Below are 44,917 nucleotides of genomic sequence, written 5' to 3'. Positions count from 1 at the left end.
GGGGGGTGTTTTCACCCCCTCCACCCCCCCCCCGGGGGGGGGGGGCGCCCGCCCCCGGCGGGGCGCCCCCCCCCCACCCCACATCCATGGGCTCAAGGCCTCACGGGCCTACGGCTTACGGGCGCAGCGCGTGCTCCCGCTGCACCTTCTGCTTGTCGAGCTTGCTGTCGAACGGCGCCAGCGGCTTCGCCTTCGCCGCGTCCTTCTGGACGGCGGCCGGGGCGACGCCCGCCCACTCCAGGATCCTGGCCGTGGCCTTCGCCTGCTCGTCGGGCACGAGACCGGCGACATTGGCACCGTGGTTGGCACCCGGCGCCACGTACACATAGCTGTCGCGCGCGCCCTTGCCCAGGCGGAATTGCTCGGCGCCCCACGGGTCGTTCTGTCCGTACACGAACAGCATCTGGTTCGCGTGGTGGCGGACCCAGCTGTCGACGGCGGGCATCGCCAGCGGGTTGAACCGCATCGGGATGGCGCGCGGCACGAAGTTCCGCGGCGGCTGGTACCCGTACCGGCTCAGCTTGCCCAGGTGCGGCAGCTTGATGGTGGGCGAGCCCAGCTCGGTACCCGCCTGGTAGTAGTACGGCGTGTACGGCTCAAGCCCCTGGTCCGTGTAGAAGGAGAACCCGGAGATCGAGTCGATGATGTCGTAGATCTCCTGGTCGGAGGCGGTGGCCGGCGGGATGTACTGGCAGTCCGACTCCGAGCTGTACTGCCAGAAGGCCCAGACGAAGTCGAGGACCACGGCTTCGTACGCCCGGTCGAGCGAGCCGACCGTCGTGAAGGTCGCGCCCTCGGCCTCCGCCCACTCCTGGTAGCGCAGCTCCAGCGGCGCGCGCCGGACGAGCGCCTCGCGCTGCACAGCGTTGAGCCGGTCGCGGCACTCCTTGGTGCCCACGCGCTCGAAGAACCGGTCGTACGCCGAGTCCTCCTTGTTGACCACGTCGTTGGGCGCGACGTACGCGACAACGCCGTCCATGTCGCGCGGGTAGAAGCGCTCGTAGTACGTGGCGGTCATGCCGCCCTTGGAACCGCCCGTGGCGAGCCACTTCTTGCCGTAGATCTTCTTCAGCGCGGTGAAGATCCGGTGCTGGTCACTGGCCGCCTGCCAGATCGTCAGCTTCGACCAGTCGGCCGGCTGCGGCCGGGACGGGGTGAAGAAGCGGTACTCCAGCGAGACCTGGTTGCCGTCGACGATCCGGGTCGGCTCGCTGCGGCTCGGGTTGGTGGAGACGTTGTAGCCGCTGGTGAAGAAGACCGTGGGGCGGCTGGTGTCCTTGTGCAGCAGAGTGAGGCGCTGCTGGAAGGTGCCCTTGGACGGATTCCGGTGATCGACCGGCTGCGTGTAGTTGAGGACGAAGTAGCGGTACCCCTCGTACGGCTTCTCCTGGATCAGGCTCATCCCCGGGATCGCGAGGATACGGTCCTTGATGTCGGTGGCGGCGGTGGCCGCTTCCGGTGCGGGCGCGGTGGCCGTGGCGGCGGTGGCCGTGGCCACGCCTGCCGTGGTCACGGTGCCTATGACCAGTACGAGCGACAACACCCATCTCAGCGCCTTGCGCATTCACGCTCCCTGTGTTCATGACAGACGCCGTGAACTTAACCGGATCGGCACGCGACCCGCCAGACCCGCACCTCCCGGTCTGACGGACGGTCACCCCACGGACGCTGAGGAGCGGGACGCCCGCGAGGTCAGCAGAGGATCCAGCCCGTGGAGCCCTTCTTCCCCGAGACCACGCCGGAGGCCCGTACACAGCGGTTCAGCGCGTGCACCGTGACCGGCCCCGCCTGACGTGTATAACTCCCGCTGTCCACCACGGGGTTCCCGCCGCGCGGCTGGAGACTGACCGACATGGCGCGCTTCTTGCCCGGGTTCTTGGCGACGGTGATCGCACAGGCGTAGCCGCGGGCCTTGTAGATGCGCAGCTCGCCGGTGGAGAACGCCACCGTCTTCTCCGGCCGCCCCGAACAGACGGACGCGGCCTCGGCGCCCTGCGCGCCGGAGGCGCCCACCACGAGGGCGCCTGTGGCGCTCAGCGTCACGAGGCCGTGCAGCAGCACCTTGGGCACCCTGCCGCCGCCGTTGAATCCGAACACCCATTCCCCCAAGAGTTGTCATGCGTACGTACGTACGACGCCTTGGGCGGTCCGGATGGTTGCAAGAGCGTGTGGGAGCCACAGGGGGCTACAGGTGCCACAGGGGTTACGGGTTCCATGGAGGTCCCGTGGACCGCGGCGGGCTCGTAGTTCAGGTCACCGTGGGCGAGCCTCCGGCCGGGCGTCTCACGAGACGACCGCGGGCTCCTCCTCCCCGATGAAGCTCCGCCACAGCCGCGTGTACCGGCCGTCCAGCGCGAGCAGTTCCTCGTGCGTGCCGTCCTCCACGACCTGCCCGTGGTCCATCACGATCACCCGGTCCGCGCGCGCCGCCGTGGTCAGCCGGTGCGCGACGACCAGTGTTGTACGGCGCCCCGCGAGCCGGTCGGTCGCCTGGTTGACCAGCGCCTCGCTGGCCAGGTCCAGGGCGGCGGTCGCCTCGTCCAGCAGCAGGATGTCCGGGTCGACCAGTTCGGCGCGGGCGAGGGCGATGAGCTGGCGCTGCCCGGCCGAGAGGTTACGGCCGCGCTCGGCGACCTCGTGCAGATAGCCGCCGTCCAGGGTGGCGATCATCTCGTGCGCGCCGACCGCACGCGCCGCGGCCTCCACCTCCGCGTCGGTCGCCTCGGGGCGCCCGTACGCGATGGCGTCGCGGACCGTACCGACGAAGAGGTACGCCTCCTGCGGGACGACGCCGAGCCGGCGCCGGTACGCCGTCAGGTCCAGGTCGCGCAGATCGGTGCCGTCGGCCGTGACCCGGCCACCGGTCGGGTCGTAGAACCGGGCGACCAGCTTGACGAGCGTCGACTTGCCGGCGCCGGTCTCGCCGACGAAGGCGACGGTCTGCCCGGCCGGTATGCGCAGGTCGACCCCGGTAAGAGCGGCCTCCCCCGAGCCGCCTGCCGTGACCCCCGATGCCGTGATCCCGGCTGCCGTCGCGTCGCCCGCCGTGACGCCGTCCGCCGTCACATCGCCCGCCGCTCCGGCCTCCGGCTCGTCGCCCTGGTAGGCGAAGTGGACGTCCTCGAAGGTGATCTCCCCGCGCAGCGACAGCACGTCGAGGGCCTTCTTCGGGGCCGCCGTCGACGTCGGCTCCCGCAGCAGCTCCTGGATCCGGCCGAGCGAGACGGTCGCCTGCTGGTAGCCGTCGAAGACCTGCGAGAGCTGCTGCACGGGCGCGAAGAACAGGTCGATGTAGAGGAGGTACGCGACCAGCGCGCCCGTCGTCAGCGTCCCCGCCTCCACCCGGCCCGCGCCCACGATCAGCACGGCCGCCGCCGCCACCGACGACAGGAGCTGGACGAAGGGGAAGTAGACCGATATCAGCCACTGGCCGCGCACCCGGGCCGCGCGGTAGTGGTCGCTGCGGCCGGCGAAGCGCTCGCCGCTGTCGCCCTCGCGCCGGAACGCCTGCACGATCCGGAGCCCGGACACCGACTCCTGGAGGTCGGCGTTGACGACACTGATGCGCTCGCGCGCCAGTTCGTACGCCTGGACGCTTTTGCGGCGGAAGAAGACCGTACCGATGATCAGCACGGGCAGCGTCGCGAAGACGACGAGCGCCAGCTCCAGGTCGATCACGAGCAGGACGACGAGGATGCCGGCGAAGGTGACGACGGAGACGAACGCGGTGACCAGCCCGGTCTGCAGGAACGTCGACAGGGCGTCGACGTCGGTGGTCATCCGGGTCATGATGCGGCCGGTCAGCTCGCGTTCGTAGTAGTCGAGACCGAGCCGCTGGAGCTGCGCGAAGATCTTCAGGCGCAGGGAGTAGAGAATCCTTTCCCCGGTGCGGCCGGTCTTCCGCATCTCGCCGATCTGGGCCGCCCACTGGACGACTACGGTCAGCAGGCCGAGCGAGGCGGCCACCCACACCGCGCCGAGCGCGAGCTGTTCGACGCCCTGGTCGATGCCGTGCCGGATGAGGACCGGCAGCAGCAGCCCCATCCCGGCGTCCACGGCGACCAGGGCCAGGCTGGCCAGCAACGGCAGCCCGAAGCCGCGGAGCAGCCTGCGCAGCCCGTACGACTCCTCGGCGGCGACGGCGCGCGCCTCGTCGACCTCGGGGACATCGGTGGCCGGGGGCAGCGCTTCGACCTGGGCGAGCAGTTCGGGGGTGGCACCGGCGTCGGCGGGGGCACCGGCGGCGAGTTCGTCCCGTACCCACAGGGCCGGGGTGACGCCGCGCTCCGCGTCGAACTCTGCGTCGATCTCCTGCTGGACCTGCTGGAGCGCGAGGTCGTCCGCCGGGCAGCCGTCCGTCACCGGACACCCGTCCTTCGTACGCGCCGGTGACGGCGACGGACCCGCCTCCGGCCGAGGAGCCTCGGACGTTCCCGCGTCCGGGTCGGCGTCGTCGCGGGCGCCCCCCGGTGAGGTGGAGCCCAGTTCGTCGGGCTCGGTCAGCAGCCGCCGGTAGAGGGCGGAACGCCGCTGGAGCTCCTCGTGCGTACCGACGTCGGAGAGGCGTCCCGCGTCCAGTACGGCGATCCGGTCGGCCAGGCCGAGGGTGGAGCGGCGGTGGGCGATGAGCAGCGTCGTGCGCCCGGCCATCACCGCGCGCAGCGCCTCGTGGATCTCGTGCTCCACGCGGGAGTCGACGGCGGAGGTGGCGTCGTCCAGGACGAGCAGCCGGGGGTCGGTGAGGATCGCGCGGGCGAGGGCGATGCGCTGGCGCTGGCCGCCCGAGAGCGTGAGGCCCTGCTCGCCGACCTTGGTGTCGTAGCCGCCGGGCAGTTCGCTGATGAAGCCGTGGGCCTGGGCGGCGCGGGTGGCCCGGACGATCTCCTCGTCGGTGGCGTCGGGTTTGCCGTACGCGATGTTGGCGCGGACGGTGTCGGAGAAGAGGAAGCTGTCCTCGGGCACGAGGCCGATCGCGGCGCGCAGCGAGGCGAGGGTGAGTTCGCGGACGTCACGTCCGCCGACGAGGACGGCGCCGTGGGTCACGTCGTAGAAGCGGGGCAGCAGGAGCGAGAGCGTGGACTTGCCGCTGCCGGAGGCGCCGACGACGGCGACCGTCTCGCCGGGGGCCAGCTCCAGCGAGAAGCCGTCGAGGACGGGGCGGCCGTCCTCGTACGCGAAGGACACGCCGTCGAACTCGACCGACGCCTCCGCGTCGGCCGGCAGCTCCTTCGTCCCGTCCTGGAGGGTGGGTTCGGTGTCGATCAGCTCCAGTACGCGTTCCACCCCGGCCCGCGCCTGCTGGCCGACGGTCAGGACCATGGCGAGCATCCTGACGGGGCCGACGAGCTGGGCCAGATAGGTGGAGAAGGCGACGAACGTGCCGAGGGTGATCTGGCCCCGGGTGGCCAGCCAGCCGCCGAGCGCGAGCATCGCGACCTGTCCGAGCGCGGGGACCGCCTGGAGCGCGGGGGTGTAGCGGGCGTTGAGCCGGATGGTCCGCAGCCGGCCGGCGAACAGCCTGCGCCCGGCCTCGCGGAGCTTCCCGGTCTCCTGGTCCTCCTGGCCGAAGCCCTTGACGACGCGGACGCCGGAGACGGCGCCGTCCACGACACCGGCGACGGCACCGGCCTGGGCCTGCGCGTACCAGGTGGCCGGGTGCAGCTTGGTACGGCTGCGGCGGGCTATGTACCAGAGGGCGGGCGCGACGGCCAGGGCTATCAGGGTCAGCGGCGGCGAGAGCCACGCCATGATCGCCAGGGACATCAGGAAGAGCAGGACGTTGCCGATGGTCATCGGCAGCATGAAGAGCAGCCCCTGGATGAGCTGGAGGTCGCTGGTGGCGCGGCCGATGACCTGACCGGTGGAGAGGGTGTCCTGACGGCGCCCGTCGAGCCGGGAGATCGTGGCGTACATCTCCGTACGGAGGTCGTGCTGGACGTCGAGGGCGAGCCGTCCGCCGTAGTACCGGCGGATGTAGGTGGCCGCGTAGACGACGAGCGCGGCCACGACGAGCAGCCCGGTCCAGACGAACAGCGAGCGGTGCCCCGCGCCGATCACGTCGTCGATGACGACCTTGGTGATCAGCGGGACAAGGGCCATCACCGCCATGCCGGCCAGCGACGATCCGAGCGCGAGGATCACATTGCGCCGATACCGCCACGCGTACCCGGCCAGCCGCCGTGCCCAGCCCTGCTCTGCCGACCCGCCCGCCACTGCTGCCTCCCGTCGCCCGGACGCCCGCCCTCGGGCGTCCTGATCTGCCGGAATGCACCAACGCGGGCGAAGGCGGATTTCATCCCTCCGCAACAAATACCGGTCTCCGGTCCTAGACCCGGCCTAGGACCGGAGACTCGTACATGAGTTCGCACCGGGGCTGCCTCGCGGGGCCTCAAGAAGCCTCAAGGCGATCACCCCAGCGACACGGACAGGTCAGCGTGTCGCCGGAACGGCCTCCCTCGCCGCCTTCTCCGGGGTCGCCGGAACGGCCTCGTACGGTGTCTCCGGTACGGAGTGGACGGCGGCCCCCGTCTTCGCCGCCGCCGGGTTGAGATCCTTGTGGACCGCCTTCGCGACGGCCTGGATGGTGTTGACGCCGTCGTTCATCGTCTTGTTGTCGTGGGTGAGCACGCTGATCATGTAGTCGTGCCCCTTGCCGGTGAACGCGCCGACGCTGTGCACACGCCAGCCGTGGGTGGAGCGGGAGAGCCAGCCGTTCTTGAGCTGGACGGTGGCGGTCGCCGGGGCCCCGGCGGGCACGCCCCAGCGCTGGGAGGCGACGACCTTGCGCATCCGCTCCAGGATGAAGGCGCGCGAGTTGTCGCTGAGCACGGTGTTCTTCGCGGTGATCAGGGCGAGCAGCTTCTGCTCGTCCTGGGCGGTGATCTGCGTGAGGCCCCAGTATCCGCCGGTGCCGGGGACGGTCAGGGTCATCCCGGCGGCCTTGACGAAGCCCTTGATCTTCGTCAGGCCGAGCTGCTTCCACAGGGTGGTGGTGGCCGCGTTGTCCGACTTGGTGATCATGGCCGTGGAGAGGTCGACCTCACGCTGGGTCAGATAGCGGTTGGTCTTCTTCGCGTCCCAGAGCAGGGTGGCGAGGACGGTCACCTTGACCACGCTGGCGGAGTCGTACTTCTGCGTCGCCCGCAGGGTGCAGGTCGTCTTCGTCGTACGGTCGAAGACGCCGACGGCGGTCGTGGACGTTCTGTTCTTGAGCGCCGCGGTGATGTCCTTGGTGAGCCGGTCGGCGAGCCCCGCCTTCCCCGAGGTGCAGACGACGGCGGGCGCGGCCGCGGCGGCGGGCGCCGCTCCCGCCACGGCCGCGACCGGGACGAGCACGCCCGCGGCGAGCGCCACGGAGAGCGTGCCACGGGCCCGCCGCCGGGAGGAGAAACCCTTTCCCGGGCTTCCCTGGTTTCCTGAGCTTCCCTGGCTTCCTTGACTTCCCCGGCGCTGTCCTGGTCCTGATATCCACTGCTGAGTCATGTCGGTGTCCCGTCCCCCTGGGTGTCGGCGAACGCGCCCCACGGCACGCTCACTGACACATGACTCACCAGCGTCGGCGAATGGTTGTACGAGGCCGGGTCACGCTTGCGGACCAGCGTGACCCGGCGCTCAGGTGTCCAGGTGCGTCGGGGCGAACATCCGCAGCAGGGCGGGGAGTACGACCACGGAAGGGCCGGGCTCGGCGAGCGCCTTCGCCAGGTCCTCGCGCAGGGACTCCGGTGCCGTACGGACGGCGGGGACGCCGAAGGACTCCGCCAGGGCGACGAAGTCGGGCCGGGACAGCTCCGTCCCCGTCGGCTCGCCGAAGGCGTCCGTCATGTACTCGCGGAGGATGCCGTAGCCGCCGTCGTCCACGATCAGCCAGGTCACCGGCAGGTCGTACTGGCGGGCGGTGGCCAGCTCCGCGAGGGAGTACATCGCCCCGCCGTCCCCCGACACCGCCAGGACCGGCTTCGTACGGTCGGCCGCCGCCGCGCCGAGCGCGGCCGGGAAGCCGTACCCGAGGCCGCCCGCGCCCTGGCCCGAGTGCATCGGGCCCGGCCAGGCGGACCAGGCCCAGTAGGCGAGGATCGTCATGTCCCAGAAGCTCGGGGACGTGGCGGGCAGGGCGTCGCGGACGGCGGCCAGCACGCGCCGCTCCAGCGTGAGGTCCTGGGCCGCGATCCGCTCCCGTACCTTCTCCAGCACCGTACGTACGGACGCGGCGGCGCCCGGGTCCGTACGCTCGTCCACCGACTCCACCAGCGCGGCCAGCGCGAGCCTGGCGTCGGCGTGGATGCCCAGCGCGGGGTGGTTGGACTCCAGCTTGCCGAGGTCCGCCTCGATCTGGATCACCCGGCCGCGCGGGCGGAAGGTGTGGTAGTTCGAGGACAGCTCGCCCAGCCCGGAGCCGACCACCAGCAGCACGTCCGCGTCCTCCAGGAAGTCCGTGGTGTGCCGGTCCTCCATCCAGGACTGGAGGGAGAGCGGATGCTCCCAGGGGAAGGCGCCCTTGCCCCCGGCCGTCGTGACCACCGGCGCGTCCAGCTTCTCCGCGAGCGCGCGCAGCTTGCCGGAGGCGTCCGCCCGGACCACCCCGCCGCCCGCGATGATCACCGGCCGGGCCGCGTGCGACAGCGCCTGCGCCGCGACGGCGGTCAGCTCGGGGCGCGGGTGCAGCTCGCGCGGGGTGGCGTCGATCGCCGTGACGACCGGCAGCGAGACCTCCGCGAGCAGCACGTCCTGCGGGATCTCCACCCACACCGGGCCGTGCGGGGCGGTGAGCGCGGACTCCCAGGCCGCGGCGAGCGCGGACGGGATCTGCGAGGCCGCACGGACGGGATGGACGGACTTGACGATGTCGCGGAAGGACGCCTGCTGGTCGCGGAGTTCGTGCAGATACCCGTGGCGCCCGCCGCCCAGGCCCGCCGCCGGTATCTGGCTGGAGATCGCCAGCACCGGCGCCGAGGCCGCCGCCGCCTCCTGGAGCGCGGCGAGCGAGGTCAGGGCGCCGGGGCCGGTGGAGAGCAGCAGCGGGGCGACCTCGCCAGTGACCCGGCCGTACGCGTCGGCGGCGAACCCCGCGTTGTTCTCGACGCGCAGCCCTATGTACCGGAGCGAGGAGCGGCGCAGCGCGTCGAACATGCCGAGGGCGTGCTGTCCCGGCAGGCCGAAGACGGTCGTGGCGCCGAGCCCGTACAACGTCTCGACGACGAGATCGCCGCCGCGCCGACCGGGCGGCGGGGCGAGCGCGGCGGCGGTCTGCTCGGGGGTGAGGCGCACCACGTCGTGGTCGTGATCGTGCATCAGCGCGCCTCCGCCGAAAAGCCCTCGGCGACCGGTGCGGTCCGGGCGATCTGGCGGGACATGACCGTCGTCAGCTCGTACGCCGTGTGAGAGGCGGCGACCGAGGTGATCTCCGCGTGGTCGTACGCGGGCGCGACCTCCACCACGTCGGCGGAGACCAGCCGGCAGGAGGCCAGCCCCCGGATGATCTCCAGGAGTTCCCGGGAGGTCAGCCCGCCCGCCTCGGGTGTGCCGGTACCCGGCGCGTGCGCCGGGTCCAGGACGTCGATGTCGACGGAGATATACAGCGGCCGGTCCCCGATCCGCTGCCGCAGCTGGTCCGCGATCTCGTCCACACCCCGGCGCATCACATCGGCGGAGGTGACGATCCCGAACCCCATCCTGGCGTCCTCGTCCAGGTCCCGCTTCCCGTACAGCGGGCCGCGCGTCCCGACGTGCGAGAGCGCCTCCGTGTCGAGGATGCCCTCCTCGACGGCCCGGCGGAACGGGGTGCCGTGGGTGTACTCCGCGCCGAAGTAGGTGTCCCAGGTGTCCAGATGGGCGTCGAAGTGGAGCAGCGCGACCGGTCCGTGCCGCTTCGCGACCGAACGGAGCAGCGGGAGCGCGATCGTGTGGTCGCCGCCGAGGGTCATCAGCCGTGCGCCGGTGCCCAGCAGGTCGTCGGCGGCCGCCTCGATCGTGTCGACCGCCTCGTTGATGTCGAACGGGTTCGCGGCGATGTCCCCGGCGTCCGCGACCTGCGCGAGCGCGAACGGGGAAGCGTCCTGCGCGGGGTTGTACGGACGCAGCAGCCGCGACGCCTCCCGGATCGCGTTACCGCCGAAGCGGGCGCCCGGCCGGTAGGAGACCCCGGTGTCGAAGGGGACGCCGACGACCGCGACATCGGCCGTGCCGACCTCGTCCAGCCGGGGCAGCCGGGCGAACGTGGCCGGCCCCGCGTACCTCGGGACACGGGACGAGTCGACGGGCCCGCGCGGGCCGCTGCGGTGCCCCTGCTCTCCGTGCTGTCCGTGGTGTCCGTTGCTGCTCATCGTCGGGCCTTTCCGGGTGTCGCCGCGTGCGGTTCCGTACCGCGTGACGCGCTGGGGCTGTTACGGCAGTTCTGTGGTGCCCTGTGTCGCTCTGTACAGCTCTGTCCAGAGTGCTTTCGTCTCAAGAATGGACCAGCCCACTGACAGCGGGCTCCCCCGCCTCCTCCGGCCCCTCTCCCGCGAGCCGGGCGCGCCACGCGGCGAGCACCGCCTCGTCCGTCGGCCGCGTGGCCAGACTGACGATCACATAGGCGGCCAGGGAGGCCAGCAGGCCGTAGTAGATGGGCTGGTTGGCGAGGATCCCGTACGCCGCCATCAGCCCCACGACCGTCACCCCGCCGACGACCACGGCGGCCAGCGCCCCGTACACCGTGCCGCGCCGCCACAGCAGCCCGCCGAGGATCGGTACGAGCAGTCCGCCGACGAGGAGGTTGTACGCGACGGTCAGCGCCTCGACCACGTTGTTGAGCGCGACGGCGACGGCGATCACTCCGATGCCCATGACCAGGATGAACAGCCGGTTCCCGCGCACCTCGTCCACCTCCCCACGGTCTGCTTCCCCACCGCCTGCTTCCCCGCGATCCGCGCCGCCCCGGCCGACGGCGCCGCGCAGCCGCGCCCAGATGTCGTTGTTGGCCACGGTCGCGCAGGCGATCAGCGCGCCCGAGGAGGTCGACATCACCGCGGCGAGCGCGGCGGCCAGCACCAGACCCCGTACGCCCAGGGGCAGTTCGTCCTTGACGATGGTGGCGAAGGCGTCGTCGGCGCTGCCCAGGTTCGGGTAGAGCACCTTGGCGGCCGTCCCGATGACCGCGCCGGCCAGCGCGTACAGCAGACAGTACGTACCGGCGACGGTGCCGCCCCAGCGCGCGACCTTGTCGCCGCGCGCGGTGAACACCCGCTGCCAGATGTCCTGTCCGATCAGCATGCCGAAGGTGTAGATCAGGACGTACGTGAAGATCGTCTCGCCGCCGATGCCGAACGGCGAGAAATACTCGGCGGGAAGCCGCGCCTTCATCTCGCCGATCCCGCCCGCCTTCACGACCGCGATGGGCAGCAGGAGCAGCAGCACCCCGATCGTCTTGACGACGAACTGCACCATGTCCGTCAGCGTGATGGACCACATGCCGCCGAGCGTCGAGTACGCGACGACGATGGCGCCGCCCAGGATGATCGCGACGGTGCGGTTCAGGTCGAAGAGGACATCGAAGATCGTGGCGTACGCGATGGTCGAGGTGACCGCGAGCATCAGGGTGTACGCCCACATCACGATGCCCGAGATGAGCCCGGCCCGGCCGCCGTACCGCAGGTCGAGCATCTCCGAGACGGTGTAGACCTTCAGCCGGGCGATCCGCGCGGAGAAGAAGACGGAGAGGGCGAGCAGCCCGAGGCCGATGGCGAAGACCATCCAGGCGCCGGAGAGGCCGTGCCGGTAGCCGAGGCCGACGCCGCCGATGGTCGAGGCGCCGCCGAGGACGATGGCGGCCATGGTCCCGGAGTACATCCAGGGGCCGAGCCGGCGGCCCGCCACCAGGAACTCGCTCTTGGACTTGGCGCGGCGCATGCCCCACCAGCCCATGGCGAGCATGCCGGCCAGATAGACGACGATCACCGCGTAGTCGACAGCCATGGGCTTCCTCCGTCTCGTCTCACGCTTGAGGGCACTCGCGTTCCGCACGTGGCCGTACGGGGCCGTACTGGCTGTACGCGGCCGAGCGTGTGGGTCATGACGGTAGGTGGCCGGAATGCGGCGCTGAAGTGTACGTTTCATCCATTCTTTCCGCCGAAGACGGATGGATCATCCATGCCGGACAGCACCGGGGCCCCGTCCGCCCCCTCATCACCCCCGTCCCCCTCGTCCTCCTCGTCCTCCTCGTCCTCCCCGCCCACTCCCCCGGTCCCGCTGGCCGAGCTGCTGGCCGACCGGACGCTGGGGCTGCGCCGGATCGCGGGCCCGCCGGACGACGGTTCCCAGGTGGTGCAGTGGGTGCACACCTCGGAGATGGCGGACCCGTACCCCTATCTGCTCGGCGGCGAGCTGCTGCTGACCGCGGGTGTCCAGCTCACCGACGCCGCCGCGGACGCGTACGCGGCACGCGTGGTCGAGGCTGGCGCGGCGGCGCTCGGCTTCGGGGTGACGCCGGTGTACGACACGGTGCCGCCCGCCCTGGTCGACGCCTGCGACCGGCACGGGCTGCCGCTGCTGGAGGTGCCGCCGCGTACCCAGTTCACGGCGGTGGCCCGCGCGGTGTGGCGGCTGATGGCGGAGGCGCGCCACCGGGAGCTGCGCCGGGTGACCCGCGCCCAGCAGGGCCTGGCCGCGGCGGCGGCGCGGCAGGACCCGGTGCCCGCCGTGCTGCACCAGCTGGCGTCGGGGCTCGGTGGCCGCGCGGTCCTGTTCGCCCCGGACGGCGCGGAGCTGCACTCGACGGGCCGGGTCGCGGCCCCGGGCGCCCGTACGGCGCTCGCGCGCCTGGCCAGGGTGGTCGGCCCTGCCTCCGCGCCCACCCCCTCCTCCGCCACGGACACGACACCGGGCGCCCACCTCGCGGCGTACGCGCTCGGCGGCGGCCAGGGCCTGGTGCTCGGCGTGGCGGCCGAACGGCGCGAACCCGGCGACCATACCGTCGCGGGCGTCGCCGTCGTCCTGCTCTCCCTCCTCACCGCGCCGCACCAGGGCGCGGCGGAGGCGGGCCGCTCCGCCGCGCTCGTACGGCTGCTGCTCGGCGCCACCCCCGCCGAGGCGGCGCCGCTCCTCGGCCCCGGGCCCTGGCGGGTCGTCCAAGGGCGGGGCGGCGCCACCCCCTTCGCGGCGGGCGCGCTGGCAGCGGCCCTGGGCAGCGCGCTGGCCGACACGGACGGCACCACGGTCCGCGTCGTCACCGACCGCGAGGTCACGGCCCAGCCGGGCTGGACCCTCGGCGTCAGCGACCCGGTCCCCCCGGAGGAACTGGCCGCCGCCGACACCCGCGCGCTGCGCGCCCTGGGCCGCGCGGAGGCCACCCGTACCCCGCTGGTACGCCACGACCCGGCCGGCCCGGCGGCCGGGCTCACCGCCCTGATCCCCCGGGAGGAGGCCGCGGCCCACGCCCGCGCGCTCCTGGCCCCGGTCCTGGCCGCGCCGGGCGCCCCGGCGCTGATCGAGACGCTGCGCGCCTGGCTCTCGCTGCACGGCAGCTGGGACCGTACGGCGGTGGCGCTGACGGTCCACCGCAACACGGTCCGCCACCGGGTCACCCGCTGCGCGGCGCTCCTGGACCGGGACCTGGACGACCCCGACGTACGGATGGAGCTGTGGTTCGCGCTGCGGGAGCCGCCCGCGCCCGGTCTCACGCCACCGGCGTGAACGCGGGCAGGGTGAGGGCCGAGTGGGCCGGCCGTCCCTCCGCGTGGGGCAGGGTGGTGAGCTTGCGCAGCATGTCGTTGCGCCGCTCCAGGGCCTGGGCCGTGGTCGGGAAGAGCGCGGCGCCGCCCTCGCCGACCAGGTCCTGGTTGAGCGTCACGAAGCCGCGGGTGTCCTGTTCGTAGGCGGCGAAGCCCGCGGTGTGGTCCCGGCCGGCCAGGGAGCCGGCGAGCATGTACGCGCCGACGAGCGCGAGGCTGGAGCCCTGACCGGTGAGGAACGAGGGCGCGTACGCGGCGTCGCCCACCAGCGCGATCCTTCCGCTGGACCAGCGGGGCATGCGGATCTGGCTGACCGTGTCGAAGAACAGGTCGTCGGCGTCGCGCAGGGCGGCGAGCAGGCCCGGGACCTCCCACCCCGCGTCGGCGAAGACCTCGGCGACCAGCTCCCGTTGGGCTTCCGGATTCCGGAACGCGCCGAACGGCGGCTCCTGGCGGGCGAAGTTCAGGAGGACGTGTACGTCCTCGTCGCCCCCCACGGCGTACAGTGCCGCGGCCCGGCCCGGCGTGTTCCACAGCACGGTCTCGTGGGAGAGCCCGAAGGTGTTGCGCAGGGTGAATCCGGCGAAGCAGTAGCCGAGGTACCGGTGGAACTGCTCCTCGGGGCCGAACAGGGACGCGCGGGTCCGGGAGTGCATCCCGTCCGCGCCGACCACGATGTCGAACGTACGGCTGCCGCCCCCACGGAAGGTGACATCGACCCCGTGGCCGGACCGGTCGCCCCCGTGGCCGAATTGGTCGACCCCGTGGCCCGACTGGTCGAGGGTGTCGATGGAGTCGTCGAACAGGAACTCCACGTCGTCCCGGACCGCCGCGTGGAGAGCGGCGATCAGATCCCCGCGCCGGACCTCCAGGTCCCGTCCCGCGACACCGCCGGTGACGGTGTGCGGGGCGACCGAGGCCACCTCGCCGCCGTCCCCGTCGAGGAAGGTCAGCCGGCGCAGGTCGATGTGCGCGTCCCGCAGCCTCGGCAGGATCCCCATGCGCCGGACGACCTCAAGCGCGGTGCCGCGCACGTCGACGGGGTAACCGCCGCCGCGCGGTGCGCCCGCCTTCTCGACCACCGTGACGGCGAATCCGTACCGGTTCAGCCAGAACGCGAGGGCGGGCCCCGCGATGCCGGCCCCGGATATCAGGACGGTGCGCCTCCGCGACGCACGAAGGCCCCTCGACGGATCGTTCCTCGACGGATCGGTCCTCTGCAGATCATTGCGGGTCATTCCTTGACTCCTTTGCTCAGGGTACGGACGACAAGCAGGGACAGCGCCGTGACGGCGCCCGCGATGACGAAGCCGGTGACGAAGGCCGATTCGGCCGGGACGTCCGATCCCGAAGGGGTCCCGGCGGTGAGGATCGCGCCACTGACCTGCACACCCACGGCGAAGCCGATGACGCGGGTCACCAGGACCAGGCTGGTGGCGATGCCGGTGTCACCTTGATCGACGGAGGTGGCGGTGCTGGTCACCATCGCGGTGACGCACAGGCCGTTGGCGAACGCGATCAGCGCCTTGCCGATGACGAGGTGCCAGACCTCGCTGTGCACGGCCGCCAGGGCGAACAGGGCGGCGACCATGAGGACGGTCCCGGTGGTGACGACGGCTCGCGAGCCGAAGCGCCGCGCCCCGATCCCGCTGATCGGCCCGGCCAGCGACGCGGCCACGGCGCCGGGCAGCAGGAAGAAGCCGATCGCGGTGGCGCTCGCCCCGAATCCGTAGTCGTCGGCGGAGACCGCGAAGAGCTGCGGGACGAGATAGACGGGCACCGAGGTGCCGACGCAGATCACGAACGTCAGCACGCACGCCTTCCACACGGCGGGGCGCCTCAGCATGCGCAGATCGACCATCGGAGAGGCCGCACGGCGCTCCACCGCCACCCATCCGGCCGCGAAGGCGGCGAGCACCACGAGGAGGGCGCCGAGCACGAGGGGCTGCGCGCCGAGGTCGGGTGCCAGCGCGAGTACGAGCATGAGCGTGACCAGCGTCCCGCTCAGGAGGGCCAGCCCGGGCCAGTCGACCCGGGCACCGTCCGAAGGCCCCGGCCGGTCCTGCGGCATCAGCCTGTTGACCAGGAGCGTGGACCCGATGACCGCGATCGTCGGCAGCGCGAACATCCAGTGCCGGGAGAGTTGTTCCGCCACCGGCCCGGCCGACAGCGTTCCCGCCATCCCGCCGCCCACGAAGAGCCCGCTGACCACCCCGATGGCCACCTTCGACTCTCCCGCCGGGAGGTGTTCGCGCACCAGGATGAACGACAGGGGCAGCGCGCCCACCATCGCTCCCTGCAGTATCTGACCGAGCAGCAGCACCGGCAGGTTCGGCGCCAGGGCGGACACCAGACCACCGGCCGAGACCACCGCCATCAGCCGGACCAGGACCCGTTTTCCGCCGTAGCGGTCGCCGAACTTGCCCGCGACCGGCGTGATGAGCGCGCCGGTGATGAGGAGCGTGATGCTGAGTAACGCCCCTTCGGCGGGACTCATGCCCAGCTCGCGCTGGAGGAGCGGGAGCGTCGGCGTCACCACCGACTCCAGGGCACCGGTGGCGAGTGCGAGCATGCCGAGGGCCCAGACAGCGGCGTTCCCGATACGGGCCGGGGGAGCCAGAGTTGTGGTCATGGACGTCCTTTCCGTCATGGCCGGGCCCGGGCGCGGACACAGCGGCCCTTCACACGGCGTGTACGAGTGCGGCACGCCCGCCGACCAGAATTACACTACACCGTGCAGTGTAGGAAGGTAAGCTGCGTCCATGCCGACCACGAAGACACTGCGCGAGGGGTCCACGCCGAAGCGGGCCGCCATCCTCTCGGCGGCCCGGGAACTGTTCCTCACCGACGGCTTCGACCGAACCAGCGTCGACGCGGTCGCCGCCCGGGCCGAGGTGTCCAAGCGGACCGTCTACGACTATTTCGGCGACAAGCGGACGCTGCTGCGCGCGGTCGTCGACGCCGTCGGCCAGTCACTGATCACCACGATCCGGCGCACCCTCGACGACACCCTCACCGACCTCACCGCCCTCACCGAGGCGCCGGGCCTTGAGGACGCCCTGGTCACGTTCTCGATGCGCATCGCGACCGACATGCTCGGCTCGGCGGAGTACGCGACGCTGCAGCGACTGGTCCGGGCGGAATCCGGCAACCTGTCGAGCCGGGGCTACAACTCCATGGCCGACACCCCCGATGAGGCGTTGGCCGAGCGGTTCGCCGCCTTCGCCGAGGCCGGGCTGCTCGACGTCCCGGACGCCCGGCTCGCGGCCGACCAGTTCATCGCGCTGACCTTCGGCGTCGCGCTGGACCGGCTCGGTTCCGCGAACGCCGCGGAGGACACCCGCGTACGGCCACTCGTCGTCGAGGGGGTGCGGACCTTCCTCCGGGCCTACCGAACGCGGTAGGCCCGGAGCTGCGGCCGACCCGGTCCGCACCCGTAGCGCTCAGGTGCGGGCCGCCGGGCGGCGTTCATCTGCCGGCGGCACCCGCTTCACCTGCGTTTTCACCGCCTGACACCCCTGGACCCAGAGGGGTCCCGGCACCCTCGGATTTGGGTCCCTGGCTGGGTCCCCGGGCCCAAGCCGCCGCCGTTTTCCGCTCCGTAGCCTTCGCACGGAACCAAACCTTCAGCGGGGGAGGAGCGGTGAGAACATGAGGGACAACGGCTGTGCAAGACCCTGGATTTCCCGGGACCGGGGACAGACGGGAATGGAGTACCTCGGCATGCTCACCCTCGTGGTGAGCCTGGTGCTGGGGCTGACGCTCACACCGGTCGGGACGAAGGTGACCGGCGGACTCCACGACGCGATATGCCAGTTGACGACCGGCGAGTCCTGCCGGTCGGGTGCGGGAGGCGACGACACGGCGCTGCCGGACCCGGACTCCACCGATGCGGGCGACGACGGGACCACGACGCTCTCGGACCCCAAGGGCAAGCCGGAAGAGCCGACGGAGGAGGACGCGGCCTTCGAGCCGGACAAGTGCATCCTGGCCTCGGAGACCGACAAGCAGAAGACCGTGATGCGGATCCTCTTCATCAAGATCAGCTCCAGCAGTGAGCTGAAGGTCACCCAGTGGTCGGACGGTACGGTCACCCTCGACTCCACGGGCACGGTGCAGGGCGGCGTGGAGGGCGGGATCGACTTCCCCGGGCTCAAGTCGTGGGGCGGCAGCGCCTCGCTGAGCGGCAGTTACACCAAGGGCGGTGGTGGCGGCGGCCGGTGGCTGTTCGACGGCAACAAGACCGGCGACCCGCAGAAGGACCTGGAGGCCAACTACAAGGACGCCCAGCAGTTCGCGGAGTACCTGAAGGGCGCCGCGAAGTGCAACAGCCGTCCCCCCGGCGCTCGCAGCACCGAACTGGGCATGCTCTGCAACCACGCGAACAAGGACAAGCTGCCGGAACTGCCGCCGGACCGGCAGCCCGACCTCGACATCACCAAAACGACCAGCGAGAAGTCCGGCGACGTCAAGTTCGGCAAGAGCCTCAGGACCGGCAAGGACAACAAGAGCGTCGGTCAGCTCACGGGCAAGGGCGCCCAGGGGACGTGGATGGAAGACACCCTGGTCATGCGCGGCAACGGGGAGATCACCTTCGTCTACACCATGGAGATCAACGGCCGGGTCGGCAACGGCTACCAGGGTGAGGGCAGCCATATGCAGCAGTTCTACGTGACGTACAACGCGGAGGATTACGACAAGGAGGAGAAGGACGGCAAGCCCCACCGCCCGACCAGGCTCAGGATCACGACGGCGGAGCGCGGCATGAGCGGCAACCCGGGCGTCGACATCCGGGGCTCGGTGCCGGCCGGTCCGGTCACCCTGCATGTCGAGGGCGGCGGCGGGAAGACCGAGACGGATCTGCACACCGAGGTGGCGGAACTCGACCTGAAGGACGCCAAGGACAGCGAGACCGTCGAGAACTACCTGCGCAACGGGGAGGACGGCGACGACAGCGGACTCAAGCAGATCCACAACGCGGGCATTCCCTCACCGTCCTCGGCCGCCGACCCGCTGACCCCCGACTCCACCCCCTTCGAGCGGCTCCTGCACGACAAGGCCAAGCTCAGCAGCCTCGACTACAAGGTGAACATCGACTGGTGGAAGGCCGGGTTCGCGCTCAGCCTGGGCACCTCCCTCCACAAGCTGAGCACCGGCTTCAAGCTCTTCGGTCTGGAGACCAGCCGGGAACACGAGGAGCAGAAACTGACCGGCGACCCGACCTACGCGGGCGCCCCCCGCGAGGACGGCACCCGCCCCTGGCTACCGTTCAAGAAGTGCAGCGCGATCACCCCGGTCTGAGCTGCTCCGTTCCAGATCATTCCTCGGCGTCATCCGTATCGGGGCATGCGGGCTCGGGGATGCGGGCCCCTCGGCTCTCCGCGATGCGGCAGGCGTCGCGCAGCGCCTCGGACATACGGGCCGCGAGAAAGCGGAGCTGCGCCGAGGTGGTCCGGGAGTCGCCGAGCATGTCGGCCGCGTGGCCGAGGATTTCGGCGGCCATGTCGAGTTGCGCGTCCTCCATCTCGTCGGCCAGGCGGGAGATGTAGCCGGTTCCGTCACCGGAGAGGTAGCACGGCTTGCCATCCATGCCGGACCACGGAAGCAGCCGCAGCGCCTCCCCCGAGCCATTGAGAGCAGAAATACTGAGCACGTCGTCAACTCCTACTTGGTCACCGGTCACACCCCACAGGGCTCCTCTGTGTAGCGAATCACTCACAGAGTGCGACGGCGCTCGCTAGGCTCGCCAGTAGGTAGCAGGTGACAGGGCGCTTGTCGCGAAGGAGTCGGCGAATGGGCAGCATCTACGGCGATTGGCTCAAGGAACGGCGCGTGGCGGCGGGGTTGACGCAACAGGAGCTGGCCGACGTCGCGATCATGACCCGTTCACACATCTCGCATATCGAGGCGGGACGCCGAATCCCGTCGAAGGACGACGCCCGGCGCCTGGACAGGGCCCTGAACACCGGGAACGTACTGAGCAGTTTTCTGCCCCAGGATGACGACACGATTGCCGATTACTTCGAGCCCGCACGCCAACTCGAACAACAGGCAACGGCGATCAGAGAGTTCGCGTTGTCCTTCGTACCTGGCATTCTTCAAACAAATAGGTATGCGAGTGCCGTTCTGGGTACGACCTACCCCCCTCGGAGTGACGAGGAGCGTGACCGACACGTAGTCACACGGTTGGAGCGGGCAAACATCCTTGCTGACCCGGTGACGCCCGTAGTGTGGGCGCTGCTGGATGAGGCCGTGCTACGTCGCCCCGTCGGCGGCCCAGAGGTCATGGCTGAACAGATCTTGCACATTGTCCACTTGGCCGAGATCAAGCGTGTGCGCGTTCACGTTTTGCCACTCGCATTGGGCGTTCACCCGCTCATGCAGAGCATGCTCACCCTGATGTGGTTCGAGGATCAGCCTCCAGCCGCTTACAGCGAAGGCCTGTCCGTTGGCAAGGTGCACGACTCCCCAGCGGTAGTCGAACGCCTCCAAGGCGCCTACGATCTCGCACTGGGTGACGCACTCCCCTTGAAGGAGTCGCTCACCCTCATGCGGGCAACGGCGAAAGAGTATGGACACCATGACTGAGCAGTTCATCCCGGGCGCTGCCGCGCTGAACGGCTGGCGCAAGTCGTCGTACAGCGGGAACGAATCCGGCAGCTGCGTCGAGGTAGCGGACAACCACCCCACCGGCATCCCCATCCGCGACTCCAAAACCCCCCACGCCCCCGCCCTCCTCTTTCCCCGGGCCGGTTGGTCATCCTTCATCACCGCTGTGAAGAGCGAGGCGTTCCTGACATGACAGAGAAGACCGACCCTCACCTCACCGGCACAAACCGCTGGCGCAAGTCGACCCACAGCGGACCCGAGGCAGGCGCTTGCCTCGAAGTACTCGACAACCACCCCACCGGCGTCCCCGTCCGCGACTCCAAAACCCCCCACGCCCCCACCCTCCTCTTCCCCCCGCCCCACTGGTCGTCCTTCATCACCGCCGTCAAGGACGAGACGTTCCGCCCCCTCCCCTAGCGCGGCGCGCGCAGGTGTGCCCGGTCCTTCAGTTCCTCCTCGGCGACCAACCTGAGCATCGGCTGACCCGGCGCGCACAACATGGTCACCACGAACGTGGTCGGTGCGTCCGACAGGGCGTTGCCGTCCTGGTAATGGATCACGTCACCGCCCGGCTCCCAGAACGTCCCGCCGGCCTCGACCACGCGCTCCGGCTCACCCTCCAGCTCGAAGCGGACCGCGCCCTCCATCACGTAGCCGAACGACGGGCCCGAGTGGCGATGCGGCGGGAGCCCGGGGTGACCGGGAGGCCACTCGACGAGGATGGTCATTCCCGTACCGCCTTCGGGAAAGAAGGGCGGAGTGACTTCCTGCAGCAACGTGACCTCGGGCGGCAGCGAGACCTCGTCGGCGGTCCCATGCTCCGAGTTCTTCTCCGACATGTGCCGCACCTCCGTAAGGCCTCGCCCAAGCGGTCTCCTGACCACTCTGCCTCCGGTCGGCGACCGCCACCATCCGGGAGCAAGCGGCGTCGCGACCCCTCTCACCTCTGCGGGCTGAGCCCCGCGACCGTCAGGCCGAGGAGCCGGTCCGCCTCGGCGGCGGGGTCCTGGTGGTGTTCCGTGGCCCAGACGATGCCGGCGATCAGGGTGACCAGGTCGGTGACGGTCACGTCCGGTGTCACCGCGCCGTCCTGTGCGGCGCGGCGCAGCAGGGGGGCCGCCGCCTCGGTGAACAGGGCCGCGCAGGCGTTCACGTGCGCCTGGTCGGCGGTGACCGGCGCGTCCGGGGTCAGGGCTACGGCGAGCCCCCGGGCCGATGCGGCGTACGCGGTGACCGCGCGCAGCCACTCCAGGAGCGCGGACCGGGGGTCGGGGGTGTCGGCCAGGTCGCGGGCGCGGTCGCACAGGGCTTCGAGCCGTTCGTGGAAGACCGCGTCCAGGAGTGCGCGCCGGTTCGGGAAGTGCCGGCGCACGGTGGCGGAGCCGAGCCCGGCGACGCGCGCGATCTGCTCCAGGGAGGCGTCGGCGCCGTGCTCGGCGACCTCCGACTCGGCCACGGCGAGGATCCGCGCGTAATTGCGCCGGGCGTCCGCGCGCTGGACGGGCATGGCGTCATCTCCGGATTCGCCTGGTGGGGATCCACCGAGCGGGTGTTGCTAAGTGGCGGGGGCCTCCGTATCTTACCGAAAGAGAAACGGCGGGGCCCGCCATTTAGTGTCCGCCTACCGTCGCGCGCTGGTCGCGCACTGCCCGTAGGAGCCGCCATGTCCACGCACCCCGCCCCCGTCCTGGTCACCGGCGCCACCGGCCGGCAGGGCGGCGCCACCGCCCGTGCCCTGCTCGCGGCGGGCGTCCCCGTCCGGGCGCTGGTCCGCGACCCCGGTACCGACCGGGCGAAGGCCGTCGAGGCGCTCGGGGCCGAGCTGGTCACCGGCGACCTCGACGACCGCGCCTCCGTGACCCGGGCCGCCGAGGGGGCGCGCGCCGTCTTCTCCGTACAGATGCCCGATCTGGCCGGGCGCGGCTTCGAGGGCGAGCTGGCCCAGGGCGTCAACCTGATCGAGGGCGCGAAGGCCGCCGGCGTACCGCAGTTCGTGCACACGTCCGTATCCGGTGCCGGGCAGCACACGGAGGCTCCCGGCTGGGCCGAGGGCCGCTGGGCGCCGATGGAGCCGTACTACGCGGTCAAGGCCGGGCTCCAGGACCGGGTGCGGGAGGCGGGCTTCGCGCACTGGACGCTCGTCAAGCCGGGCTTCTTCATGGACAACTTCCTCCCTTCCCAGGCGTTCCTGTTCCCGCGCGGCGTCGAGGGCGGCCTGGTGAGCCTCGTGAAGCCCGGGACGCGCCTGTCGCTCGTCGCGGTCGGCGACATCGGCAGGGCGACGGCCGCCGCCGTCGCCGAGCCGGAGCGGTTCGGCGGGGTCGAGCTGGAACTGGCGAGCGACCACCTGACGATGACGCAGGTCGCGGCGGTCCTCTCCCGCACCCTGGGCACGGAGCTGACCGCGCCCGACATGACCGAGGAGGAGGCGACCGCCGCCGGGATGCCCTTGATGGGCGCCGGGCATGAGTTCCTGAACGTGGTCGGCCAGCCGGCCCGCCCGGAGTTCGCGCGGGCCCTCGGCATCCCGACCTTCGAGGAGTGGGCACGGGAGCACCTGCGGGCCACCGCGTGACCGGTCCACGCCATCCGCAACCCCTGGACACCCGAACGAACCCCCGGGTAACTTGGAACTGAGCAACCGCTTAGATCCGTTGACCGCAGCCGCCGATCGAGCAACCCCGATGGCGGGCATCCAGCTACGCGAGAGCGGCGGCGGTTCAGCCGCAGAGGAGGGCCATCCCGTGCGCCGTACCGTTTACAACGAGGACCACGAGGCGTTCCGGGAGACCATACGCGCCTTCGTCGAGGCCGAGGTCGTGCCGGTGTACGACGAGTGGTACGCGGCGGGGCAGGCCCCCCGCGACTTCTACTACACCCTCGGTGAGCTGGGCATCTTCGGGATCGAGGTGCCCGAGGAGTACGGCGGGGCCGGCGAGGAGTCCTTCAAGTTCCAGGCCGTCATCACGGAGGAGTGCGCCCGCGCCGGGGTCTCCTTCGGCGGTTCCGGCGTCCATGTCGCGCTCTGTCTGCCGTATCTGAAGGCGTACGCCACCGACGAGCAGAAGAAGCAGTGGCTGCCCGACTTCGTGAGCGGCCGGGCGATGTACGCGATCGCCATGACCGAGCCGGGCACCGGGTCCGACCTGGCCGGGATGAAGACCACCGCCAAGCTCTCCGAGGACGGCACGCACTACGTCCTCAACGGCGCCAAGACGTTCATCACCGGCGGCGTCCACGCGGACCGTGTCATCGTCTGCGCGCGGACCGCCGCGCCGAAGCCCGACGACCGGCGGTTCGGGATCTCGCTGCTGGTCGTGGACACGAAGTCGGAGGGGTACGCGGTCGGCCGCAAGCTCGACAAGCTGGGCCTGAAGACCTCCGACACCGCCGAACTGTCCTTCACCGACGTGAAGGTGCCGGTCGGGGACCTGCTCGGCGAGGAGAACCAGGGCTTCTCGTACCTCGGACAGAATCTGCCGCAGGAGCGCCTGGGCATCGCGATCGGCGCGTACGCGCAGGCCGCGGCCGCCGTCCGGTTCGCGCAGGCGTACGTGCTGGACCGTACGATCTTCGGCAAGAGCGTGGCGTCGTTCCAGAACACCAAGTTCGAGCTGGCCGCCTGCAAGGCGGAGGTGGACGCCGCGGAGGCCGTCGTGGACCGCGCGCTGGAGGCGCACGACCTGGGCGAGCTGTCCGCGGCCGAGGCCGCCTCGGTGAAGCTCTTCACCACCGAGGTCGCCCACCGCGTGATCGACAAGTGCCTCCAGCTCCACGGCGGGTACGGCTACATGAACGAGTACCCGATCGCCCGGCTGTACGCGGACAACCGCGTCAACCGGATCTACGGCGGCACCAGCGAGGTCATGAAGACGATCATCGCCAAGTCGATGGGGCTCTAGCCGGCCCGGTCGGCGGGGCTCCGGTCGACGGGGCTCCGGAGCCGGGCCCTCTCCCGGAGCGGGGCTGTCAGAGCAGCCCCGCTTCGTTGAGCAGGTAGGCCGTCATCGGGTCGTAGAAGCGCGGGTCCGTGACATGGTCGTCCAGCGGGACCGTCACAGAGAGCGTGCCCTCCGCCTCGCCGAGGAAGAGCGCGGGGTCGTTGCAGTCCGCGTACCCCATGGAGTCGAGGCCGCGCTGGCCCGCGCAGCCCGCCCAGCCGTGGTCGGCGACGACCAGATCGGGCTGCGGTCTGCCGTCCCGCTCCAGGCCGTCCAGGATCGCCCGCATCGGCTCCGGGGAGTGCGTGTGCCACAGGGTGGCGCCGCGCTCCAGCACCGCGACGTCCGCGAACTGGAAGACCATGCCCTCGTCGGCCGTCAGCCCGCCGGGGATCCGTACGATCTCGCAGCCGGCGGCCCGCAGCGCGTCGGCGGTCTGCCGGTGCACGTCCAGCAGGCCACCCGGGTGACCGGTCGCGAAGAGCACGCGCTCCTTGGCGTCGGCGGCCTTGCGCAGCCGCGCGGCCATCCGCTCCAGGGCGTCGACGGTCAGCTCGGGGTCGATGGTGTCCTGGCCGGCACGGTGCCCGGGGTCGTCGTTCACGCCGCAGCGCTCGGCCATCACGGCGAGCACGTCCTGCTCGTCGGTCCAGCGGTCACCCAGCTCCAGGCCCAGCCAGTAGTGGCGGTCACCGTTGGCGAGCTTGCGGTAGTGGGAGAGGTTGTTGTCGCGGGGCGTGGCGACATCGCCCGCGATACGCGTACGGACGAGGTGGTCGACGAGGGCGGGGCGACTGGGTATCGGCATGGGCCCATTGTGCCGTCCGACCCGCGTGGCGCGCCGGGTGTCCCGCACGCCGGGACGGATCCGGGCCCGGATCGCCCGGGGCGCCCCGGGCGATCCGGCGGGACCCCGGTGCCGGATGCCCGCCGGGGAGTGGTCCACTGTGCGTACCTCCGTTACTCCGTTTCACCTCAACCGGGAGTGTCCAGTGGCAACTTCACCCGATCTCGGCCGTCCCGTGGCGCCCTTCACCCTGCCGGGCGGTGTACTCGACGGCGACACCTTCGTACGGCGGGAGTACCGGCTCGAAGAACGGCAGGGGCACCCGCTGGTCATCGCCTTCTATCCCGGGGACGACACCACCGTCTGCACCAAGCAGCTCTGCTCGTACTCCAGCGGCCTGGAGACGTTCACGGATCTGGGCGCCGAGGTCTGGGGCATCAGCCCGCAGGACGTCGACAGCCACGAGGCGTTCGCGCGCAAGCACGACCTGCGGATTCCGCTGCTCGCCGACACCGACCGGGCGGTCGCGAAGGCGTTCGGGGTGGCCGCGCCGGGGATCGGGGTGCGCCGGTCGGTGTTCCTGGTCGCACCGGACGGCTCGCTGCACTGGAAGCACGTGGCGCTGCTCGGGATGACGTTCCAGCCGGTGGAGACCCTGGCCAGGGAGCTGTCGGGGCTCAGGACCGCCTGAACCGCGGCACCGGGTCCTCGGCGCTTCCGGAGCCGTACGCGCTTCCGGAGCCGTCCGTGCTCGCGGGATCGCTCGTGCTCGCGGAACCCGCCGCAGTTCCGAAGCCTCCGGCGCCGTCGGCGCCTTCCTCGCCCAGTGCGGCGAAGGCGCCGTGGGCCAGGCGGCGCAGCAGGGCCTCCGTCTTGGCGCGGCCCGGCAGGCTGCCGCCGTACGAGCCGAGGTGCGGCGTCGAGTTGAGCAGCCCGAACACGGCGTGCACGGCGCCGCGCGCCTGCGCCTCCGGTACGTGCGGGTACAGCTCCCGTACGACCGTGACCCACAGCTCCACGTACTGCCGCTGGAGCTGACGCACCAGCTTGCGGTCGCTGTCCCTGAGCCGGTCCAGCTCGCGGTCGTGCAGGGTGATCAGCGCGCGGTCGTCCAGGGCGAAGTCGATGTGCCCGTCGATCAGCGAGGCCAGCAGCGCGGCCGAGTCCCGGCCCATTCCGGTGACCCCGGCGGCCCCTGGGGCACCAGGGGCGCCGGTGACCTCCGTGACCCTGGTGACACCGGGGGCCTCCACGGCCCCCATCGCCCCCGCTGCCTCGTCCGCCTCGCGGACCCGCAGCCTCCCGCCGTCCAGCAGCCGGCCGCTGATGCCGACCAGCAGCTCGGCGAGCATCGCGTCCTTGCCCGCGAAGTGGCGGTACAGCCCCGGCCCGCTGATGCCGACGGCCGCCCCTATCTCGTCGACGCCCACGCCGTGGAAGCCGCGCTCGGCGAAGAGGCGCGCGGCCTGCTTGAGGATCTGTTCGCGGCGGGTCGGGGCGGCGGTCCGGGTGCTCATGAGAAATCATTCTAGACAGGGTCGTTAGCGATCGTTAACCTGGAGTCGGCGAGGTTAACGCTCGCTAACGCCCGGGCAGGTACATCAGGGCAGGTACAGGCGTGCGGACACACGCGCGCGGACACATGCAGGCGGACACATGCGGGCCGGAGCGAGGGAGCTACCAGCGATGCTGCAGCCGACGAGGCAGGGGACACGGCGGGTGACCGCGCAGCGCGCCCCCGTGCTGACCAGCTCCGCCGACCCGGCATCGGCGGCGTGGAAGGCCAACGAGGTGGCGCACGGCGCGCTGGCCGACGCGCTGCGCGCCCGGCTCGGCGCGGCCCGGCTGGGCGGCGGTGAGAAGGCCCGCGCCCGGCACACCGCGCGCGGGAAGCTGCTGCCGCGCGACCGGGTGGACACGCTCCTCGACCCCGGGTCGCCCTTCCTGGAGCTGGCGCCGCTGGCGGCCGAGGGGATGTACGGAGGGGCCGCCCCGGCCGCCGGGGTGATCGCCGGGATCGGCCGGGTCAGCGGCCGTGAGGTCGTGATCGTCGCCAATGACGCGACGGTCAAGGGCGGCACGTACTACCCCATGACGGTGAAGAAGCATCTGCGCGCCCAGGAGGTGGCCCTGGAGAACCGGCTGCCGTGCCTGTATCTCGTCGACTCGGGCGGCGCCTTCCTTCCGCTCCAGGACGAGGTCTTCCCGGACCGGGACCACTTCGGGCGGATCTTCTACAACCAGGCGCGGATGTCGGGCGCCGGTATCCCGCAGATCGCCGCCGTCCTCGGCTCCTGCACGGCGGGCGGGGCCTATGTCCCGGCGATGAGCGACGAGGCGGTGATCGTGCGCGGGCAGGGCACGATCTTCCTGGGCGGGCCGCCGCTGGTGAAGGCGGCGACGGGCGAGGTGGTCACGGCCGAGGAGCTGGGCGGCGGCGAGGTCCACTCCCGTACGTCGGGGGTGACGGACCACCTCGCGGAGGACGACGCGCACGCGCTGCGGATCGTCCGCACCATCGTCTCGACCCTGCCCGCGCGCGGGGCGCTCCCCTGGCCGGTCGAGCCGGCCGAGGAGCCCGCGGTGGATCCGGCCGGGCTGTACGGCGCGGTGCCGGTGGACTCCCGTACGCCCTACGACGTGCGGGAGGTGATCGCGCGGGTGGTCGACGGCTCGCGGTTCGCCGAGTTCAAGGCCGAGTTCGGCACGACGCTGGTGACGGGGTTCGCGCACATCCACGGCCATCCGGTGGGGATCGTCGCCAACAACGGCATCCTGTTCTCCGAGTCGGCCCAGAAGGGCGCGCACTTCATCGAGCTGTGCGACCAGCGCGGGATCCCGCTGCTCTTCCTCCAGAACATCTCCGGCTTCATGGTCGGCCGGGACTACGAGGCGGGCGGGATCGCCAAGCACGGCGCGAAGATGGTCACGGCGGTGGCGTGCGCGCGGGTGCCGAAGCTGACGGTCGTGGTCGGCGGGTCGTACGGGGCGGGCAACTACTCGATGTGCGGCCGGGCCTACTCCCCCCGCTTCCTGTGGATGTGGCCGAACGCCAAGATCTCCGTGATGGGCGGCGAGCAGGCCGCCTCCGTCCTCGCGACCGTCAAGCGGGACCAGTTGGAGGCGAGGGGCGAGGAGTGGGGCGCCGAGGACGAGGAGGCGTTCAAGGACCCGATCCGCGCGCAGTACGAGAGCCAGGGCAACGCCTATTACGCGACGGCCCGCCTGTGGGACGACGGCGTGATCGACCCGCTGGAGACCCGGCAGGTGGTGGGGCTCGCCCTGACCGCGTGTGCCAACGCCCCGCTGGGTGAAGCGGGCTTCGGCGTCTTCCGGATGTGAGAGCGCGATGGTGAGGGTGGGATGGTGAGGGTGGAAGCGCGAATGTTCGACACGGTCCTGGTGGCCAATCGCGGCGAGATCGCGGTCCGCGTCATCCGTACGCTGCGTGCGCTCGGCGTGCGCTCGGTCGCGGTCTTCAGCGACGCGGACGCGGACGCCCGCCATGTGCGCGAGGCGGACACGGCGGTACGGATCGGTCCCGCGGCGGCGTCGGAGAGCTATCTCCGCGCCGACCGGCTGCTCGACGCGGCGGCGCGTACGGGGGCGCAGGCGGTCCACCCGGGGTACGGCTTCCTCTCGGAGAACGCCGGGTTCGCGCGGGCCTGCGATGCGGCGGGGCTGGTCTTCATCGGGCCGCCCGCCAGGGCGATCGAGCTGATGGGCGACAAGATCCGCGCCAAGGAGACCGTGGGGGCGGCGGGCGTACTGGTGGTGCCTGGCTCCTCGGGCAGCGGGCTGACCGACGCGGAACTGGCCGGGGCGGCGGCCCGGATCGGGCTGCCGGTGCTGCTGAAGCCGTCGGCGGGCGGCGGCGGCAAGGGCATGCGGCTGGTGCGCGCGGAGGCGGTACTCGCGGAGGAGATCGCGGCGGCCCGGCGCGAGGCGCGCTCCTCCTTCGGGGACGACACGCTGCTGCTGGAGCGGTGGGTGGACCGGCCGCGCCACATCGAGATCCAGGTCCTCGCCGATACGCACGGGAACGTGGTGCATCTCGGCGAGCGCGAGTGCTCGCTCCAGCGCCGCCACCAGAAGGTGATCGAGGAGGCGCCATCCGTCCTGCTGGACGCGGCGACGCGGGCGGCGATGGGCGAGGCGGCGGTCCGGGCGGCGCGCTCGTGCGGCTACACGGGGGCGGGGACGGTCGAGTTCATCGTCCCGGGCGACGATCCCGCGTCGTACTTCTTCATGGAGATGAACACCCGTCTCCAGGTCGAGCATCCGGTCACGGAGCTGATCACCGGTCTCGACCTGGTGGAGTGGCAGCTCCGGGTGGCAGCCGGGGAGGAACTGCCCTTCGCGCAGGAGGACATCACCCTCACCGGGCACGCGGTGGAGGCCCGGATCTGCGCGGAGACGGTCTCCGTGAGAGAAGGCAGCCGGGGCTTCCTGCCCTCCGGGGGCACGGTGCTGGCGCTGCGCGAACCGGGGGGCGGCGGGGTACGGACGGACTCGGGCCTGGCGGTCGGCACGGAGGTCGGCAGTACGTACGACCCGATGCTGTCGAAGGTGGTCGCCCACGGCCCGGACCGCGCCTCGGCGCTGCGGATGCTGCGGGCGGCCCTCGCGGACACGGTCACACTCGGCGTCCCGACGAACGCCGGGTTCCTGCGCCGGCTGCTGGCCCATCCGGCGGTGGTCGCGGGCGAGCTGGACACCGGGCTGGTGGAGCGCGAGATGGACTGCCTGGTGCCCGACGGGGTCCCGCCGGAGGTGTACGCGGCGGCGGCGGCCGTCCGTCAGGCCGAGCTGGCACCGGCGGGTGACCCGGCCACCGGGTGGGTGGACCCCTTCTCCGTGCCGAGCGGCTGGCGGCTGGGCGGTGAGCCGGTCCCCGGGCGCCACATGCTGTGCGTGGCGGGACGTGAACCCGTTACTCAGGAAGTGCGGCCCTCGGACGTCTTCCGGGTGGAGCCGGGGCTTGTCACCGTCACCGTGGACGGCGTGACGCACACCTTCCACCGGGCGGGGCACTGGCTCGGCAGGGACGGCGACAGCTGGCACGTCCAGGACTTCGACCCGGTCGAGGCGGCGCTGCGGGGCGCGGCGGCGGGGAGCGGCGTGGACGCGCTGACGGCGCCGATGCCGGGGACCGTCACCGTCGTGAAGGCGGGCGTCGGGGACACGGTCGTGGCGGGGCAGAGCCTGCTGGTGGTGGAGGCGATGAAGATGGAACACGTCATCGCCGCCCCGCACGACGGCACGGTCGCCGAGCTGGATGTCGTCCCGGGGTCGACGGTCGCCATGGACCAGGTGCTGGCGGTCATCACCCCGTCCGGGACACCGGCCGATGCCCCGGCCCAGCCCCCGGCCGGGCCGTTCCAGGAGCAGGAGGCCGCCGGGGTGCCGGCGGCCGGCGCACAGGGCGCGCAGGAGGAGTCATGACCGACGGGCTGCCCATGGCCGTTCCCGCGCAGGGGTTGCCGCCCCGGGTGCGTATCCACGAAGTGGGCGCGCGGGACGGGCTCCAGAACGAGAAGGCCGTCGTGCCGACCGAGGTGAAGGCCGAGTTCATCCACCGGCTCGCGCACGCGGGGCTGACCACCATCGAGGCCACCAGCTTCGTCCACCCGAAGTGGGTGCCCCAACTGGCGGACGCCGAGGCGCTTTTCCCGCTGGTGGCGGATCTCCAGGGCGAGGTGGCGCTCCCGGTCCTGGTGCCGAACGGGCGCGGTCTGGACCGGGCGCTGGCCCTCGGCGCCCGCCAGGTCGCCGTGTTCGGCAGCGCCACCGAGTCCTTTGCCCGGGCCAACCTCAACCGGAGCGTGGCCGAGTCGCTCGACATGTTCGCGCCGGTCGTGGCCCGTGCCCGCGACGAGCGGATGCGAGTGCGCGGCTATCTCTCCATGTGCTTCGGCGACCCGTGGGAGGGGCCGGTCCCGGTCCATCAGGTGGTCACCGTCGCCAAGGCGCTCATGGACCTGGGCTGCGACGAGCTGAGCCTCGGCGACACGATCGGGGTCGCCACCCCCGGCCATGTCCAGGCGCTGCTCGCCGAGCTGAACGAGGAGGGGGTGCCCACGAGCGCGCTCGGCGTGCATTTCCACGACACGTACGGCCAGGCGCTCGCCAACACCCTGGCCGCGCTCCAGCACGGCGTGACGACGGTGGACGCGTCGGCGGGCGGTCTGGGCGGCTGCCCGTTCGCCCGGAGCGCCACCGGGAATCTCGCGACCGAGGACCTCGTGTGGATGCTCGACGGCCTCGGGGTGGAGACCGGGGTCGACCTCGGCCGGCTCACCGCCACCAGCGTCTGGCTGGCCGGCGAGCTGGGCCGCCCCAGCCCCTCCCGTACCGTCCGCGCGCTGTCCGCCCCGGCGCAGCCCCCGGCCCAGTCCCCCGCGGCCCCGTCCCCCAAGGAGTGACCCGATGTCCCTGGACCACCGCCTCTCCGCCGAGCACGAGCAACTGCGCCGCACGGTGGAGGAGTTCGCCCGCGAGGTCGTCGCGCCCAAGATCGGTGACTTCTACGAGCGGCACGAGTTCCCGTACGAGATCGTCCGCGAGATGGGGCGGATGGGGCTGTTCGGGCTGCCGTTCCCGGAGGAGTACGGCGGCATGGGCGGCGACTATCTGGCGCTCGGGATCGCCCTGGAGGAGTTGGCGCGGGTCGACTCCTCCGTGGCCATCACCCTGGAGGCGGGGGTCTCGCTGGGCGCCATGCCCGTGTACCGGTTCGGGACGGAGGACCAGAAGCGCGAGTGGCTGCCCCGGCTCTGCTCGGGCGAGACGCTGGGCGCGTTCGGGCTGACCGAGCCCGACTGCGGCTCGGACGCGGGCGGTACGCGCACCACGGCGGTGCGCGACGGCGACGCGTGGGTGATCAACGGCACCAAGTGCTTCATCACCAACTCGGGGACGGACATCACGGGCCTGGTGACCGTCACCGCCGTCACCGGCCGCAAGGACGACGGGCGTCCGGAGATCTCGTCGATCATCGTCCCCTCCGGCACCCCCGGTTTCACGGTCGCCGCCCCGTATTCGAAGGTCGGGTGGAACGCGTCGGACACCCGCGAGCTGTCCTTCTCCGACGTCCGCGTCCCGCTGGCCAATCTGCTCGGCGAGGAGGGCCGCGGATACGCGCAGTTCCTGCGGATCCTGGACGAGGGCAGGATCGCGATCTCCGCGCTGGCCACGGGGCTCGCCCAGGGGTGTGTGGACGAGTCGGTGACGTACGCGCGGGAGCGGCACGCCTTCGGGCGGCCGATCGGCGCCAACCAGGCGATCCAGTTCAAGATCGCGGACATGGAGACGCGGGCGCACATGGCGCGGATCGGCTGGCGCGACGCGGCCTCGCGGCTCACGCAGGGGGAGCCGTTCAAGAAGGAGGCGGCGATCGCGAAGCTGTACTCGTCGACGGTGGCCGTGGACAACGCCCGTGACGCGACGCAGATCCACGGCGGCTACGGCTTCATGAACGAGTATCCGGTGGCCCGGATGTGGCGCGACTCCAAGATCCTGGAGATCGGCGAGGGGACCAGCGAGGTCCAGCGGATGCTCATCGCACGGGAGTTGGGGCTGCCCGGCTGAGCCTTCCTGTCTTTCCGTGGGCGTGGCCCGGAGCCACCCCGGGGCAACCTAGTGAGGTTAGGCTAACCTTTCTTGGGATGAGCCACCGGCCGTGACCGGCCGCACCGAGCCCCCAGGGAAGCACAGCCTTATGCAGACGGCCGAGACCGCCCCGTTCCGCTTCTTCTCCCTCCAGGTCGTACGGACGCGGCGGCTCAGCCCGTCCCTGCTCCGCGTCACCTTCACCGGGCGGCCCGGCGACGACCTCGGCGACCTCGCCCAGTGCGCCGCCGGGGGCCGCGACCAGAGCCTCTCCCTCTTCCTCCCGCAGCCGGGCCGGCCCGAGCCCGTCGTGCCGGTCGAGAAGGGCGAGGGCTGGTGGGCCGCCTGGCGGGCGCTGCCCGACGACGTACGGGCCGTGATGCGCTCGTACACCCTGCGGGAGCAGCGCCGCGCCCCGGACGAGGTCGACATCGACTTCGCGCTGCACCCGGACGGCGGCCCCGCGTGCCGCTGGGCGGGCCAGGCGTCCCCGGGCGACCGGGTGCTGATGCTGGGGCCGGCCGTGGCGGACAACACGGCGGTGCGGTTCCGGCCGCCGGCCGACGCCGACTCCGTACTGATCTGGGCCGACGAGACGGCGCTGCCCGCGGCCTCCGCGATCCTGGAGTGGCTGCCCGCGGACCTGAAGGCGGACGTCTGGATCGAGGTGCCGCACTCCGGTGACCGGCAGCCGCTGCCCACCGCCGCCGACGCCCGGATCACCTGGCTGGTACGGGAGGAGGGCGCCCCGCCGGCCCTGGCGGCCATGCGCGCCCACACCTCGCGCGGGAGCGCCCCGTACGCCTGGATCGCCGGCGAGTCGGGCACGGTCAAGGAGCTGCGCCGCCATCTCGTACGGGAGCGGGGCATCGACCGGCGCCGGGTGACCTTCGTCGGCTACTGGCGGCTCGGGCTGAGCGAGGAGCAGTTGCGCGAGGCGGCGACGGAGTCCGCGTAGGGAGCGACGCCCAGGCAGGGAGCGACGCCCGGCGCACAGGAAGCGACACCGTACGGGATGCGACGAGGGCCACTTCTGTGCGGGATGGAAAAATAAATTTAGGTTAGGCTAACCTAACTCCACCCGATCAAGCCTCACCCCCACACCCCCACGTCCCCACACCCCACGTCCCCACATCCCCACGTCCGGGAGGACCCCAGCATGCGTGCGCACCTGCTCAATGGCGCGACGGCGGACCGCTACCGGCGCTCCGTGACCGAGGGAGTCGAGCGGGTGGCGAACCGACTCGCCACAACGGAGCGGCCGTTCACCGGCATCACCCCCGACGCGCTGGCCCCGGTGGTCGCCGCGGTCGATCTCGACCAGCCCCTCGGCGACGCCTCGGCCGCGCTCGACGAGCTGGAGAGCGTCTATCTGCGGGACGCCGTCTACTTCCACCACCCGCGCTATCTCGCGCACCTCAACTGCCCGGTCGTGATACCCGCCGTGCTCGGCGAGGCCGTGCTCTCCGCCGTCAACTCCTCCCTGGACACCTGGGACCAGAGCGCGGGCGGCACCCTCATCGAGCGCCGGCTCATCGACTGGACCGCGCGGCGGATCGGGCTCGGCGCCTCCGCCGACGGCGTCTTCACCAGCGGCGGCACCCAGTCCAACCTCCAGGCGCTGCTCTTCGCCCGCGAGGAGGCCAAGGCCGAGGACCCGGGGAAACTACGGGTGTTCGCCTCCGAGTGCAGCCACTTCAGCGTGCAGAAGTCGGCCACCCTCCTCGGGCTCGGCCCGAACGCCGTGGTCTCCATCCCCTGCGACCGCGACAGGCGCATGCGGACCGTCGCCCTCGCCGCCGAGCTGGCGCGGTGCCGCGCCGAGGGGCTGACCCCGATGGCCGTCGTCGCGACCGCGGGCACCACCGACTTCGGCTCCATCGACCCGCTGCCGGAGATCGCCGCGCTCTGCGCGCAGTACGGCACCTGGATGCACGTCGACGCGGCGTACGGCTGCGGGCTGCTCGCCTCCCTCACCCGGCGGGCGCTCCTGGACGGCATCGAGCACGCCGACTCCGTCACCGTCGACTACCACAAGTCCTTCTTCCAGCCGGTGAGTTCGTCGGCCGTGCTGGTACGGGACGCGGCCACCCTGCGCCACGCCACGTACCACGCGGACTATCTGAACCCGCGCCGGACGGTCGAGGAGCGCATCCCCAACCAGGTCGACAAGTCCCTCCAGACCACGCGTCGCTTCGACGCCCTCAAACTGTGGATGACCCTGCGCGTCATGGGCGCGGACGGCGTCGGCCGGCTCTTCGACGAGGTCTGCGACCTGGCCGCCGAGGGCTGGCAACTCCTCGCCGCCGACCCGCGCTACGACGTGGTCGTGGCGCCCCAGCTCTCCACGCTCGTCTTCCGGTACATCCCCGAGCACATCACCAGCCCCACCGAGATCGACCGCGCCAACCTCCACGCCCGCAAAGCACTCTTCGCCTCCGGTGAGGCCGTGGTGGCCGGCACGGTCGTGGACGGCCGTCAGTACCTGAAGTTCACCCTGCTCAACCCCGAGACCACCGTGCGCGACATCGCCGCCGTTCTCGATCTGATCTCCGGCCACGCCGAGCAGTACCTGGGAGAGAACCTTGTCCACGCTTCCTGAACGCGGCGCGCCCTACGACTTCGTCGGCATCGGGCTCGGCCCGTTCAACCTGGGACTCGCCTGCCTGACCGAGCCGATCGACGAACTCGACGGTGTCTTCCTGGAGTCGAAACCCGACTTCGAATGGCACTCGGGGATGTTCCTCGAAGGCGCCCACCTCCAGACGCCGTTCCTGTCGGACCTGGTCACGCTGGCCGACCCGACCTCGCCGTACTCCTTCCTCAACTACCTCAAGGAGTCCGGGCGGCTGTACTCGTTCTACATCCGCGAGAACTTCTACCCGCTGCGCACCGAGTACAACGACTACTGCCGCTGGGCCGCGGCCCGGCTCTCCAGCGTGCGCTTCGACCGGACGGTGACCTCGGTCGCGTACGAGGAGAAGAGCGAGCTGTACGTGGTCCGCACCGCGGACGAGACGTACCGCGCCCGGCACCTGGTGCTCGGCACCGGGACCCCGCCGTACGTCCCCGAGTCCTGCCAGGGGCTCGGCGGTGACTTCCTGCACAACTCCCGTTATCTGCAAGGGAAGGCGGAGCTCCAGAAGAAGGAGTCCATCACCCTCGTCGGCAGCGGGCAGAGCGCCGCGGAGATCTACTACGACCTGCTCTCCGACATCGACGCGCACGGCTACCAGCTCAACTGGATCACCCGGTCACCGCGCTTCTTCCCGCTCGAATACACCAAACTGACGCTGGAGATGACCTCCCCGGAGTACATCGACTACTTCCACGCGCTGCCGGAGGACACCCGCTACCGGCTGGAGTCGGGACAGAAGGGGCTGTTCAAGGGCATCGACTCGGAGCTCATCAACGAGATCTTCGACCTGCTCTACCGGAAGAACCTCGACGGCCCGGTCCGGACCCGGCTGATGGCCAACACCGCGCTGACCTCGGCCTCGTACGAGGAGACGGCCAGCGGCGGTACGTACACGCTCGGGCTGCGCCAGGAGGAGCAGGAGCGGGACTTCTCCCTCGCCACCGAGGGGCTGGTCCTCGCCACCGGGTACCGGTACGTCTCCCCCGCCTTCCTGGAGCCGGTCGGTGACCGGATCAGGCGGGACGGGCACGGCCGTTACGACGTCGCCCGCAACTACAGCATCGACACGACCGGGCGCGGGATCTTCCTCCAGAACGCCGCCGTGCACACGCACAGCATCACCTCGCCCGACCTGGGCATGGGCCCGTACCGCAACGCGTACATCATCGGCGAAATGCTGGGGCGGACGTACTACCCGGTCGAGAAGTCCATCGCGTTCCAGGAGTTCGCCGCGCCGGAAGGCACCGTCCGATGACCGGGGGCGCACCGGAGCCGGAGATCCTGTTCTCCCGTACAGACGAGCGGCTGGGCCTCTTCGAGGTGCGGGCCGTCGACCCGTTCGCCGACGTCGAGCTGCTGCACCGCTGGATCACCCATCCCAGGGCCGCCTTCTGGCTGATGCAGGGCGCCACGCTGCCGGATGTCGAGCGGGAGTACATGGGGATCGCCGCCGCCTCGAACCACGACGCGTTCCTCGGGCTGCACAACGGCGTCCCCGCCTTCCTGATCGAGCGGTACGACCCGGCCGAGGTGGAGCTGAAGGGCCTGTACGAGGCCGAGACCGGCGATGTCGGGATGCACTTCCTGGTCGCCCCGGCCGACGGACCGCGGCGGCTGCACGGCTTCACCCGCGCGGTGATCACGACGGTGATGGCGCTGCTCTTCGACGACCCGTCCGTACGGCGCGTGGTCGTCGAGCCGGATGTGCGCAACAGCGCCGTCCATGCCCTCAACGAGGCGGTCGGCTTCCGGATCGAGCGAAAACTGGAGAAGCCGGAGAAGGACGCCTATCTGAGCGTCTGCACCCGCGAGATGTTCCACGCCGCGCTCGCCGCACGGACACAAGAGGCACAAGAGGCACAGGGAGTGACCCGATGAGCAGCCCGAAAGCACCCGCCGGCACCGACGCCGCAGGGAAGATCACAGAGAGCGTCGCCCATCTCACCCCGGAGCTCTGGGAGGAGGCCGGCCGGCTGCTCGTCCGCAAAGCCCTCGCGGAGTTCTCCCACGAGCGCATCCTGACGCCCGAGTCCCTCGGCGGCGACCGCTACCGGGTGCGCGGCGACGACGGCGCGACCGAGTACCGCTTCACCGCGCGCCGGTTCGCCCTCGACCACTGGCGGATACCCGCCGACTCCGTACGGCGCCACCGCGGCGACGCCGAAGTACCGCTGGACGCGCTCGACTTCTTCATCGAGCTGCGCGAGACGCTGGGGCTCTCCGCCGCCGTCCTGCCGGTCTATCTGGAGGAGATCTCCTCCACGCTCGCGGGCACGGCGTACAAACTCACCAAGAAGCCGGTGACCTCGGCGGAGCTGGCCGGCGCCGGTTTCCAGGAGATCGAGACGGGGATGACCGAGGGTCACCCCTGCTTCGTCGCCAACAACGGGCGGCTCGGCTTCGGCGTGGACGAGTACCGCGCATACGCCCCCGAGACCGCGAACCCGGTCCGGCTCGTCTGGCTCGCCGCGCGCCGCGACCGGGCCACCTTCACCGCGGGCGCCGGGCTCGACTACGCCGCCCTGATCGGCGCGGAGCTGTCCGCCGGGACGCGGGAGCGGTTCGACGGGATCCTGCGGGACCAGGGGCTCGACCCGGACGGCTACTTCCTGATCCCCGTCCACCCCTGGCAGTGGTGGAACAAACTCTCCGTGACCTTCGCCGCCGAGCTGGGCCGGCGCCATCTGGTCTGTCTCGGGGAGGGCGAGGACGACTATCTGGCCCAGCAGTCGATCCGTACCTTCTTCAACACCAGCGACCCGGCCAAGCACTACGTCAAAACCGCGCTGTCCGTCCTCAACATGGGCTTCATGCGCGGCCTCTCCGCCGCGTACATGGAGGCCACGCCCGCGATCAACGACTGGCTCGCCGGTCTGATCGAGAGCGACGCCACCCTCCGCGCGGCCCGCTTCTCGATCATCCGCGAGCGCGCGGCGATCGGCTACCGCCACCGGCAGTACGAGGCTGCCACCGCCAAGGGCTCCCCGTACCTGAAAATGCTGGCCGCGCTCTGGCGCGAGAGCCCCGTGCCCTCGCTCCGGGGCGGGGAGCGGCTCGCCACGATGGCGTCCCTCCTCCACACCGACCGGGACGGCTCGTCCTTCGCGGGCGCGCTGATCGCCGCGTCGGGGCTGGCGCCGGCGGAGTGGCTGCGCCGCTACCTGGACGCGTACCTCGTGCCGGTGCTGCACTCCTTCTACGCGTACGACCTGGTGTTCATGCCGCACGGCGAGAACGTCATCCTGGTGATCGAGGACGGTGTCGTCCAGCGGGCGGTCTTCAAGGACATCGCCGAGGAGATCGCGGTGATGGACCCGGCCGCGGTGCTGCCGCCCGCGGTCGAGCGGATCCGCGCGGACGTCCCCGAGGACATGAAGATCCTGTCTGTCTTCACCGATGTCTTCGACTGCTTCTTCCGCTTCCTCAGCGCCGATCTCGTCTCGGACGGCGTGCTGCCCGACGAGGAGACGTTCTGGCGTACGGTCGCGGAGTGCGTCCGGGGGTACCAGGCGTCGCTGCCGCAGCTCGCGGAGAAATTCGCCCGGTACGACCTGTTCGACGAGGAGTTCGCGCTGTCCTGCCTCAACCGGCTCCAGCTCCGGGACAACGAGCAGATGGTCGACCTCACGGATCCGGCGGGCGCGCTCCAGCTCGTCGGGGCGCTGGCCAACCCGCTGGCCCGGTTCGCGAAATAGCGCGACGGCGGCCGGCCCCGGCCCTGTCGCGCGGGCCGGGGCCGGTCTGTTCGCGGGCCGGGGCCGGCCGTTCCGTCTCGTGTTCCGCAGGCGCCTGATGGAAGAATCCCCGCATGGCGGAAATCATCCAGCGGGACGGCACCTGGACCTTCGACGGGAGCACGGTCCGTATCGTGCCCGGCAAGGACAAGGGCGTGGGCCTGCTCCGCAGGACACTCGGCGAGATCGCCGTGCCGCTGGAGGCGCTCGCCGGGATCTCCTTCGAGGCCGGGCGGAAGTCCGGGCGGCTGCGGCTGCGGCTGCGGGACGGCGCCGATCCGCTGCTCCAGATCACCGGGGGCCGGCTGGGCGACAGCTCCGAGCCGTACTGCCTGACGGTCGAGAAGGACCGTTTCGGGGTGGCCGAGTACCTGGTGGACGAGGTGCGCAACGCGCTCCTCCTCGACCAGGTGGACCCCGGCCCCATCGACCGCTATCTGCTGCCGGGCCCCGCGCTGCCGATCACGGTGGGCGCGGGCGACGCGACCGTCTCCTTCGACGGGGAGCGGATCCGGCTGGAGTGGAACTGGAAGACCGAGGAGTCCAAGTCCTCCGGCGGCCCCCGCACGCTCCCCCTGGACGATGTGGAGGGGGTGGAGTGGCTGCCGAGCCGGGGGCTGGAGAACGGCTATCTGCGCTTCCTGGTGACCCGGATGCCGACCTCCACCCCGGCCAAGCACGACCCGCACGCCGTCGATCTGTACGGGTTCCGGAAGGACCCGCTGATGGCGCTGGTGGGCGCGGCGGTGGTGGCCCGGCTGCCGCATCCGAGGGCGGCGGCGTCACCGGAGGGCAGGCTTCCGGGCGCGGGGCCCGCGGAGATCCCCGTACGGGCCTCCGGAGCGGGCCCCGTACAGGCCCCCGGAGCTGCTTCCGCGACCGACACGACCGACGCGGCGGGCGGGCCGGGCGGGCCGGGCCACGGGTCCGACGATCATGACGCCCTGCTGCGCCGCCTGCGGGAGCTGGGCGAGCTGCATCAGTCGGGGATACTCACCGCCGAGGAGTTCGCCACCGCCAAGCAGGCCATCCTCGGGCGCCTCTGAGACGCAGAGCGTCTCCCTCATTCAGCTCTCATATTCAGAGGTTCCTGCCCGATTCCGGGCAGGATTCTTGCAAACACCCCCGTGCGCCCGCAATATCGACGAGTGCTCGAACGCCGACCGTCGTACGACGACCTCATCGACCATCTCGTGCGCAGCACCGCGCTCCAGCGCGGTGAGGCCGCCCGTGTGGTGCTCGACGTACTGGCGTACTTCGACGAGACGACCGAGGAGTTCGTCCGGCGCCGCCACCGGGAACTGCAGTCCGGCGGCGCCGCCAACGCGGAGATCTTCGAGCGGATCGCGGCCGAGCTGCCGCACCGCGCGGTGGCGCCCCCGGAGCTCTCGCTCCGGCAGTTGCGCCGCATCGTCTACGGCTGACACCGCCGCTACCGCCGGCCCGGCCGGCAGGTGCGGCCGGGTCCGGGCACACACCGTGAGAACTCAGGAGGGGCAAGACCGTATGTGCGGAATCGTCGGATACATCGGCAAGCGTGACGTGGCACCACTGCTGCTGGAGGGCCTGCAGCGACTGGAGTACCGGGGGTACGACTCCGCCGGCATCGTCATCACCGGCAAGCCCGCCGCGGGCAAGGCCGCCGTGCTGAAGATGGTCAAGGCCAAGGGCCGCGTCCGCGAGCTGGAGTCCCGCGTCCCCAAGCGCTTCGCCGGGACCAGCGGGATCGCGCACACCCGGTGGGCCACGCACGGCGCCCCGAGCGACGAGAACGCGCATCCGCACATGGACGCCGAGGGCAAGGTCGCGCTCGTCCACAACGGGATCATCGACAACGCCTCCGAGCTGCGCAGGAAGCTGGAGGCGGACGGGGTGGTCTTCCTCTCGGAGACCGACACCGAGGTGGTCACCCACCTCGTCGCCCGCTCCCAGGCGGACACCCTGGAGGAGAAGGTCCGCCAGGCGCTCCAGCTCGTCGAGGGCACCTACGGCATCGCCGTCATGCACGCGGACTTCCCGGACCGTATCGTCGTCGCCCGCAACGGCTCCCCCGTGGTGCTGGGCATCGGCGAGAAGGAGATGTTCGTCGCCTCCGACGTGGCGGCGCTGGTCTCGCACACCCGCCAGGTCGTGACGCTGGACGACGGCGAGATGGCCACCCTCAAGGCCGACGACTTCCGTACGTACACCACCGAGGGGTCGTCCACCTCGGCGACGCCGACCACCGTGGAGTGGGAGGCCGAGTCGTACGACATGGGCGGCCACGACACGTACATGCACAAGGAGATCTCGGAGCAGCCGGACGCCGTGGACCGCGTGCTGCGCGGCCGGATCGACGACCGGTTCTCCACCGTGCACCTGGGCGGGCTGAACCTGGACGCCCGCGAGGCGCGCGGGGTGCGCCGGATCAAGATCCTCGGCTGCGGCACGTCGTACCACGCGGGTCTGATCGGGGCGCAGCTCATCGAGGAGCTGGCGCGGATCCCCGCCGACGCCGAGCCGGCCTCGGAGTTCCGCTACCGCAACCCGGTCGTGGACCCCGACACGCTGTACGTGGCGGTGTCGCAGTCCGGTGAGACGTACGACGTGCTGGCGGCGGTCCAGGAGCTGAAGCGCAAGGGCGCCCGGGTGCTGGGGATCGTCAACGTCGTGGGCTCGGCGATCGCCCGGGAGACCGACGGCGGGGTGTACGTGCACGCGGGCCCGGAGGTCTGTGTCGTCTCCACCAAGTGCTTCACCAACACCGTCGTCTCGTTCGCGCTGCTGGCGCTGCACCTGGGCCGGATCCGCGACCTGTCCGTGGCGGACGGCAAGCGGATCATCGCGGGGCTGCGCAGGCTGCCCGAGCAGATCGCGGAGATCCTGGCGACGGAGCACGAGATCGAGAAGCTGGCGGCGGAGTACGCGCAGGCGAGTTCGATGATGTTCATCGGGCGGGTACGGGGCTACCCGGTGGCGCTGGAGGCGTCGCTGAAGCTGAAGGAGATCTCGTACATCCACGCCGAGGCGTATCCGGCATCCGAGCTGAAGCACGGCCCGCTGGCGCTGATCGAGCCGGCGCTGCCGACGGTCGCGATCGTCCCGGACGACGATCTGCTGGAGAAGAACCGGGCGGCGCTGGAGGAGATCAAGGCGCGCAGCGGCCCGATCCTGGCGGTGGCGCACCAGGAGCAGGAGAAGGCCGACCACACGATCGTGGTGCCGAAGAACGAGACGGAGCTGGACCCGATCCTGATGGGGATCCCGCTCCAGCTGCTGGCGTACCACACGGCGCTGGCGCTGGGCCGGGACATCGACAAGCCGCGTAACCTCGCGAAGTCGGTCACGGTCGAGTAGCGGGACAGGCAGTACGGGCGGTGCGGGCCGTCGCGCTCACGGCGCGGCGGCCCGTTCGGCCCGTTCGACCCGTTCGGGCGTGAGAGCGCCCCCAGCGCGTGCCACCCGTCACACTGGGGGCGCTCTCCGAAGGGGCCGGTGCTTGCCCGGGCACCGGCCCTCGGCCTCGGGGCCGGTCGTGGCCTAACCGGTGGTACGGAGTTCGCGCAGCCCGGCCGCGAACAGGGTGGGTCCGAGGGCAGGATGGCCGAGAATCGAAGTGGAATTGACGCTTCCCGCAGAGACGTCGTCGGCCACGGCGGGCTCCCTTCACGATGTGCGGGTGTACTGAGTCCCAGCGGCCGTTATGTACCCTTCACCGGCGCGCGGCGCACCTCTACGCGTGAGTAAATTCACCCTGCGGGCAAGGAAGTTGACGGCTTCTCAGGGTTTCAGGTCGCGCCTTCCCGGCGTGCGGGGCCGCGCGGCGCCGTCGCGCGGGTCCCCGAAGTCCCGCCCGCCCTCAGGGGATGACGACGACGGGGCGCTGCGCACGGCGGGCCAGCCGCCCCGCGACGGAGCCGAAGATCCGGCCGACGAGGCCGTGCGTGGAGCCGACGACGATCGCGTCGGCGGAGTACTCCTCGCCGACCTCTTCGAGTTCGTGGCAGATGTCGCCGCCGCGCTCGACCAGGATCCACGGCACCTCGGTGAGGTAGTCCGCGCAGGCCAGTTCGAGACCGAGCACCTCGGTGCGGTGGTCGGGGACGTCCACGAAGACGGGGGGCTCGCACCCCGCCCAGACCGTGGTCGGGAGGCGGTTGGCGACATGGACGATGATCAGGCCGGAGCCGAGGCGCCGGGCCATGCCGATGGCGTAGGCGAGGGCGCGCTCGCTGGACATCGAGCCGTCGAAGCCGACGACCACTCCGTGCCGGAAGGCCGGATCGCAGGAGGCGTGCGTCTGTTCCGCCGCTCGGAGGCCGGCCAGGGGATCGGCTACCTGCTCGCGGTCTGCGGGTTCTGGGATTTCGTGACCGGCCATGTATGTCTCGGCGAAAGAAGTCCTCTTGAGAAGGAGCAACGAGTGGCGGGGTGGACGGAGCTGTGTCCGGGAATCATCTTCCCAACCCCATACCCCAAAGGGTACGGCGACACTCCTCTCATGCCCAGAGCCCACCGCGTCACACGCGGCGTTCCAGGGAGCATGCACGAGGCGGTGCCGGATCGCAATGCCGGGTGGCCCCTACAGGCTTCCCGGGCGGTGCCGCCGCACCCCTCGGAGCCCCGGGATCACCCCCACGAGTGAGCGGGCGGTCCGGCCCGCCGTTGACCGTCGGCCACGGCGCCGCCCCGGGGAACCCCGCGTCCCCGCACCTCCCGGCGCCCGGCCCCCAGGGGCGCCACGCGCCACGGGGCGCCGGGGCGGCGCGGCGCGGCCGGGGGCATGACTCCCGGCGCCGGCTCCGGGGGCCCCGCGGCCCCGGGCGCCGGCGCCGCACGGAATACTGGGAGCGGTCCCACGAGCCCGTCACAGGCCGCCACAGGCCCGCGGCGGGCCCTCCGGGAGCCCTCCCCGGGCAGCTCGTGGGACGCGCGCCACCGAGGGGCCGACCGCCGTCGGACGCGGTGGCGGCGTACGTAAGGATGTACGGAACGTACGGACCGTCCGGAAGCCGTCACTCGTGGAGGGTTCAACCAGATGGACAGGGGGCGCGGGAGGTCTCACGCGCGTACGAGAGTGGTGCGCCGGGAGACTGGGCGCATCGCACAGAAGAACCCATCGCTTTTCAGCCAACTTCGCACTTGGGCCCAACCTTTGATGAAATGGCCTGCCAACCCCCTTGCCACCAGGGAAGAAAGGACCGCTACGGCCCTCCGCACCCTACGGGGATGGGCCATGCACGAGAGGCCCACTTCCACTCTCGGCTCGCGAGTGGAACGCTTCGTGATCGAATGCTTCGCGCCAAGTTGCCTTGTCGACATAGCGCCGGTTGGAGAACTTGTCACGCCGGCACCACGGAACACAGTAGATTCGATCATGAGGATCGACGGCTGGGGACCCGTGCAAAACCGAGGGGAATCGTGCAGGAGCGAAAGGCCCGACAAGAACGGGGAGACGAGAACACCGAGGGGGGCTTAGCGCCATGAGCCAGGACTCCACCGCCGTGCCGGAGTCAGTACGGAAACTTTCCGGGCGTCGACGCCGGGAAGTCGTCGCCGTGCTGCTCTTCAGCGGCGGCCCCATCTTCGAGAGCTCCATTCCGCTCTCGGTGTTCGGAATCGACCGCCAGGACGCCGGGGTTCCCCGCTACCGCCTGCTCGTCTGCGGTGGGGAGGACGGCCCGCTGCGCACCACCGGCGGGCTCGAACTGACCGCGCCGTACGGCCTGGAGGCGATCAGCAGGGCGGGCACCGTGGTGGTGCCGGCATGGCGGTCCATCACATCACCGCCACCACCGGAGGCACTGGACGCGCTGCGCCGTGCCCATGAGGAGGGCGCCAGAATCGTCGGACTGTGCACCGGCGCGTTCGTACTCGCGGCAGCCGGACTGCTGGACGGCCGCCCGGCCACCACG

At 71.2% G+C, this 44,917-nt stretch carries 37 protein-coding genes (1 of these 37 running past the window's edge); 22 read left to right on the top strand and 15 right to left on the bottom strand.

Annotated features, from left to right (window positions below):
• Positions 1-115: 115 nt before the first annotated feature.
• The 7 genes from ACFTZC_RS07265 to ACFTZC_RS07235 form a co-directional block, all read right to left on the bottom strand.
• Positions 116-1,564 carry a S28 family serine protease gene (locus ACFTZC_RS07265; protein WP_382887654.1) on the bottom strand — a complete coding sequence of 483 codons (1,449 nt, stop codon included), beginning with the start codon at positions 1,562-1,564 and terminating at the stop codon, positions 116-118.
• 128 nt (positions 1,565-1,692) lie between these two features.
• Positions 1,693-2,043 (bottom strand): hypothetical protein, encoded by a 351-nt coding sequence (locus tag ACFTZC_RS07260; RefSeq protein ID WP_382887792.1) that lies wholly within the window; start codon positions 2,041-2,043, stop codon positions 1,693-1,695.
• A gap of 240 nt (positions 2,044-2,283) precedes the next feature.
• Positions 2,284-6,213, bottom strand: coding sequence for an ABC transporter ATP-binding protein (locus tag ACFTZC_RS07255; protein WP_382887652.1), 3,930 nt, complete (start codon positions 6,211-6,213; stop codon positions 2,284-2,286).
• A gap of 216 nt (positions 6,214-6,429) precedes the next feature.
• Positions 6,430-7,353, bottom strand: a complete 924-nt coding sequence (locus ACFTZC_RS07250) for a serine hydrolase (protein ID WP_382887650.1) — start codon at positions 7,351-7,353, stop codon at positions 6,430-6,432.
• Positions 7,354-7,611: 258 nt separating this feature from the next.
• Positions 7,612-9,288: a thiamine pyrophosphate-binding protein gene (locus ACFTZC_RS07245; protein WP_382887648.1), complete on the bottom strand. Its 1,677-nt coding sequence runs from the start codon at positions 9,286-9,288 to the stop codon at positions 7,612-7,614.
• Positions 9,288-10,319, bottom strand: a complete 1,032-nt coding sequence (gene speB / locus ACFTZC_RS07240; protein ID WP_382887646.1) for an agmatinase — start codon at positions 10,317-10,319, stop codon at positions 9,288-9,290. The genes ACFTZC_RS07245 and speB overlap by 1 nt, the downstream gene beginning before the upstream one ends.
• Positions 10,320-10,440: 121 nt before the next feature.
• Positions 10,441-11,949, bottom strand: a complete 1,509-nt coding sequence (locus ACFTZC_RS07235) for a sodium:solute symporter (RefSeq protein WP_382887645.1) — start codon at positions 11,947-11,949, stop codon at positions 10,441-10,443.
• A 174-nt stretch (positions 11,950-12,123) separates the two neighbouring features.
• On the opposite strand from ACFTZC_RS07235, the gene ACFTZC_RS07230 reads away from it, so the two are divergent.
• On the top strand, positions 12,124-13,665 hold the full coding sequence (locus ACFTZC_RS07230) for a PucR family transcriptional regulator ligand-binding domain-containing protein (protein ID WP_382887643.1): 1,542 nt from the start codon (positions 12,124-12,126) through the stop codon (positions 13,663-13,665).
• On the opposite strand, the gene ACFTZC_RS07225 is transcribed toward ACFTZC_RS07230, so the two are convergent.
• Positions 13,649-14,941, bottom strand: a complete 1,293-nt coding sequence (locus tag ACFTZC_RS07225; protein ID WP_382887641.1) for an FAD-dependent monooxygenase — start codon at positions 14,939-14,941, stop codon at positions 13,649-13,651. The genes ACFTZC_RS07230 and ACFTZC_RS07225 overlap by 17 nt on opposite strands.
• Positions 14,938-16,335: an MFS transporter gene (locus ACFTZC_RS07220; protein WP_382887639.1), complete on the bottom strand. Its 1,398-nt coding sequence runs from the start codon at positions 16,333-16,335 to the stop codon at positions 14,938-14,940. The genes ACFTZC_RS07225 and ACFTZC_RS07220 overlap by 4 nt, the downstream gene beginning before the upstream one ends.
• A 130-nt stretch (positions 16,336-16,465) precedes the next feature.
• Between ACFTZC_RS07220 and ACFTZC_RS07215 the strand changes: the two genes are divergently transcribed.
• Both ACFTZC_RS07215 and ACFTZC_RS07210 read left to right on the top strand, forming a co-directional pair.
• Entirely contained in the window at positions 16,466-17,107 is a 642-nt protein-coding gene (locus tag ACFTZC_RS07215) for a TetR/AcrR family transcriptional regulator (protein ID WP_382887637.1), read from the top strand.
• Positions 17,108-17,411: 304 nt separating this feature from the next.
• A complete protein-coding gene (locus ACFTZC_RS07210) occupies positions 17,412-19,004 on the top strand; it encodes a hypothetical protein (protein WP_382887635.1) in 1,593 nt (530 codons plus the stop codon).
• A 16-nt stretch (positions 19,005-19,020) separates the two neighbouring features.
• Here ACFTZC_RS07210 and ACFTZC_RS07205 read toward each other — a convergent pair whose 3' ends face one another.
• Entirely contained in the window at positions 19,021-19,293 is a 273-nt protein-coding gene (locus ACFTZC_RS07205; RefSeq protein WP_382887633.1) for a hypothetical protein, read from the bottom strand.
• A 203-nt stretch (positions 19,294-19,496) separates the two neighbouring features.
• Here ACFTZC_RS07205 and ACFTZC_RS07200 point away from each other — a divergent pair, with 203 nt between their 5' ends.
• From ACFTZC_RS07200 to ACFTZC_RS07190, 3 genes are read left to right on the top strand one after another with little or no spacing between them, the layout of a single operon-like run.
• Positions 19,497-20,291, top strand: a complete 795-nt coding sequence (locus ACFTZC_RS07200; protein ID WP_382887631.1) for a Scr1 family TA system antitoxin-like transcriptional regulator — start codon at positions 19,497-19,499, stop codon at positions 20,289-20,291.
• A complete protein-coding gene (locus ACFTZC_RS07195; RefSeq protein WP_382887629.1) occupies positions 20,284-20,505 on the top strand; it encodes a DUF397 domain-containing protein in 222 nt (73 codons plus the stop codon). The genes ACFTZC_RS07200 and ACFTZC_RS07195 overlap by 8 nt, the downstream gene beginning before the upstream one ends.
• A complete protein-coding gene (locus ACFTZC_RS07190) occupies positions 20,502-20,729 on the top strand; it encodes a DUF397 domain-containing protein (protein ID WP_382887627.1) in 228 nt (75 codons plus the stop codon). The genes ACFTZC_RS07195 and ACFTZC_RS07190 overlap by 4 nt, the downstream gene beginning before the upstream one ends.
• Here the strand turns inward: ACFTZC_RS07190 and ACFTZC_RS07185 are convergent.
• Positions 20,726-21,151, bottom strand: a complete 426-nt coding sequence (locus ACFTZC_RS07185) for a cupin domain-containing protein (protein ID WP_382887625.1) — start codon at positions 21,149-21,151, stop codon at positions 20,726-20,728. The two genes, ACFTZC_RS07190 and ACFTZC_RS07185, sit on opposite strands and share 4 nt — an antisense overlap.
• 101 nt (positions 21,152-21,252) lie before the next feature.
• Positions 21,253-21,819, bottom strand: a complete 567-nt coding sequence (locus tag ACFTZC_RS07180; RefSeq protein WP_382887623.1) for a TetR/AcrR family transcriptional regulator — start codon at positions 21,817-21,819, stop codon at positions 21,253-21,255.
• Positions 21,820-21,975: 156 nt separating this feature from the next.
• Between ACFTZC_RS07180 and ACFTZC_RS07175 the strand changes: the two genes are divergently transcribed.
• Positions 21,976-22,887 (top strand): NmrA/HSCARG family protein, encoded by a 912-nt coding sequence (locus ACFTZC_RS07175; RefSeq protein ID WP_382887621.1) that lies wholly within the window; start codon positions 21,976-21,978, stop codon positions 22,885-22,887.
• A 169-nt stretch (positions 22,888-23,056) separates the two neighbouring features.
• Positions 23,057-24,214: an acyl-CoA dehydrogenase family protein gene (locus ACFTZC_RS07170; protein ID WP_382887619.1), complete on the top strand. Its 1,158-nt coding sequence runs from the start codon at positions 23,057-23,059 to the stop codon at positions 24,212-24,214.
• A 67-nt stretch (positions 24,215-24,281) separates the two neighbouring features.
• On the opposite strand, the gene ACFTZC_RS07165 is transcribed toward ACFTZC_RS07170, so the two are convergent.
• Positions 24,282-25,061 (bottom strand): phosphatase, encoded by a 780-nt coding sequence (locus tag ACFTZC_RS07165; protein WP_382887617.1) that lies wholly within the window; start codon positions 25,059-25,061, stop codon positions 24,282-24,284.
• A 184-nt stretch (positions 25,062-25,245) separates the two neighbouring features.
• Here ACFTZC_RS07165 and ACFTZC_RS07160 point away from each other — a divergent pair, with 184 nt between their 5' ends.
• Positions 25,246-25,731, top strand: a complete 486-nt coding sequence (locus ACFTZC_RS07160; RefSeq protein ID WP_382887615.1) for a peroxiredoxin — start codon at positions 25,246-25,248, stop codon at positions 25,729-25,731.
• Here the strand turns inward: ACFTZC_RS07160 and ACFTZC_RS07155 are convergent.
• Positions 25,718-26,557, bottom strand: a complete 840-nt coding sequence (locus ACFTZC_RS07155) for a TetR/AcrR family transcriptional regulator (protein ID WP_382887613.1) — start codon at positions 26,555-26,557, stop codon at positions 25,718-25,720. The genes ACFTZC_RS07160 and ACFTZC_RS07155 overlap by 14 nt on opposite strands.
• Before the next feature lie 169 nt (positions 26,558-26,726).
• Between ACFTZC_RS07155 and ACFTZC_RS07150 the strand changes: the two genes are divergently transcribed.
• The 12 genes from ACFTZC_RS07150 to glmS all read left to right on the top strand — a co-directional run bounded on the left by ACFTZC_RS07150 (position 26,727) and on the right by glmS (position 42,359).
• The gene (locus ACFTZC_RS07150; protein ID WP_382887611.1) at positions 26,727-28,382 is read left to right on the top strand and encodes a carboxyl transferase domain-containing protein; all 1,656 of its coding nucleotides are present in this window, start codon (positions 26,727-26,729) and stop codon (positions 28,380-28,382) included.
• A 42-nt stretch (positions 28,383-28,424) separates the two neighbouring features.
• Positions 28,425-30,485, top strand: a complete 2,061-nt coding sequence (locus ACFTZC_RS07145; protein WP_382887609.1) for a biotin carboxylase N-terminal domain-containing protein — start codon at positions 28,425-28,427, stop codon at positions 30,483-30,485.
• On the top strand, positions 30,482-31,465 hold the full coding sequence (locus tag ACFTZC_RS07140) for a hydroxymethylglutaryl-CoA lyase (protein WP_382887607.1): 984 nt from the start codon (positions 30,482-30,484) through the stop codon (positions 31,463-31,465). Before ACFTZC_RS07145 ends, ACFTZC_RS07140 begins: the two co-directional genes overlap by 4 nt.
• A 4-nt stretch (positions 31,466-31,469) precedes the next feature.
• Entirely contained in the window at positions 31,470-32,630 is a 1,161-nt protein-coding gene (locus ACFTZC_RS07135; RefSeq protein WP_382887605.1) for an acyl-CoA dehydrogenase family protein, read from the top strand.
• Between the two features lie 130 nt (positions 32,631-32,760).
• Complete coding sequence (locus ACFTZC_RS07130; RefSeq protein ID WP_382887603.1) at positions 32,761-33,609, top strand: siderophore-interacting protein; 849 nt, start codon at positions 32,761-32,763, stop codon at positions 33,607-33,609.
• A 201-nt stretch (positions 33,610-33,810) separates the two neighbouring features.
• Entirely contained in the window at positions 33,811-35,253 is a 1,443-nt protein-coding gene (locus ACFTZC_RS07125; protein ID WP_382887601.1) for a pyridoxal phosphate-dependent decarboxylase family protein, read from the top strand.
• Positions 35,237-36,544 (top strand): lysine N(6)-hydroxylase/L-ornithine N(5)-oxygenase family protein, encoded by a 1,308-nt coding sequence (locus ACFTZC_RS07120; RefSeq protein WP_382887599.1) that lies wholly within the window; start codon positions 35,237-35,239, stop codon positions 36,542-36,544. The genes ACFTZC_RS07125 and ACFTZC_RS07120 overlap by 17 nt, the downstream gene beginning before the upstream one ends.
• On the top strand, positions 36,541-37,167 hold the full coding sequence (locus ACFTZC_RS07115) for a GNAT family N-acetyltransferase (RefSeq protein ID WP_382887597.1): 627 nt from the start codon (positions 36,541-36,543) through the stop codon (positions 37,165-37,167). Before ACFTZC_RS07120 ends, ACFTZC_RS07115 begins: the two co-directional genes overlap by 4 nt.
• A complete protein-coding gene (locus ACFTZC_RS07110; RefSeq protein ID WP_382887595.1) occupies positions 37,164-38,984 on the top strand; it encodes an IucA/IucC family protein in 1,821 nt (606 codons plus the stop codon). The genes ACFTZC_RS07115 and ACFTZC_RS07110 overlap by 4 nt, the downstream gene beginning before the upstream one ends.
• A gap of 113 nt (positions 38,985-39,097) precedes the next feature.
• Complete coding sequence (locus ACFTZC_RS07105; RefSeq protein ID WP_382887593.1) at positions 39,098-40,069, top strand: DUF4429 domain-containing protein; 972 nt, start codon at positions 39,098-39,100, stop codon at positions 40,067-40,069.
• A gap of 102 nt (positions 40,070-40,171) precedes the next feature.
• Complete coding sequence (locus ACFTZC_RS07100; protein ID WP_329826955.1) at positions 40,172-40,447, top strand: hypothetical protein; 276 nt, start codon at positions 40,172-40,174, stop codon at positions 40,445-40,447.
• Positions 40,448-40,529: 82 nt separating this feature from the next.
• The gene (gene glmS, locus ACFTZC_RS07095) at positions 40,530-42,359 is read left to right on the top strand and encodes a glutamine--fructose-6-phosphate transaminase (isomerizing) (RefSeq protein WP_382887590.1); all 1,830 of its coding nucleotides are present in this window, start codon (positions 40,530-40,532) and stop codon (positions 42,357-42,359) included.
• Positions 42,360-42,861: 502 nt separating this feature from the next.
• Here glmS and ACFTZC_RS07090 read toward each other — a convergent pair.
• Positions 42,862-43,383, bottom strand: coding sequence for a universal stress protein (locus ACFTZC_RS07090; RefSeq protein ID WP_365813160.1), 522 nt, complete (start codon positions 43,381-43,383; stop codon positions 42,862-42,864).
• A 1,102-nt stretch (positions 43,384-44,485) separates the two neighbouring features.
• On the opposite strand from ACFTZC_RS07090, the gene ACFTZC_RS07085 reads away from it, so the two are divergent.
• On the top strand, positions 44,486-44,917 hold the 5' end (the start) of the coding sequence (locus tag ACFTZC_RS07085) for a GlxA family transcriptional regulator (RefSeq protein ID WP_382887589.1). Its footprint extends 786 nt past the window's final position; the window shows 432 of its 1,218 coding nt (coding positions 1-432); its start codon is at positions 44,486-44,488; the stop codon falls past the right edge of the window.

Source organism: Streptomyces sp. NPDC056987 (assembly GCF_042673865.1).
In the GTDB taxonomy this organism is placed as follows: domain Bacteria; phylum Actinomycetota; class Actinomycetes; order Streptomycetales; family Streptomycetaceae; genus Streptomyces.
The sequence above is the reverse complement of the archived record's forward strand: the minus strand, read 5'-3'. Positions and strand labels throughout refer to the sequence as shown.

Excerpts from the sequence above, each read along its gene's own strand:
- ACFTZC_RS07235 (WP_382887645.1), bottom strand. The coding sequence starts at position 11,949 with ATGGCTGTCGACTACGCGGTGATCGTCGTCTATCTGGCCGGCATGCTC.
- ACFTZC_RS07155 (WP_382887613.1), bottom strand. The coding sequence starts at position 26,557 with ATGAGCACCCGGACCGCCGCCCCGACCCGCCGCGAACAGATCCTCAAG.
- ACFTZC_RS07140 (WP_382887607.1), top strand. The coding sequence starts at position 30,482 with ATGACCGACGGGCTGCCCATGGCCGTTCCCGCGCAGGGGTTGCCGCCC.
- ACFTZC_RS07125 (WP_382887601.1), top strand. The coding sequence starts at position 33,811 with ATGCGTGCGCACCTGCTCAATGGCGCGACGGCGGACCGCTACCGGCGC.
- ACFTZC_RS07090 (WP_365813160.1), bottom strand. The coding sequence starts at position 43,383 with ATGGCCGGTCACGAAATCCCAGAACCCGCAGACCGCGAGCAGGTAGCC.
- ACFTZC_RS07195 (WP_382887629.1), top strand. The coding sequence starts at position 20,284 with ATGACTGAGCAGTTCATCCCGGGCGCTGCCGCGCTGAACGGCTGGCGC.
- ACFTZC_RS07150 (WP_382887611.1), top strand. The coding sequence starts at position 26,727 with ATGCTGCAGCCGACGAGGCAGGGGACACGGCGGGTGACCGCGCAGCGC.
- ACFTZC_RS07185 (WP_382887625.1), bottom strand. The coding sequence starts at position 21,151 with ATGTCGGAGAAGAACTCGGAGCATGGGACCGCCGACGAGGTCTCGCTG.
- ACFTZC_RS07210 (WP_382887635.1), top strand. The coding sequence starts at position 17,412 with ATGGAGTACCTCGGCATGCTCACCCTCGTGGTGAGCCTGGTGCTGGGG.
- ACFTZC_RS07180 (WP_382887623.1), bottom strand. The coding sequence starts at position 21,819 with ATGCCCGTCCAGCGCGCGGACGCCCGGCGCAATTACGCGCGGATCCTC.
- ACFTZC_RS07230 (WP_382887643.1), top strand. The coding sequence starts at position 12,124 with ATGCCGGACAGCACCGGGGCCCCGTCCGCCCCCTCATCACCCCCGTCC.
- speB (WP_382887646.1), bottom strand. The coding sequence starts at position 10,319 with ATGAGCAGCAACGGACACCACGGACAGCACGGAGAGCAGGGGCACCGC.
- ACFTZC_RS07215 (WP_382887637.1), top strand. The coding sequence starts at position 16,466 with ATGCCGACCACGAAGACACTGCGCGAGGGGTCCACGCCGAAGCGGGCC.
- ACFTZC_RS07225 (WP_382887641.1), bottom strand. The coding sequence starts at position 14,941 with ATGACCCGCAATGATCTGCAGAGGACCGATCCGTCGAGGAACGATCCG.
- ACFTZC_RS07200 (WP_382887631.1), top strand. The coding sequence starts at position 19,497 with ATGGGCAGCATCTACGGCGATTGGCTCAAGGAACGGCGCGTGGCGGCG.
- ACFTZC_RS07265 (WP_382887654.1), bottom strand. The coding sequence starts at position 1,564 with ATGCGCAAGGCGCTGAGATGGGTGTTGTCGCTCGTACTGGTCATAGGC.
- ACFTZC_RS07130 (WP_382887603.1), top strand. The coding sequence starts at position 32,761 with ATGCAGACGGCCGAGACCGCCCCGTTCCGCTTCTTCTCCCTCCAGGTC.
- ACFTZC_RS07205 (WP_382887633.1), bottom strand. The coding sequence starts at position 19,293 with ATGGATGGCAAGCCGTGCTACCTCTCCGGTGACGGAACCGGCTACATC.
- ACFTZC_RS07245 (WP_382887648.1), bottom strand. The coding sequence starts at position 9,288 with ATGCACGATCACGACCACGACGTGGTGCGCCTCACCCCCGAGCAGACC.
- ACFTZC_RS07110 (WP_382887595.1), top strand. The coding sequence starts at position 37,164 with ATGAGCAGCCCGAAAGCACCCGCCGGCACCGACGCCGCAGGGAAGATC.
- glmS (WP_382887590.1), top strand. The coding sequence starts at position 40,530 with ATGTGCGGAATCGTCGGATACATCGGCAAGCGTGACGTGGCACCACTG.
- ACFTZC_RS07220 (WP_382887639.1), bottom strand. The coding sequence starts at position 16,335 with ATGACCACAACTCTGGCTCCCCCGGCCCGTATCGGGAACGCCGCTGTC.
- ACFTZC_RS07175 (WP_382887621.1), top strand. The coding sequence starts at position 21,976 with ATGTCCACGCACCCCGCCCCCGTCCTGGTCACCGGCGCCACCGGCCGG.
- ACFTZC_RS07135 (WP_382887605.1), top strand. The coding sequence starts at position 31,470 with ATGTCCCTGGACCACCGCCTCTCCGCCGAGCACGAGCAACTGCGCCGC.
- ACFTZC_RS07115 (WP_382887597.1), top strand. The coding sequence starts at position 36,541 with ATGACCGGGGGCGCACCGGAGCCGGAGATCCTGTTCTCCCGTACAGAC.
- ACFTZC_RS07190 (WP_382887627.1), top strand. The coding sequence starts at position 20,502 with ATGACAGAGAAGACCGACCCTCACCTCACCGGCACAAACCGCTGGCGC.
- ACFTZC_RS07145 (WP_382887609.1), top strand. The coding sequence starts at position 28,425 with ATGTTCGACACGGTCCTGGTGGCCAATCGCGGCGAGATCGCGGTCCGC.
- ACFTZC_RS07165 (WP_382887617.1), bottom strand. The coding sequence starts at position 25,061 with ATGCCGATACCCAGTCGCCCCGCCCTCGTCGACCACCTCGTCCGTACG.
- ACFTZC_RS07105 (WP_382887593.1), top strand. The coding sequence starts at position 39,098 with ATGGCGGAAATCATCCAGCGGGACGGCACCTGGACCTTCGACGGGAGC.